Annotated in this window: 53 protein-coding genes (2 of these 53 running past the window's edge); 23 read left to right on the top strand and 30 right to left on the bottom strand. The window is 69.4% G+C overall.

Features of this window, described 5'->3' with window-relative positions:
• From htpG to ACEOAB_RS27725, 4 genes are all read left to right on the top strand, one after another.
• A protein-coding gene (htpG, locus tag ACEOAB_RS27740) for a molecular chaperone HtpG (RefSeq protein WP_413750179.1) crosses the window boundary here: on the top strand, window positions 1-1,936 show its 3' portion. 101 nt of this gene lie to the left of the window's left edge; only the last 1,936 of its 2,037 coding nucleotides appear in the window; the start codon falls outside the window, past its left edge; its stop codon occupies window positions 1,934-1,936.
• On the top strand, window positions 1,933-2,490 hold the full coding sequence (locus tag ACEOAB_RS27735; RefSeq protein WP_495653256.1) for a hypothetical protein: 558 nt from the start codon (window positions 1,933-1,935) through the stop codon (window positions 2,488-2,490). The genes htpG and ACEOAB_RS27735 overlap by 4 nt, the downstream gene beginning before the upstream one ends.
• A 77-nt stretch (window positions 2,491-2,567) precedes the next feature.
• Window positions 2,568-3,554 carry a Bug family tripartite tricarboxylate transporter substrate binding protein gene (locus tag ACEOAB_RS27730; protein ID WP_413750181.1) on the top strand — a complete coding sequence of 329 codons (987 nt, stop codon included), beginning with the start codon at window positions 2,568-2,570 and terminating at the stop codon, window positions 3,552-3,554.
• A 149-nt stretch (window positions 3,555-3,703) separates the two neighbouring features.
• The gene (locus ACEOAB_RS27725) at window positions 3,704-5,362 is read left to right on the top strand and encodes a hypothetical protein (RefSeq protein WP_495653255.1); all 1,659 of its coding nucleotides are present in this window, start codon (window positions 3,704-3,706) and stop codon (window positions 5,360-5,362) included.
• Here the strand turns inward: ACEOAB_RS27725 and ACEOAB_RS27720 are convergent.
• Genes ACEOAB_RS27720 through ACEOAB_RS27705 form a run of 4 tightly spaced genes read right to left on the bottom strand, consistent with a single transcriptional unit; the run spans window position 5,352 to window position 9,301 of the window.
• Window positions 5,352-6,473 carry a glycosyltransferase family protein gene (locus ACEOAB_RS27720; RefSeq protein WP_495653254.1) on the bottom strand — a complete coding sequence of 374 codons (1,122 nt, stop codon included), beginning with the start codon at window positions 6,471-6,473 and terminating at the stop codon, window positions 5,352-5,354. The genes ACEOAB_RS27725 and ACEOAB_RS27720 overlap by 11 nt on opposite strands.
• A gap of 3 nt (window positions 6,474-6,476) precedes the next feature.
• Window positions 6,477-7,244 (bottom strand): hypothetical protein, encoded by a 768-nt coding sequence (locus tag ACEOAB_RS27715; RefSeq protein ID WP_495653253.1) that lies wholly within the window; start codon window positions 7,242-7,244, stop codon window positions 6,477-6,479.
• Window positions 7,234-8,241 (bottom strand): hypothetical protein, encoded by a 1,008-nt coding sequence (locus ACEOAB_RS27710; RefSeq protein WP_413749691.1) that lies wholly within the window; start codon window positions 8,239-8,241, stop codon window positions 7,234-7,236. Before ACEOAB_RS27710 ends, ACEOAB_RS27715 begins: the two co-directional genes overlap by 11 nt.
• Window positions 8,242-8,275: 34 nt before the next feature.
• On the bottom strand, window positions 8,276-9,301 hold the full coding sequence (locus ACEOAB_RS27705; RefSeq protein ID WP_413749690.1) for a glycosyltransferase family 2 protein: 1,026 nt from the start codon (window positions 9,299-9,301) through the stop codon (window positions 8,276-8,278).
• A 97-nt stretch (window positions 9,302-9,398) separates the two neighbouring features.
• Between ACEOAB_RS27705 and ACEOAB_RS27700 the strand changes: the two genes are divergently transcribed.
• A complete protein-coding gene (locus ACEOAB_RS27700) occupies window positions 9,399-10,739 on the top strand; it encodes a UDP-glucose dehydrogenase family protein (protein WP_413749689.1) in 1,341 nt (446 codons plus the stop codon).
• Here the strand turns inward: ACEOAB_RS27700 and ACEOAB_RS27695 are convergent.
• The 3 genes from ACEOAB_RS27695 to ACEOAB_RS27685 all read right to left on the bottom strand — a co-directional run bounded on the left by ACEOAB_RS27695 (window position 10,725) and on the right by ACEOAB_RS27685 (window position 14,863).
• Window positions 10,725-11,864: a CaiB/BaiF CoA transferase family protein gene (locus ACEOAB_RS27695; RefSeq protein ID WP_495653252.1), complete on the bottom strand. Its 1,140-nt coding sequence runs from the start codon at window positions 11,862-11,864 to the stop codon at window positions 10,725-10,727. The genes ACEOAB_RS27700 and ACEOAB_RS27695 overlap by 15 nt on opposite strands.
• A gap of 290 nt (window positions 11,865-12,154) precedes the next feature.
• A complete protein-coding gene (locus ACEOAB_RS27690) occupies window positions 12,155-13,132 on the bottom strand; it encodes a Bug family tripartite tricarboxylate transporter substrate binding protein (protein WP_413749687.1) in 978 nt (325 codons plus the stop codon).
• A 36-nt stretch (window positions 13,133-13,168) separates the two neighbouring features.
• Window positions 13,169-14,863 carry an acyl-CoA dehydrogenase family protein gene (locus ACEOAB_RS27685; RefSeq protein WP_413749686.1) on the bottom strand — a complete coding sequence of 565 codons (1,695 nt, stop codon included), beginning with the start codon at window positions 14,861-14,863 and terminating at the stop codon, window positions 13,169-13,171.
• Between the two features lie 92 nt (window positions 14,864-14,955).
• Between ACEOAB_RS27685 and ACEOAB_RS27680 the strand changes: the two genes are divergently transcribed.
• Window positions 14,956-15,855, top strand: coding sequence for a LysR family transcriptional regulator (locus ACEOAB_RS27680; RefSeq protein ID WP_413749685.1), 900 nt, complete (start codon window positions 14,956-14,958; stop codon window positions 15,853-15,855).
• Here the strand turns inward: ACEOAB_RS27680 and ACEOAB_RS27675 are convergent.
• The 6 genes from ACEOAB_RS27675 to ACEOAB_RS27650 all read right to left on the bottom strand — a co-directional run bounded on the left by ACEOAB_RS27675 (window position 15,846) and on the right by ACEOAB_RS27650 (window position 21,140).
• Window positions 15,846-16,880 carry a serine/threonine protein kinase gene (locus ACEOAB_RS27675; RefSeq protein WP_413749684.1) on the bottom strand — a complete coding sequence of 345 codons (1,035 nt, stop codon included), beginning with the start codon at window positions 16,878-16,880 and terminating at the stop codon, window positions 15,846-15,848. The genes ACEOAB_RS27680 and ACEOAB_RS27675 overlap by 10 nt on opposite strands.
• Before the next feature lie 34 nt (window positions 16,881-16,914).
• Window positions 16,915-18,030, bottom strand: coding sequence for a DUF2855 family protein (locus ACEOAB_RS27670; RefSeq protein WP_413749683.1), 1,116 nt, complete (start codon window positions 18,028-18,030; stop codon window positions 16,915-16,917).
• A 160-nt stretch (window positions 18,031-18,190) separates the two neighbouring features.
• A complete protein-coding gene (locus ACEOAB_RS27665; protein WP_413749682.1) occupies window positions 18,191-18,616 on the bottom strand; it encodes an organic hydroperoxide resistance protein in 426 nt (141 codons plus the stop codon).
• A gap of 92 nt (window positions 18,617-18,708) precedes the next feature.
• Window positions 18,709-19,164 carry a MarR family winged helix-turn-helix transcriptional regulator gene (locus ACEOAB_RS27660; protein ID WP_413749681.1) on the bottom strand — a complete coding sequence of 152 codons (456 nt, stop codon included), beginning with the start codon at window positions 19,162-19,164 and terminating at the stop codon, window positions 18,709-18,711.
• A gap of 82 nt (window positions 19,165-19,246) precedes the next feature.
• Window positions 19,247-20,074, bottom strand: a complete 828-nt coding sequence (locus ACEOAB_RS27655) for an ABC transporter permease (RefSeq protein WP_056597824.1) — start codon at window positions 20,072-20,074, stop codon at window positions 19,247-19,249.
• Window positions 20,075-20,192: 118 nt separating this feature from the next.
• Window positions 20,193-21,140, bottom strand: coding sequence for an ATP-binding cassette domain-containing protein (locus ACEOAB_RS27650; protein WP_413749680.1), 948 nt, complete (start codon window positions 21,138-21,140; stop codon window positions 20,193-20,195).
• 185 nt (window positions 21,141-21,325) lie between these two features.
• Here ACEOAB_RS27650 and ACEOAB_RS27645 point away from each other — a divergent pair, with 185 nt between their 5' ends.
• Genes ACEOAB_RS27645 through ACEOAB_RS27635 form a run of 3 tightly spaced genes read left to right on the top strand, consistent with a single transcriptional unit; the run spans window position 21,326 to window position 23,447 of the window.
• Complete coding sequence (locus tag ACEOAB_RS27645; RefSeq protein WP_413749679.1) at window positions 21,326-22,168, top strand: hypothetical protein; 843 nt, start codon at window positions 21,326-21,328, stop codon at window positions 22,166-22,168.
• Window positions 22,165-22,848, top strand: coding sequence for a hypothetical protein (locus ACEOAB_RS27640; protein ID WP_495653251.1), 684 nt, complete (start codon window positions 22,165-22,167; stop codon window positions 22,846-22,848). The genes ACEOAB_RS27645 and ACEOAB_RS27640 overlap by 4 nt, the downstream gene beginning before the upstream one ends.
• Window positions 22,845-23,447, top strand: coding sequence for a hypothetical protein (locus ACEOAB_RS27635; RefSeq protein ID WP_413751399.1), 603 nt, complete (start codon window positions 22,845-22,847; stop codon window positions 23,445-23,447). The genes ACEOAB_RS27640 and ACEOAB_RS27635 overlap by 4 nt, the downstream gene beginning before the upstream one ends.
• On the opposite strand, the gene ACEOAB_RS27630 is transcribed toward ACEOAB_RS27635, so the two are convergent.
• Window positions 23,437-24,327, bottom strand: a complete 891-nt coding sequence (locus ACEOAB_RS27630) for a LysR family transcriptional regulator (protein ID WP_495653250.1) — start codon at window positions 24,325-24,327, stop codon at window positions 23,437-23,439. The two genes, ACEOAB_RS27635 and ACEOAB_RS27630, sit on opposite strands and share 11 nt — an antisense overlap.
• A gap of 116 nt (window positions 24,328-24,443) precedes the next feature.
• Here ACEOAB_RS27630 and ACEOAB_RS27625 point away from each other — a divergent pair, with 116 nt between their 5' ends.
• Entirely contained in the window at window positions 24,444-25,094 is a 651-nt protein-coding gene (locus tag ACEOAB_RS27625) for a glutathione S-transferase family protein (RefSeq protein WP_495653249.1), read from the top strand.
• Entirely contained in the window at window positions 25,091-26,092 is a 1,002-nt protein-coding gene (locus ACEOAB_RS27620) for a flavin-nucleotide-binding protein (RefSeq protein ID WP_495653248.1), read from the top strand. The genes ACEOAB_RS27625 and ACEOAB_RS27620 overlap by 4 nt, the downstream gene beginning before the upstream one ends.
• On the opposite strand, the gene ACEOAB_RS27615 is transcribed toward ACEOAB_RS27620, so the two are convergent.
• Complete coding sequence (locus ACEOAB_RS27615) at window positions 26,050-27,234, bottom strand: cytochrome P450 (protein ID WP_495653247.1); 1,185 nt, start codon at window positions 27,232-27,234, stop codon at window positions 26,050-26,052. The two genes, ACEOAB_RS27620 and ACEOAB_RS27615, sit on opposite strands and share 43 nt — an antisense overlap.
• Window positions 27,235-27,316: 82 nt before the next feature.
• Here ACEOAB_RS27615 and ACEOAB_RS27610 point away from each other — a divergent pair, with 82 nt between their 5' ends.
• Entirely contained in the window at window positions 27,317-28,009 is a 693-nt protein-coding gene (locus tag ACEOAB_RS27610; RefSeq protein WP_495653246.1) for an ArsR/SmtB family transcription factor, read from the top strand.
• Between the two features lie 12 nt (window positions 28,010-28,021).
• On the opposite strand, the gene ACEOAB_RS27605 is transcribed toward ACEOAB_RS27610, so the two are convergent.
• The 8 genes from ACEOAB_RS27605 to ACEOAB_RS27570 all read right to left on the bottom strand — a co-directional run bounded on the left by ACEOAB_RS27605 (window position 28,022) and on the right by ACEOAB_RS27570 (window position 36,357).
• Entirely contained in the window at window positions 28,022-29,029 is a 1,008-nt protein-coding gene (locus ACEOAB_RS27605; protein WP_056597809.1) for a Bug family tripartite tricarboxylate transporter substrate binding protein, read from the bottom strand.
• Between the two features lie 110 nt (window positions 29,030-29,139).
• Window positions 29,140-30,150, bottom strand: a complete 1,011-nt coding sequence (locus ACEOAB_RS27600) for a Bug family tripartite tricarboxylate transporter substrate binding protein (protein ID WP_413750586.1) — start codon at window positions 30,148-30,150, stop codon at window positions 29,140-29,142.
• Between the two features lie 125 nt (window positions 30,151-30,275).
• Window positions 30,276-31,793 carry an AMP nucleosidase gene (locus tag ACEOAB_RS27595; RefSeq protein ID WP_042672838.1) on the bottom strand — a complete coding sequence of 506 codons (1,518 nt, stop codon included), beginning with the start codon at window positions 31,791-31,793 and terminating at the stop codon, window positions 30,276-30,278.
• 315 nt (window positions 31,794-32,108) lie between these two features.
• A complete protein-coding gene (locus ACEOAB_RS27590; RefSeq protein WP_056597806.1) occupies window positions 32,109-32,657 on the bottom strand; it encodes a TIGR00725 family protein in 549 nt (182 codons plus the stop codon).
• The gene (locus tag ACEOAB_RS27585) at window positions 32,608-33,429 is read right to left on the bottom strand and encodes an ABC transporter permease (RefSeq protein WP_413750579.1); all 822 of its coding nucleotides are present in this window, start codon (window positions 33,427-33,429) and stop codon (window positions 32,608-32,610) included. Before ACEOAB_RS27585 ends, ACEOAB_RS27590 begins: the two co-directional genes overlap by 50 nt.
• Before the next feature lie 5 nt (window positions 33,430-33,434).
• A complete protein-coding gene (locus ACEOAB_RS27580) occupies window positions 33,435-34,514 on the bottom strand; it encodes an extracellular solute-binding protein (protein WP_413750578.1) in 1,080 nt (359 codons plus the stop codon).
• A 22-nt stretch (window positions 34,515-34,536) separates the two neighbouring features.
• Window positions 34,537-35,565, bottom strand: coding sequence for an ABC transporter ATP-binding protein (locus ACEOAB_RS27575; protein ID WP_056597799.1), 1,029 nt, complete (start codon window positions 35,563-35,565; stop codon window positions 34,537-34,539).
• Between the two features lie 6 nt (window positions 35,566-35,571).
• The gene (locus tag ACEOAB_RS27570; RefSeq protein WP_056597797.1) at window positions 35,572-36,357 is read right to left on the bottom strand and encodes an ABC transporter permease; all 786 of its coding nucleotides are present in this window, start codon (window positions 36,355-36,357) and stop codon (window positions 35,572-35,574) included.
• 166 nt (window positions 36,358-36,523) lie between these two features.
• Here ACEOAB_RS27570 and ACEOAB_RS27565 point away from each other — a divergent pair, with 166 nt between their 5' ends.
• On the top strand, window positions 36,524-37,438 hold the full coding sequence (locus ACEOAB_RS27565) for a LysR substrate-binding domain-containing protein (RefSeq protein ID WP_413750576.1): 915 nt from the start codon (window positions 36,524-36,526) through the stop codon (window positions 37,436-37,438).
• 54 nt (window positions 37,439-37,492) lie between these two features.
• Window positions 37,493-38,389 (top strand): ketopantoate reductase family protein, encoded by an 897-nt coding sequence (locus ACEOAB_RS27560; RefSeq protein ID WP_413750575.1) that lies wholly within the window; start codon window positions 37,493-37,495, stop codon window positions 38,387-38,389.
• Here ACEOAB_RS27560 and gorA read toward each other — a convergent pair.
• A complete protein-coding gene (gene gorA / locus ACEOAB_RS27555; RefSeq protein ID WP_495653245.1) occupies window positions 38,386-39,744 on the bottom strand; it encodes a glutathione-disulfide reductase in 1,359 nt (452 codons plus the stop codon). The two genes, ACEOAB_RS27560 and gorA, sit on opposite strands and share 4 nt — an antisense overlap.
• Before the next feature lie 77 nt (window positions 39,745-39,821).
• The gene (locus ACEOAB_RS27550; protein WP_495653244.1) at window positions 39,822-41,768 is read right to left on the bottom strand and encodes a DUF6600 domain-containing protein; all 1,947 of its coding nucleotides are present in this window, start codon (window positions 41,766-41,768) and stop codon (window positions 39,822-39,824) included.
• Between the two features lie 141 nt (window positions 41,769-41,909).
• Between ACEOAB_RS27550 and ACEOAB_RS27545 the strand changes: the two genes are divergently transcribed.
• A complete protein-coding gene (locus tag ACEOAB_RS27545) occupies window positions 41,910-43,955 on the top strand; it encodes a PEP/pyruvate-binding domain-containing protein (protein WP_495653243.1) in 2,046 nt (681 codons plus the stop codon).
• 4 nt (window positions 43,956-43,959) lie between these two features.
• Here the strand turns inward: ACEOAB_RS27545 and ACEOAB_RS27540 are convergent, their stop codons facing one another.
• Window positions 43,960-44,871, bottom strand: coding sequence for an MBL fold metallo-hydrolase (locus ACEOAB_RS27540; RefSeq protein WP_413751282.1), 912 nt, complete (start codon window positions 44,869-44,871; stop codon window positions 43,960-43,962).
• Window positions 44,872-44,946: 75 nt separating this feature from the next.
• Here ACEOAB_RS27540 and ACEOAB_RS27535 point away from each other — a divergent pair, with 75 nt between their 5' ends.
• Genes ACEOAB_RS27535 through ACEOAB_RS27520 form a run of 4 tightly spaced genes read left to right on the top strand, consistent with a single transcriptional unit; the run spans window position 44,947 to window position 46,599 of the window.
• Window positions 44,947-45,270 (top strand): ArsR/SmtB family transcription factor, encoded by a 324-nt coding sequence (locus ACEOAB_RS27535; RefSeq protein WP_056597785.1) that lies wholly within the window; start codon window positions 44,947-44,949, stop codon window positions 45,268-45,270.
• A 2-nt stretch (window positions 45,271-45,272) separates the two neighbouring features.
• Entirely contained in the window at window positions 45,273-45,710 is a 438-nt protein-coding gene (locus ACEOAB_RS27530; RefSeq protein ID WP_495653242.1) for a YeeE/YedE family protein, read from the top strand.
• A gap of 20 nt (window positions 45,711-45,730) precedes the next feature.
• Window positions 45,731-46,192: a DUF6691 family protein gene (locus tag ACEOAB_RS27525; RefSeq protein WP_413750504.1), complete on the top strand. Its 462-nt coding sequence runs from the start codon at window positions 45,731-45,733 to the stop codon at window positions 46,190-46,192.
• A complete protein-coding gene (locus ACEOAB_RS27520) occupies window positions 46,189-46,599 on the top strand; it encodes a rhodanese-like domain-containing protein (RefSeq protein WP_413750505.1) in 411 nt (136 codons plus the stop codon). The genes ACEOAB_RS27525 and ACEOAB_RS27520 overlap by 4 nt, the downstream gene beginning before the upstream one ends.
• A 320-nt stretch (window positions 46,600-46,919) precedes the next feature.
• On the opposite strand, the gene lysM is transcribed toward ACEOAB_RS27520, so the two are convergent.
• A complete protein-coding gene (lysM, locus tag ACEOAB_RS27515; RefSeq protein WP_056597770.1) occupies window positions 46,920-47,381 on the bottom strand; it encodes a peptidoglycan-binding protein LysM in 462 nt (153 codons plus the stop codon).
• A 135-nt stretch (window positions 47,382-47,516) separates the two neighbouring features.
• Between lysM and ACEOAB_RS27510 the strand changes: the two genes are divergently transcribed.
• Complete coding sequence (locus ACEOAB_RS27510) at window positions 47,517-48,302, top strand: type III pantothenate kinase (RefSeq protein ID WP_056516467.1); 786 nt, start codon at window positions 47,517-47,519, stop codon at window positions 48,300-48,302.
• A 17-nt stretch (window positions 48,303-48,319) separates the two neighbouring features.
• Here ACEOAB_RS27510 and ACEOAB_RS27505 read toward each other — a convergent pair whose 3' ends face one another.
• The 3 genes from ACEOAB_RS27505 to ACEOAB_RS27495 are packed head-to-tail and all read right to left on the bottom strand — an operon-like array spanning window position 48,320 to window position 51,379.
• A complete protein-coding gene (locus ACEOAB_RS27505; RefSeq protein ID WP_413750506.1) occupies window positions 48,320-49,657 on the bottom strand; it encodes a serine hydrolase domain-containing protein in 1,338 nt (445 codons plus the stop codon).
• A gap of 20 nt (window positions 49,658-49,677) precedes the next feature.
• Complete coding sequence (locus ACEOAB_RS27500) at window positions 49,678-50,493, bottom strand: crotonase/enoyl-CoA hydratase family protein (RefSeq protein WP_413331673.1); 816 nt, start codon at window positions 50,491-50,493, stop codon at window positions 49,678-49,680.
• 37 nt (window positions 50,494-50,530) lie between these two features.
• Window positions 50,531-51,379, bottom strand: a complete 849-nt coding sequence (locus ACEOAB_RS27495) for a 3-hydroxybutyryl-CoA dehydrogenase (protein ID WP_056516461.1) — start codon at window positions 51,377-51,379, stop codon at window positions 50,531-50,533.
• 183 nt (window positions 51,380-51,562) lie between these two features.
• Between ACEOAB_RS27495 and purT the strand changes: the two genes are divergently transcribed.
• The 3 genes from purT to ACEOAB_RS27480 form a co-directional block, all read left to right on the top strand.
• Window positions 51,563-52,765 (top strand): formate-dependent phosphoribosylglycinamide formyltransferase, encoded by a 1,203-nt coding sequence (gene purT, locus ACEOAB_RS27490; RefSeq protein WP_413750507.1) that lies wholly within the window; start codon window positions 51,563-51,565, stop codon window positions 52,763-52,765.
• 141 nt (window positions 52,766-52,906) lie between these two features.
• Window positions 52,907-53,848, top strand: coding sequence for a LipP1 family hormone-sensitive lipase (lipP1, locus tag ACEOAB_RS27485; protein WP_495653241.1), 942 nt, complete (start codon window positions 52,907-52,909; stop codon window positions 53,846-53,848).
• 110 nt (window positions 53,849-53,958) lie between these two features.
• A protein-coding gene (locus ACEOAB_RS27480) for a helix-turn-helix domain-containing protein (RefSeq protein WP_056597984.1) crosses the window boundary here: on the top strand, window positions 53,959-54,502 show its 5' portion. Its footprint extends 287 nt past the window's final position; the window shows 544 of its 831 coding nt (coding positions 1-544); the start codon lies at window positions 53,959-53,961; its stop codon lies beyond the right edge, outside the window.

Genomic DNA, 54,502 nt, shown 5'->3' with positions numbered 1-54,502 from the left:
GCGCGAGCTGATCTCGAACGCGTCGGACGCATGCGACAAGCTGCGCTTCGAGGCGCTCGACCATCCCGAGCTGTACGAAGACCAGCCCGAGCTCGACGTGCGCCTGTCGTTCGACAAGGCCGCGCGCACGCTCACCATCACCGACAAGGGCATCGGCCTGTCGCGCCAGGAGGCCATCGACAACCTCGGCACCATCGCCAAGAGCGGCACCAAGGACTTCATGAGCCGCCTGAGCGGCGACCAGAAGGCCGACGCGCAGTTGATCGGCCAGTTCGGCGTGGGCTTCTACTCGGGCTTCATCGTGGCCGACAAGATCACGGTCGAATCGCGCCGCGCGGGCCTGCCGGCCGACCAGGGCGTGCGCTGGGCCAGCGGCGGCGCCGGCGACTTCGAGGTGGCCGACATCACGCGCGCCGCGCGCGGCACCAGCATCACGCTGCATCTGCGCGACGACGCCGACGAATACCTCAACGCCTGGAAGATCAAGCAGATCGTCGGCAAGTACTCCGACCACATCTCCCTGCCCATCCTGATGGAAAAGGAAGAGTGGAAAGAGGGCGAGAACGACCAGCCCGGCGACATGGTGAAGACCGGCGAGTGGGAAACCGTCAACAAGGCCAACGCCCTGTGGAGCCGCCCCAAGAAGGACATCACCACCGAGCAGTACGAGGAGTTCTACAAGAGCATCAGCCACGACTACGAGGCGCCGCTCGCCTGGAGCCACAACCGCGTGGAAGGCAGCACCGAGTACACGCAGCTGCTCTACATCCCGGCCAAGGCCCCGTTCGACCTCTGGAACCGCGAGAAGAGCGCGGGCGTGAAGCTCTACGTGAAGCGCGTCTTCATCATGGACGACGCCGAGGCGCTGATGCCCAGCTACCTGCGCTTCGTGAAGGGCGTGATCGACTCGGCCGACCTGCCGCTCAACGTGAGCCGCGAACTGCTGCAGGAAAGCCGCGACGTGAAGGCGATCCGCGAAGGCAGCACCAAGCGCGTGCTCGGCATGCTGGAAGACCTGGCGAAGAAGCAGAAGACCGCGCCGGAGAGCGGCGAGGGCAAGATCGACGTGGGCTCGGGCGAATCGGTGCCCGCGCCCGAGCCGACCGAGGCCGTGACCGACGTGGTCGACAAGAACGCGCCGACCGCCGCCGAAGCCGCCGTTGCGGCCGCCGACGAATCGGGCAAGTACGCCAGGTTCTACGCCGAGTTCGGCGCCGTGCTCAAGGAAGGCCTGGGCGAAGACTTCGGCAACCGCGACCGCATCGCCAAGCTGCTGCGCTACGCCTCCACCACCACCGATGCGGTGAGCGTGAGCTTCGCCGACTACAAGGCGCGCATGAAGGAGGGCCAGGACGCGATCTACTACATCACGGCCGACACGCTCGCCGCCGCGAAGAACAGCCCGCAGCTCGAGGTCTTCAAGAAGAAGGGCATCGAGGTGCTGCTCATGACCGACCGCGTCGACGAGTGGGCGCTGAACTACCTCAACGAATTCGACGGCACGCCGCTGCAGAGCGTGGCCAAGGGCGCGGTCGACCTCGGCAAGCTGCAGGACGAGTCCGAGAAGAAAGCCGCCGAGGAAGCAGCCGAGTCGTTCAAGCCCATGCTCGAGAAGCTCAAGGAAGCCCTCAAGGACAAGGCCGAGGACGTTCGCGTGACCACGCGCCTCGTCGACTCGCCCGCCTGCTTGGTGGTGCAGGACGGCGGCATGAGCACGCAGCTCGCGCGCATGCTCAAGCAGGCCGGCCAGCCCGCGCCCGAGCTCAAGCCGGTGCTCGAGGTGAACGCCGAGCATCCGCTGGTGAAGAAGCTCGAAGGCTCCTCGCACTTCGACGACCTCGCGAACATCCTGTTCGACCAGGCGCTGCTCGCCGAAGGCGGGCTGCCGGCCGATCCTGCCGCGTACGTGAGGCGCGTCAACGCGCTGCTGGTGTGAACACCCGGCCGCGCGTCCTTCGCGCAGCGGCGGTCGTTCCGGCCGCGCTGCTGTTGCTTCTGACGGGCGGCTGTTCGCACTATCACATCGGCATTCCGCTGGTGCCCGGGCTCTCGCTCGGGCTGGGCGCCACCAAGGACGGCAATTTCTCGGTGGGGCTCAATACCGGCTTCGGTCCGCTCGGCGCCGGCGTGGCCGTCAACAACGGCGGGCAGGTGTCGGGCTCGGCCGGCGTGGGCGTCGGGGTGGGGCCGGTGGGCGCGGGGGTCAGCAAGGGCACGGTGCTCTACGACCCCAAGGTGGCGCCGGCGGGCACCGTGGCGCCGGGCGCGGTGGCCGCCGCACCGGTTCCTGCAACCGCCCAGCCCGTCCAGCCCGTGCCGCCGATCGCGTCCGCAACGCCCGCCACGGCGGCCAGGGCGCCTCTCGTCAAAATCGCACGGCCGCCGCCGGAGCCCCAGGCGCCGGCCGTGAACGTCACCTACCGCACGCCGGTCGCTGCGCCTGCCTCGCTGCGCGAAGCTGGCACGCCCGGCAATCCCGTCGCCCCCTGAGGCGCGGCGCGGCAAGGCCTCGAGACCAGCAGGGCCGCCCGAACCCGGCCTAACATCGAGCCGGAGACGCCCCGCCCATGACTCGCCGCCCGCTGCTGCTGCATTTCCTGGCCGTGGCCGCCCTTGCGGCGGCAGCGCTGCCCCGCGCGGCGAAGGCGCAGTCGGCCTATCCCGCCAAGCCCATCCGCTGGATCGTTCCGTACCCCGCCGGGGCCGGCGCCGACATCGTCGCGCGCACCATCGGCACCCAACTCGCCATCGACGCGGGCCAGCCGGTGACCATCGAGAACCGCGCGGGCGGCAACACCGCGCTCGGCGCTGTCGAGGCCGCGCGCGCGCCGGCCGACGGCTACACGCTGCTGTCGGCCGACAACGGCACGCTGGTGTTCAACCCGGCCCTGTACCGCAACCTCAGCTACAACCCCTCGCGCGACTTCGCGCCCGTCACCCTGCTGGGGCGGCTGCCGATGGTGCTGCTGGTCGGCCCGTCCAGCGGCGTGAAGGACGCGCGAGCCTTCATCGACGATGCGCGGGCCTTTCCCGGCAAGGTCAGCTTCGCCTCGGCCGGCACCGGCAGCCCGCAGCACCTTGCGATGGAGCTGCTCGAGCGGCAGGCCGGGCTGCAGATGGTGCACGTGCCCTACCGCGGCGCGGCGCCTGCACTGGCCGACGTGGCCGGCGGCCAGCTGCCGGTGATGATGTGCGACCTGGCCGCATCACGCCGCTTCATCCAGAGCGGCAAGCTGCGCGCGCTCGCGGTGGCGCATCCCACGCGCCTCGCGCAACTGCCCGGCGTGCCGACCTTTGCCGAGCTTGGCATGCCGCAGGTGGAGGCCGCCGCGCTCATGGGGCTGGTGGTGCCGGCCAATACGCCGGGCGAGATCGTGGCGCGGCTGCAGCGATCGGTCGCCAGCGCCATCCACAACCCCACCGTGCAGCGCAAGCTCGCCGAGTTCGGCGTCGAGCCCGTGGGCGACGCACCCGCGCAGTTCGCGGCGCTGCTGCAGGGAGAGTCGGCGCGCTGGCATCCGTTGATCCGCGACCTCAACCTGTCGCTGGACTGAAGCCTGCAAGGCTTGCCCTTTACGCCAGCTTTGCGCAGGCGCGGTGTCTTTCTCACGACGGGCTAAGAGTCGCTGCCTAGATTGGCGCATCGCACAGAAAAGGTCGGCGAGACGGCTTGCAAAAGGGCAGGCCGGTCCTCCCGAGGCCCATGACCACTCGCCGGTTCCATCAAGTCATTCTTGCGGACGACTTCTTCCGCTCTCCTGCCAACGGGCTTCAGCACCACCCAGCCAACCGACGTTTCCTGCGGGGCTTTTTCGACACCGCGCTGGGCCGGCTGGGCCTGCCGGTGCGCGAGATCGCGCCGCTGTCCGAGGGCGGCGACATCGATGTCGCGCGCCTCATGGAGGGGTTGGAGCTTCCCTGCACCCCGGCCGCCTGGGCGCGCGCCTGCATCGCCGACCTGCTGCCACTGGCCGGGCGCGAAGGCCTGCCGATGCTCGAACCCGGTTGCCTCGTGATCGGCTGGGGCCTCACGCCCGCGCTGCAGCACTTCATCGACCGCAGCGGTGCGAGCTACCTCGACATCGAGATCGATCCGCGCCGCTTCACCGAGCACCTGCACTTCTGCGCGCGCACCAACGACCCCGCCATCAGGGCCGCGTTGCTGGCGCGCCGCGTGGACGAAGAGCTGTTCTGGAACCACGCGAGCGCGCTCAAGGGCCGCTTCGCGCGCCACGGCGCGGCGTCGCTGTTCGATGCGCGCCTGCGCGTGGGGCTGTTCTTCGGCCAGAGCCTGGTCGACCTGTCGCTGGTCAGCGGCGGGCGCACCATGCACCCGGCCGGCGTGATCGCGCCGCTGCGCGAACTGGCGAACGGCGTGGACCTGCTGGTCATCAAGCCGCACCCTTACGAACCTGCACTGCACGACCTGGCGCCCATCGCGCGCGCCATTCCCAACGTGGCGTGGACGCAGGGGAACACCTACGCGCTGCTGTCGGCGGCCAACGTGCACTTCGCCGCCAGCCTGTCGTCGAGCGTGCTGACCGAGGCGCGCTACTTCCGCAAGCCCGCCCACGAGCTGATCCGCGCCGACCGCAACGCGGCGGCATTGCTGCCCGCAGCCTGCTCGGACTGGATGCCGGTGGGCGCCGCGCTGGGGTCGATGGACTTCATGGCGGCGGCCTGCGGAATTAGCGGCGCCAACGGCGATGCCGCGCCGAAGCTCTTCCCGGCCTGGCCGGCGGCGGCGATCGATCGCGCCTTCCTGCTGCGCTGGGGTCTCGACGACCAGGCCCACGGCCTGCCGGAAGTGGCCGAGCTGCAGCCGGGCCGCTCCTACCTGTTCCACCCCGGCAGCCCCGCGATGAGCTGGCTGAGCCACGGCTGGTCGGGCTTCGATGGCGAGGGCGCGCGCAGCGAGGGCGAACTGGCCTGCCTGGTCGTGCCGCTGCCCGCGCTGCCGCAGCCGCGGCCGCACCGCGTCGAGGTGCGCATCGACTACCGCAGCAACGCCAAGGCCACCGGCGTTCACGCCATGTTCGACGGCGTGGTGCTGCCCGGCCAGCGCGTCACGGGCGCGCGGCGGCGCAGCCTGGTGTTCGAGATCCACCCGGCAGCGGGGCGCAAGTGCCTGGTGCTGCAATTCGTCGTCGCCGGCACCGGGCCCGGCGGCAGCGCGCGCCGGGGCGCGGTGCGGCCGGCCTTCACGCTCAGGAAGCTGCAGGTGTCGCTGCGCATGGGCCGGGGCGTGATCTCGGCACCGCCGCAGGCCAGGCCCGCACGTTGGTCCGAGATGTCCCCGGTGCGCGCGATGACGCGTGCATTCCGCGCGCTGGTCGACTCGGCGCGCGGGGTCACCGGGTAGCCGGCGCGCCCGCCAGGCGCAACAGCAGCGCGACCCAATGCTGCAGCCGGTCGATGGCGGCCTGGCGACCCTCGGCGGCATCCGATGCATCCGCCGCAGTGGCGCGCAGCTCGCCGGCCGCAGCAGCCACGGCCCGTGCGAACTTCGATGCATCGCCGCGCCACACCACCACGCGGTGCGTCAGGCCGAGTTGCGCCGCGCGGCCCGCGTTTATCGCCTGCTCGGGCTGGTCGGTCAGCAGCAGCAGGATCGGCTTGCGGTAGACCGCCGCGATGGACAGCGCCGCCATGCCCGGCGCGGAGACGATGAAGGCGCTGTGCGCGGCCGCCTCGATCCAGCGCTCGTCGCGCGCATGCCAGTGCGGCCGGTGGGCATAGCCTTCGCCGACGAAGTGCGCGGGCAGGCCCGCGTCGGCGAGGCCCTGTTCGAGGCCGTCGGCCAATGCCGGCTCCCTGAAATGCGGGTTGAGGTACACGGCGGCGGCATGCTCCGTGGCATCGCTGCGGTCCACCGCGTCCACCACCGCGACGGGCGTGGCCAGCAGGTGGCGGCCATGCCCGTCGTGCTGCGGCTCGCCGTATGCGAAGTCGTGCTCGATGCGCGCGAGGCTGCGGTCGATCTGCCACGCCACGATGCCGCCGAACAGCTTCGCGACGGCGCCCGGCATGCGGCCCTTGAAGTTGGTTTCGAGCGCGCGCCGTAGGCTGGCGCCGTACACGTGCACCACCTTGCGCCGCCAGAACGGCAGCCAGCCCATCAGCAGCAGCGCGGGGTGGAACGAGTCGTTCACCACCAGGTCGGCGTCGCGGACGTGCGCACGCAGCCGCCACACGTCGCGCAGCATGCGTTCGGGCCGGAACATGTAGTGCGCCACGTTGCGATCGGTCTCGCGGCGCAGCATGTTCTGCTGCGCGTCGAACTGCACCGCGTAGTGGTGCGAGAGCACCGGCGCATCGATGCCGAAGCCGGCGAGGAAGCGCGCGCCTTCGTCGGACGTGGTGAGCACCTGCACCTGCGCGCCGGCCGCGCGCAGCGCATGCGTGAGCAGCTGCGCGCGCATCAGGTGGCCGCGCGCGTCCGCGGTCGCGAGGTAGAGGATGCGCGGTGGCATCGCTCAGGCGTGGTGCCGGACGGGCCGCGCCGCGCCGGGGCGCAGCCGCAGCGCCACGCCGGCGAGCCACATGCCGGCCGCGCCGGTGATGCCGAAGCCGCGCTCGGTGTCGCGCACCTCGCGCATCAGCTGCACGAGCCGCGCCTGCTCATGCGGCGCCACGCAGCGCTGCAGCGTGTGGCCGCACAGGCGGATGTGGCGATCCTCGTCGGCCAGCACGCGCGACAGCAGCGGATGCAGCGCATGCCGCGAGCCGATCAGCGCGCAATGGCGCTGCAGGATGCGCGATGCCATCTGCTCGGCCGCGAGGCCGATGGCATAGGCCGGCACCAGCCCGCCGTGCGCGAAGTGCGGTGCATGGCGGTGAATGAGCGCCTGCCAGCGCGCGAGCTTGCGGCGGCTGAACCAGTCGGGCTGCGGCGCCTCTTCGGGCGATGCGGCGGCCTGCGCACTGCCGCCGCGCTCGACGATGGCTTCGGCGAACAGGCGCGCATGCAGCTGCTCGTCGGCCAGGTGCTGGTCGAGCTGGCGCACCAGCCACTCGGGCGGGGCGATGCGCAGCTCGCGCTGCAGCGCCTGCTCGGACGATTCCTCGCCCACGAGGTAGAAGCGCAGCAGCAGCATCTCGCCCGCGTTGCTCGCGTGCAGCTGGCGCAGCGCGGCGCGCTTGACGTGGTGCACAAGGCGCGCCTGCAGGGCGGGCCAGCCGCGCAACGAAGGCGGGGCGAGGCAATCGAAGCCGGGCGCGGCGCCGACCGGGTCAGCGGCCATTGGCCCTGGCCTTCGCGGGCTGCTGCTGTTGCTGCCAGCCCAGCACCAGCCCGATGAAGCTGTCCTGCAGGAAGGCGCGCGCGGCGGCGTCGGCACCCGCGAACTCGCGCTGCTGGCCGTCGTAGCGCACGTAGCCCTTGCCGTTGATGGCGCCGAGCACGAGCTTCTCGTTCTTGTGGAAGCCGCGCTGCAGCAGCGGCTGAAGCAGCGACTGCGATTCGAGCCCGTACAGGAACAGGTCGCGCTGTACCACCTGGCGCGGAATCTGGCCGCTCAGGGCCTGCAGCTCCAGTGTCCAGTTGCCCTGCTGCATGGCTTCGGCCAGCTCGCGCCCCTTGGCGCCCGGCGCGCGAAAGCGTGCGCGCGCCACCGACTTCGAGGCCTTGCTCAGGCCGAGGCCGATGGTGATGTCGGCATCCTTTGCGCCATCGGCGCGGTTGTCGTCGACCTGCACCAGCACGTTGGCCAGGCGCGCGGTCAGCGAGGGCTTGGCGAGCGCCCCGACGATCTGCTCGGCGGTGAGCATCACGCGCTCGGTGCCGGGCTCGTTCACCGTCACCTTGTACGGGTCGATGCGGATGTCGTCGAACTCGCCGCTCACCGGCGAGTGGGCATGGCTGCTCACCGACCATTCGCTGCCCGATCGGCTCAGCAGCGCGTGGAAGGTCAGCGGCACGCGCTGGCCGTCGCGCGCGCGGCCCGAGCCCTGCAGCAGCACGTCGCCCACGATGGTCTTCTCGGGGTAGCTGCGGGTGCTGGCGAAGCGGATGGTGTGCGCCGCGAGGTCGAGCGCGGCGTGGGTGTCGGCGTCGTCGAGGGCGAGGCGGTTGCAGTCGTTGCCGGCGCCCGCGAGCGCGGCGAAGGGGCAGCCGGCTTCGGACCTGAAGTTGAAGACGCCGCGGCCAGTGAAGTCGGCAGCGCTGGCGAGGGTGAAGGCGCCCGCGAGCGCGAGGCCCAGCGTCGCGCGGCGAACGGAAAGCGAAGAGAGGATGTGCATGGTCTTTGGTTGTTGTTCTTCTGGGCAGCGGCGATCAGGGCCGGTGATACGAAAGCGCCTGCGCGTCGGCGTTGGTGCGGCCCGTGGTGTGCCAGCCGATGCCGCGCGCGAACGCGCCCAGCATGTCGACGGCCGAGAAGCCCAGGATGAGTGCCACGCCCGCCAGCCAGCGCAGTCCGCGCAGCGGCGGCAGGTCCTGGTGGTTCAGCGCCTTCATGCTGAAGCCCAGCCGCGTGAACAGCACGCACAGGGGCCCGATCGGCCCGCTCTTCGCGAGCCACTGCCAGCGCGGCGACACATAGCTGCGCAGCAGGTGCGGCGTGAGCGAGTACGTGTCCTGCCCGCGCATCCAGCGCAGCTTGAGCGCTTCGGCACGCGTGTCGGGCAGGCGATGTTCGGTGTGGGCCGCCGCGGCGTAGTGGATGGGCACGCCGGCCGCCTTCAGCCGCATGCCCAGCACCTGGCAGTGCGCGCGGTACACGCCGTCGAGCGCCTGGTAGCTGTGCTCTTCGAACACGTCGCGGCGGAAGGCCACGTTGTTCGCGTAGAAGTTGCTCGTGGCGCCGGCGTGGCCGGCGTTGGGAAAGTACATGAAGTCGATGGTCGTGAGCGCCGTGCCCACCACGTTCGCGGCGTAGCTGGTGCGGCCGGCCACCACGGCGGGCGCATCGGCCCGGGTGAAGGGCAGCAGCATCTGCAGCAGCCAGTCGTCGTCGGGCAGGCAGTCGGCGTCGGCGAACACCACGTGCGTGCAGCGCTGCGCATCGGTGGCCGCGAAGCCGACGTTCTTGGCGTCGTAGTAGCCGGTGCTCGCGTCGATGCGCACGAAGTCGACCGGGCGGCCCGCGAGCGCGCTCACGGCCTCGCAGGTGGCGGGGCTCAGCCCGTCGTGCGTGATGACCACCTGAGCGAGCGCGCCGAGCGGCAGCTTCTGCTTCGCCAGCAGGGCGACCAGGCGCTGCAGGCTGCTGCCTGCCCTGGCTTCGGCATCGGCTCCGCCGCGCAGGTTGTTGGTCTCCAGGACCAGCGCGCATCGCGCGGCAACTTCATCGGGCATCATCGAATTTTCCTGTCCGGACATTTGTTTTGAAGGCTTGCATCCTGCTTTTATCTCACAACCGCGCCCTCCACCAGCGTCGGGCGCCATGGGCCCGCCCATGAAGGTCAGCATCTTCGGCGCCGGCTACGTGGGCCTGGGCTTCGCCGCCTGCCTGGCCGAGGCGGGCCACGAGGTGCTCTGCGCGGACACCGACCCGGCGCGCATCGAGGGCCTGCAGCGCGGCCTGATGCCGCTGCACGAGCCCGGTCTGGAGGCGCTGGTCGTCGCCGGCCTGGCTGCCGGAACACTGCGGTTCACTGTCGACGAGCGCGACGCCTGCCTGCACGGCGACGTGCTTTTCATCGTGGTGAACACGCCGGCCGATGCCGATGGGCGGGTCGACCTGCGGCACGTGATCGCGGTGGCGGCCGGCATCGGGCGGCACCGCGACCGAGAGGCGGTGGTCGTGTGCAAGTCGACCGCGCCCGTGGGCACGGCGGCGCAGGTCGAGGCCGTGCTGAACGGCGAGCTTTCGCGGCGCGGTGTTGCGCATCGCATCGCGGTGGCCGTGAACCCGGAGTTCCTGCGCGAAGGTTCGGCCGTGCGCGACTGCCGGCGGCCCGACCGCGTGGTGATCGGCAGCGAAGACCCCTGGGCCGTCGACCTGCTGACCCGGCTCTACGCACCGTTCGTGCACGACCCCAGGCAGGTGCTCGTGATGGACCGCCGCTCGGCCGAACTGACCAAGTACGCGGCCAACGCCATGCTCGCCACCCGCATCAGCTTCATGAACGAGATGGCACGCGTGGCCGAGCATGCGGGTGCCGACATCGAGGCGGTGCGGCGCGGCATCGGCGCTGACCGCCGCATCGGGCCCGACTTCCTGCAGGCCGGCGCGGGCTATGGCGGCTCGTGCCTCGCAAAGGACGTGCGGGCGCTGACGCATGCGGCCGAACGCGAGGGCCACGTGCTGCGCATCCTCTCGGCGGTCGAGGCGACGAACCACGCGCAGAAGGGCCGGTTGTTCGATCTGATGGTGCACCACTTCGAAGGCCGCATCGCCGGCAAGACCATCGCCGTGTGGGGCCTGGCCTTCAAGCCCGACACCGACGACATGCGCGACGCGCCCAGCCTCGTGCTGCTGGAGCGCCTGCGGGCGGCCGGCGCGCGTGTGCAGGCCTACGACCCGGCGGCGATGCCGAATGCGCGCAGCATCGTCGGCGAGCGCGACGATGTGCGCTGGTGCGCTACGGCGCAGGACGCGCTGAGCGGCGCCGACGTGCTGGCGCTCGTCACCGAGTGGCCGGAGTTCCGCCGGCCCGACTTCGCGCGCATTGCGAAGGAGCTGCGCACGCCGGCCATCTTCGACGGCCGGAATCTCTACGACGCGGCCGAGGCCGAAGCCGCGGGCATCGCGTACTACGGCATCGGCCGCGGGCGATCTTCACTGTTGCGTTGAATCGTCCAGTGGAAGGAACGCCTCGCCCGGCGTGAGCGGCGCATGCCGGTAGCTCGCCGGCGTGCGGCTCAGCTTGACCGGCGCGCCGATGCCGCGGTAGCCGCCGGGCATCTCGACCACCATCTCGCGGTGCAGCGTGTGCGGGTGCTGGAGCGCGGCATCGACCGGCAGCACCGGCGCGGCGGGCACGCCGGCGGCCATCAGCTGCTCGACGAGCGCGCGGCCGTCGAACGCGGCCATTGCCGCCTCGAGCTGTTGCTTCAGTCCGTCGCGATGCACCGAGCGCGCGCCGGCCGTGCGGTAGAGCGGATCGTCCGCCAGGTCGGGCAGGCCGATGCAGCGGCACAGGCTTGCGAACTGCCGGTCGTTGCCGACCGCGACGAACACAGGGTCGGTGCCGGTGGCCAGCGCGTCGTACGGATAGATGTTGGGATGCGCGTTGCCGGTGCGGCGCGGCGCGGTGCCGTCCATGAACCAGTTGGCGGCGTGCGGATGCAGCAGCGAGAGGCCGCTGTCGTACAGCGCGGCTTCCACGAACTGTCCGCGTCCGCTGCGATTGCGCTCCTGCAGCGCGAGCAGCACGCCAATCACGGCGTTGAGCCCGGTCACCATGTCGACCACCGGCAGGCCCACGCGCAGCGGACCGCCGTCGGCCTCGCCGTTGATGCTCATGATGCCGGTCATGGCCTGCACGGCGGCGTCGTAGCCCGGCAGCGCGCCGAGCGGGCCGTCGGCGCCGAAGCCGGACACGCGGCACCATACGAGGCGCGGGAAGCGTTTCGACAGTTCTTCGTAGCCGATGCCCCAGCGCTCCATGGTGCCGGTCTTGAAGTTCTCGATCAGCACGTCGGCCTCGGCCACCAAAGCGAGCAGTGCGTCGCGGCCTTCTTCGGTCGAGAAGTCGAGGTGCTGCACGCGCTTGTTGCGGTTCAGGCCGTGGTAGTAGGAAGCCACGCCGTCCTTGAACGGCGGGCCCCAGGTGCGCGTGTCGTCGCCCTGCGGCGGTTCGACCTTGAGCACATCGGCGCCGTGGTCGCCGAGGATCTGGCCGCAGTAGGGGCCGCCGAGGATGCGGGAGATGTCGAGGACTCGGATGCCTGAGAGGGCGCCTTGGGCTTGTGTCATTTCTTGATCCATTTGTCTTGTCTTTCGGGGCGCGTGCACAGGCCGCCGGGTACTCCCCTCCGCGAATGTCCCCCGGCCTTCGGCCTCCTCCTTTATTTCGCTGCGGGGAGCACCCGACGCCCTGTGCACAGGGCACGCTGCCGGTGTGCGGCCGATCAACAGGTGCTCTGGACGATCACGTCGATGCGGGGGCCTTTTTCGCGAAATAAAGGAGGAGGCCGAAGGCCGGGGGACATTCGCGAAAAAGGTCACCGCGTCGGCGTGATCACGCCCCGAACGAGGCCATGAACTCAGTCCAGCTGCGCCCCAGACTTCTTCACCACGTCCTTCCACTTGGCCGACTCGGCGCCAATGAACTGCCCGAGCTTCTGCGGCGACGTATCGGCAGGCACCTCGAGGCCCTGGGACGCGAACATCTGCTTTACCTTGGGCGAGTTGAGCACCTCGGCGAAGGCCTGATTGAGCTTGGTCACGCGGTCGGCGGGCGTGCCGGCCGGCGCGACGATGCCGAAGAACACGCTCACGTCGTAGCCCTTATAGCCCTGCTCCGAAATCGTCGGCACGTCGGGCAGCACCTGCGAACGCGCGACGGTGGCCACGCCCAGCGCGCGCAGCTTGCCGGCCTTGACGTAGGGCAGCGCGGTGAGGATGTCGGTGAAGGTCATGCTCACCTGGTTGCCCAGCAGATCGTTGAGCGCGGGGCCCGTGCCCTTGTACGGAATGTGCTGCAGGTCGGTGCCGGCCACCGAGTTGAACAGCACGCCCGCGAGATGCGACGACGCGCCGTTGCCCGAAGAGGCATAGCTCAGCTTGCCGGGGTTGGCCTTGGCGTAGGCCACGAGCTCGGGCACGTTCTTCACCGGCAGCGCGGGGTTCACCACCAGGATGTTGGGCAGGTAGCCGACCTGGATCACCGGCGCGAAGCTCTTCACCGGGTCATAGTTGATCTTGCGGTACAGGCTCGCGTTGATGGCCAGCGGGCCCGAGGTGCCGAACATCAGCGTGTGGCCGTCGGCCTCGGCGCGCGCCACGTACTCGGCGCCGATGTTGCCGCCCGCGCCCGCACGGTTCTCCACGATCATGGGCTGGCCGAGACGGTCCTTCATTCCGGCGGCGAGCGTGCGCGCCATGGCGTCGGTGGGGCCGCCCGGCGGGAAGGGGACGACCAGCATCAGCGGCTTGGTTGGGAAGGCATCGGCCGCGTGGACGACCGGCATTGCCGTCATGAACGTGGCGCAGGCGGCCAGCAGGAAGGTGAGGCGTTTCAAGGGATGTCTCCGATTCTTGTGAATTGACAAAGAGGCTCAGGCGAGCGCTTTCGCAGGGCGCACCGCGGCGGCGTTCCAGTCCGCGGGCATGGCGTCGGGCGAGAGCGGATCGCGCGGCAGCACGCGATGCAGCAGCACCAGCTGGGCCCAGCGCAGGCGCGCAGCGGAGCCGCTGTGCGAGGCCTCCCAGGCCATCGCGATGGCGCTGGTGCAGTGGTAGAGCGCCGAGGCGGCCTGGCGCGCGAGCACGTCGCCGCCTTCGCGCGCGGCGGTTTCGGCCAGCGCGGCGGCGCGCTCCAGCGCATCGCGCAGCGCCTTGGCGAAGCCGGGGGCGAGTGCCGCGTCGTCGAGCAGTTTTTCGCAGTGCGCGCGCAGCACCGGCAGCGAGCCTTCGCGCTTTACTGCGCGGATCACGTCGAGCGCCACGATGTTGCTCGTGCCTTCCCAGATCGAGCCCAGGTGGGCGTCGCGCACGAGGCGCGCGTCGCTCCACTCCTCGATGTAGCCGCAGCCGCCGCGCACTTCCATCGCGTCGCCCGTGACTTTGCGTGCATCGCGGCAGGCGCGGAACTTGATGAGCGGCGTGAGGATGCGCAGCAGCGCATAGGCGTCGGGCTCGCCGGCATCGGAGCGGGCCAGCGCCAGCGCTGTCTGGCACACCATCGTGCGTGCCTGCTCGGCGGGCAGGCGCAGCTTGTCGAGCTGGCGCTGCATCAGCGGCATCTGCTCGAGCGTGCGGCCGAAGGCGCGGCGCTCCGAGGCGATGAACTCGGCCTCGGCCACCGCGCGGCGCATCAGGCCGGCGGCCCGCACGCCGTTCGACAGGCGCGAGTTGTTGACCATGTCGGCCATCTGCACGAAGCCGCGGCCCGCTTCGCCCACGAGGTACGCGACCGCGCCTTCGAGGCGGATCTCGCCGCTGGCCATCGAGCGCGTGCCGAGCTTGTCTTTCAAGCGAATGATGCGGTAGTGGTTGAGGCTGCCGTCGTCCAGCCGGCGCGGCAGCAGGAACAGCGACACGCCCTTCATCCCCGCCGCGCCATCGTCGGCGCGTGCGAGCACCATCGCGAAGTCGGCGTCGGGGTTGGAGCAGAACCACTTGTCGCCGGTAAGGCGCCAGCTGCCATCGGCTTCGGCATGCGCCATGGTGGCGGTGGCGGCGATGTCGGAGCCGGCCGCCTGCTCGGTCATGAACATCGCGCCCTGCGCGAGTTCGTCGAAATCGAGCGAGGTCAGGCGCGGCAGGTACCGGGCGACCAGATCAGGCTTGCCGAACTTCTTCAGCGTGCGCGTGAGCGAGTCGGTCATCGACACCGGGCAGCACAGGCCGAACTCGGCCTGCACGAACAGGTAGGTCAGCACGTATTTGACGAGCGGCGGCATCTTGCCCTTCCAACCCAGCGTGTCGTCGCGGTGCGAGATGGCGGCCAGGCCGAACTCGGCGAGCGCGAGGCGTTCCATCTCGACGTAGGCAGGATGCTTGACGACCTTCTGCTCGTCGAGACCGGTGCGCGTGCGCTGCTTCAGCGTGGGCGGGTTGCGGTCGGCGGTGCCGGCCAGCTCGTCGAGCAGGCCGCCCGCGAGGCCGCCCAGGCGCTCGAAGTGCGGCTGCATGTGTTGCCGCAGGTCGTCGGGCAGGTAGAGCGCGAGCAGGGCGTGCAGCTCGGCGTCGGTGGTGAACAGGTTCTGGCCGTGGCGATCGGGAATCGGATGGGCGTGCTCTGCGGACATGCGCTTTGTCTCCTTGGTTTGCCGCATTGTTGAAGCCGCGACGATCCGTGTCTAATATCGATTTGGTCTTGTTCTATTCGATCTGACTATCCATGGAACTGCGGCACCTGCGCTACTTCTCCGTGCTCGCCGAAGAGCTGCACTTCGGGCGCGCGGCGCGGCGCCTGTCGATCTCGCAGCCGCCGCTGTCGGTGGCGATCCGGCAGCTGGAGGACAACGTGGGCGCGCGGCTGTTCGAGCGCAACAGCAAGGAAGTGCGGCTCACGCCTGCGGGGGAAGCGCTGCGCATCTCGGCGCGGCGTGTGCTGCTGCAGGCGGAAGAGGCCGCCATCGAGGCGCGCGATGTGGCGCTGGGTTCGGCGGGTCGGCTGCGCATCGGCTTTGTGGGCGCGATGCTGTACCGGGGCTTGCCGCAGGTGCTGCGTGCCTTTCAGGCGAAGCACCCGGCGGTGCGCATCACGCTGAGCGAACTCAACTCGGGCGTGCAGATCGCCGAGCTGCTGAACGACCGGCTCGACCTCGGCTTTGCCCACACGCGCCGCGTGCCCCTCGAACTGCAGCACCGGCTGCTGCTGTCCGAGCCCTTCGTGGCCTGCCTGCCGGCCGGGCATGCGCTGGCCCGCAAGCGCGTGCTGGCGCCGGCCGACCTGCGCGAGCAGCCCTTCGTGCTGTTCTCGCGCGAGGCCTCGCCCGACTACCACGAGCGCATCCTGTCGATCTGCGCCGACGCGGGCTTCCTGCCCGAGGTGCGGCACGAGGTGCGCCACTGGCTGGCCGTGGTCTCGCTGGTGTCGCAGGGCATGGGCGTGGCGCTGGTGCCGCAGGCGATGCGGCATTCGGCCTTGCGCGGCGCGGTGTTCAGGCCGCTCGACCGGGTGGTGGCGCAGTCGGAGGCCTATGGCATCTGGCGCAACGGACCGGCCAACGTGCTGGTCGAGCGTCTGCTGCAGGGCGTGGCGGACAGCATTGCCGCCGAGCAGGCTCAGGCGTAGAGCGGCTCTTCGGCCATCTGCTCGCATTGGTCTTCGAGCACCAGGATCTGCCCCTTCCAGTAGTCGCTGGAGCCGAACCACGGAAAGTTGATCGGAAAGATCGGGTCTTCCCAGCGCCGTGCCAGCCACGCGCTGTAGTGGATGAGCCGCAGCGTGCGCAGCGGCTCGATCAGCGCCAGCTCGCGGCGGTCGAATTCGCGGAACTGCTCGTAGCCGTCGAGCAGGCCCGACAGCTGCGAGGTGCGCTGTGCGCGGTCGCCCGACAGCAGCATCCACAGGTCCTGCACCGCGAAGCCCGTGCGCGCGTCGTCGAGGTCGACGAAGTGCGGGCCGCCGCCGGGGCGGTCGGTGGGCGTCCACAGGATGTTGCCGGGATGCACGTCGCCGTGCAGGCGCAGCTTGCGGGGCGTGAAATCGGAGGCCGGCAGCTGCAGCGCGAGGGCGGTTGCGCGGACCATGTCCAGCGCCGCGTTGCAGGCCGTTTCCCAGTCGCGCTGCACGTCGAGCGGGATCTTGTCGTTCTCGAGCAGCCAGTCGCGCGAATCGAGGCCGAAGGTCTGCAGGTCCAGCGCGGGGCGGGCCTCGAAAGGCTTGGCGCTGCCCACGGTGTGGATGCGCGCGAGGAAGCGGCCCACCCATTCGAGTACCTCGAAGTCGTCGAGCTCGGGCGCGCGGCCGCCGCGGTAGGGGCTCACGCTGAACGCGAAGCCGGCGTGGTGGTGCAGGGTGCGGCCGTCGAATTCCAGTGGCGCCACAGCGGGCACTTCCGCCGCGGCCAGTTCGAGCGAGAAGCCGTGCTCCTCGAGGATCTCGGCCTCGCTCCAGCGGCCGGGGCGGTAGAACTTGACCACCACCGCCGAGCGATCTTCCAGGTGGACCTGGTAGACCCGGTTTTCGTAGGAGTTCAGGCCGGTGAGCCGGCCGTCGCCGTGCAGGCCGAGCGTCGCGAGCGCGTCGAGCACCACGTCGGGCGTGAGGCTCTCGTAGGGATGGGTGTTGGCAGGCGCCGCGGGGGAAGGGGTCATGCAGCGATTGTCGCCACACGGACCCCCGAGGCTGTTACAGCCCGCCCGGTTGCTTGTAAAGCGAAAGGATATGCCCGGTGCGCGGGTCGCCCTTGCCGGCCAGCACCTGCGCGTAGGCGGCCTGCACGGCCTCGCCGCCGTGGTGGTGCTCGGCGTGCAGCCAGGGGTTGTTGACGTCGGTCACCGTGGCGAGGAAGTTGCGCCAGGCTGCCACCATGCGCCGGCCGAATTCGTCCGCGCCCCATTCGGCGGTGCGCTTCTTGATCTGCGCCGGTGCAAAGAACAGCGTGGCGCGCGGGCCCGACAGGTCCTTGCCCGAGCCCTTGGAGGCGAGTTGCTCCACGTGCGTGCCGCCGATCGAGCAGCTGTACTTCAGATTCGTGAAGCGCTCGTGGATGGCGTTGCGCAGCCCGCCGTTGCCGGCGAAGTCGACGTACACGCAAGGCGTGCCTGCCGCGATGCCGTCGAGCGCGTCGTAGGTCACCACGCGGTGGTAGCAGCCCAGGCTTTCGCAGAAAGCGACGTTGGCTGGCGAGGTCAGGCCGATCACTTCGATGCCTTTGCGCTGGTGCAGCTGAAAGGCCGTGCCGTAGGCTGTCTTGCTCGATGCGCTCGACAGCAGCATGGTGCTGGCGCCGAAGAAGTCGTTGTCGGCCATGAAGTCGTCGATCAGCCACGAGGTGATGAACAGCGGGCGCAGCAGTGCCTGCAGGTCTTCGGTGTCGGTGGTGTAGAGCGGGTCGGCGTTGCAGCGGAAGTACTGGTTGTAGACCGCGGGCAGCTCGGCGCGGTGCGGGGCGGCGTCGGTGAAGCGCGCGACCGACAGCCGGTCGGGGCTCAGCACCGCGCTCGAGGCCATCGGCCAGTAGCCGTAGAGCCGCTCGCCCACCGCCACGCCGGGGTGCTGCGACTGCACCACGCTCGCAAAGCCCCACACCGGAATGCTGCCCCAGCCTTCTTCCTCGGACGGAAAGAACTGCCAGTAGCTCATCGCCTCGCCGAAGGCGGCGTAGGTGATGTTGTTGGAAGTGAGCGCAAAGCTGTCGATGCGCACGCGCACCTGGCCGTCGGCGAGCGGCTCGTCGCTGGCGGTGTGCAGGCGGGTGGTGGCGAGCTGGTCTTTGCGGATGAGAAGGCTGGTGGTGCTCATGAGCGAGGCTCCGGGCGGTTGGTATGCGGCTACGTTAGCCAGCCTCGATGAAAGGCGCCACCGCGCGGCGCGTTTCGGCGTCACCCGTGAGACATCGGCGGGCATGAAAAAAGCGACCCGGCTTGTGGCCGGGTCGCTTCTTCGCGTGTGCAACAAGCGGTCAGGCGATCGTCAAATCGACGTCGATGTTGCCGCGCGTAGCGTTCGAATACGGGCACACCTGGTGAGCGGCGTCGACCAGCTTCTGCTTGGCGTCGATGTCCAGGCCGGGCAGCGTGATCGCCAGCTTCACGGCGATGCCGTAGGCGGCGCCGCCGTTCGTCGGGCCAAGCGAAACGCTGGAGTCGATGGCGACGTCCTCGGGCACCTTCACGCCGATCTTCGGGCCCACGGCCTTCATCGCGCCGATGAAGCAGGCGGCGTAGCCGACAGCGAACAGCTGCTCGGGGTTGGTGCCGGGCTTGCCGGAACCGGGCGAGCTCAGCTTGACGTCGATGGCGCCGTCGCTGGACTTGCCTGCGCCGTCACGGCCGCCGACCGTGTGGGCTTCTGCGGTGTAGAGCACTTTGTCGAGCTTGGTGGTCATGGTGATTCCTTTGGTGATGATGGAGGAGGGTGGTGAAAAGCTTCGTTCTCTCTTGAGGATGCGATCGAAGCGGGAGAAAAAGTTGCGCTGCGTCAGGCCGCTTTCCTGATGCGGTCGCGCAGGGCCTGGATCTGCTGGGTGAGCGAAATCAGCTCGGGCACCGAGCACTGGGCCGCCGCCATCAGGCACTCGGGCACGTCGGCCGCGCGGCCCTTGAGCTTGCGGCCGGCGGATGTCAGCGTGATGTGCACGCGGCGCTCGTCGGCCACGTCGCGCACGCGGGCCACGTAGCCGTTGGCCTCGAGGCGCTTGAGCAGCGGCGTGAGCGTGCCGGAGTCCAGAGACAGGCGATCCCCGAGCGCGGAGACCGTGGGGCCGTCCTGTTCCCACAGGGCGAGCATCACGAGGTACTGGGGGTAGGTGAGTTGCAGCTTTTCCAGCACCGGCTTGTAGAGCCGCGTCATGGCCAGCGAAGCGGAATACACGGCGAAACACAGCTGGTTGTCCAGCTTGAGCATTTCGTCGGCGGGGGCTGTGGTGGAGCGCATGGGTCGAATTGTAGCGAGCAATTGAATTGTGTGAAATGTAATTCGGAAGTTTCGGTGCTGTTCCTGGCTGCAACAGGGCCGCTCAGCCCCTGAACCGCTTGCGCGTCAACGCCAGCGCGATCCAGAAGGCGACGACCGCATAGACGGCCAGCACCGCCGCGTGCACCCACCAGCCGGTCGGCCATTGGTCCATGAACAGCGGCCGCACCAGCGCCACCGCGTTGGTCAGCGGCAGCCACGCCGCCACGGCCCTCACCGCCGAGGGCAATTGCTCCAGCGGAAAGAACACGCCGCTCAGGAACATCATCGGCGTCATGAACAGCGTGAAGTAGTACGTGAAGAAGTCGTAGCCCTTGGCCAGCGCATTGAAGATCAGAGCGATCGACGAGAAGGTGATGCCGGCGCCGACCAGCACCATCCACGCGACGACGAGCTTCGGGCTGTGGCTGATGCCCAGCCCGAGCATCACGAACAGGATCGCCGTGACCGTGAAGATCGACTTGAACGCGGCCCACAGCATCTCGGCCAGCACGATGTCGTCGAGACCGACCGGCGCGTTCATGATGCCGTCCCAGGTCTTCTGCACATGCATGCGCGAGAACGCCGAGTACAGGGCCTCGAAGCTCGCCGCGTTCATCGCGCTCATGCAGATCGAGCCGCTCGCCAGGAACAGGATGTACGGCACCTTCACGCCGTCGACCGACACCTGCCCCACCAGCGCGCCCATGCCGTAGCCGAAAGCCACGAGCCAGATCAGCGGCTCGGCGATGTTGCCGATCAGGCTCGGAATGGCCAGCTTGCGCCACACCAGCAGGTTGCGCAGGAACACGGGCCACCAGCGCAGCGAGAGTTCGGGCGCGCGCCACACGGAAGGCGCAGGCGGCGACGCAGCGGTCGCAATGTTGTTCATGATTTCCTCTCCATTTCAGGAATACCGCGGAACCGGCTTTGCCGGGCCGCTGGTATTGCCCCCGGCGAGGGGGTAGGAGGCCACACGAAGTGGGCAAGCCTGGGGGTGTGCCGCATTCTTAGCCGTCCTCTCGAATCTGCCTGCCGGTGAGCTTGAGGAACAGGTCCTCCAGGTTCGCGGGCCGATGAAAAGTGCGCAGGCCGCTGTGTCGCGTCAGCGCATCGAGCAGCCGCCGCGCGTCCTGCGTGTAGAAGAAAACAGTCTCCCCGCTGACCTCCACGCGCGCAGCCATCGCCTTCAGTTCGGGTGAGTCGGCCAGCGTCAGCGCGCCGTTGCCGTACACCTCGACCACGTCGGGTTCCAGGTGCTCGGCGATCAGGTCGCGCGGCCGGCCTTCGGCGATCTTGCGGCCGTGGTCGAGCACCAGCAGGCGCGAGCACAGGCGCTCGGCCTCGTCCATGAAATGCGTGGTCAGCAAGATCGACTTGCCCTGCTGCAGCAAGACCTGCAGCCGCTCCCACATGAGGTGCCGCGCCTGCGGATCGAGTCCGGTGGTCGGCTCGTCGAGCAGCAGCAGCCTGGGATCGTTGACCAGCGCGCGCGCCAGCGACAGCCGCCGCCGCATGCCGCCCGACAGTTCGCCCGGCCTCGCGTCGGCCTTGTGCGACAGCGCCGCGAACTCCAGCAGTTGCGGCACGCGTGCGCGCACCTGCGCCTTGCCGAAGCCGAAGTAGCGGCCGTACACCACGAGGTTCTCGGCGCAGCTGAAATCGGGGTCGAGCGTGTCGAACTGCGTCACCACGCCGAGCTGGGCCTTGATGGCCAGCGCGTCGCGCGGCATCTGCAGCCCCAGCGCGGAGATGTCGCCGCCATCGGGCGTGGTGAGGCCCAGGCACATGCGGATGGTGGTGGTCTTGCCGGCGCCGTTCGGGCCGATCACGCCGAGGCACTCGCCGGGCGCGATCTCGAACGAGAGGTCGTCGACGACGGTGGTGTCGCCGTAGCGCTTGTGCAGGTGGCTGGCGTGGAAGAGCGGAGACTGAATGGAGGATTGTGTGGGTGGCACGCGGCCATTCTGACGCAGCCGTGCCGCGGGCGCCCCATCGCTTCAATCGATGGACAACCGCGTGTGTTCGGGGCCACTACATGGCGGGCGCGTCCGGCGAACCCTCGATAACCCGGGTCGAACCGCACGCCGGCGGCGGCACAATCGATGCCAAGAATGGCGTTTGTGCGGTGGGAGGCCCAAAGATGCTGCGTTTCTGGCTGGCGCTGCCGGTGCTGATGCTGTTCGGTGCCTGCGCGCCTTTTCATCGGCCGCTGGCGGCTGTGGACCGCCACAAGGTTCAGGAAGTCGACGTGCGCGTCGTCGTTGCGCAGGAGAGCTTCATGTTCTCCGCGCAGCCCCCCGGCGTGAGCGCGGCCACGGGCGGCGGGCTGATCGGCGCACTGATCGATTCGTCGGTGCAGCAATCGCGCCAGAAGGACATGAGCGCCGAGGTGCAGGCCATCGTCGGCCCGCTGCTCGACTACGACTACCGCGTGGAGGCGGGCAAGGCGCTCGACGCCCTGCTGGCCGAGCCGAGCTCGTTCCCGCTGAAGATCCGTTCGTCGCAGGTGCTCGCGGCCATGCCGGCGAAGGCCGAGCATGAGGCCCGCATCGCCGCCACGAAGGCGGGGCCCGCCTACATGGTGCTGCTGCTGCAGTACGCGCTGGAGCCCGGCCTGGGCGCCTTCACCACGCGAACCTCGGCCCTGCTGTGGCAGGACGGCCGCAGCGAGCCCAGCTACCGCGCCGCGGCCATCTTCCAGACGCCCATCGGCGGCACGGCGCGCGCCGCCGTGCTGCGGCGGCTCACGGCGAACGACGGGCAGGTGCTGCGCGGCGTGATGCGCGAGTCGATGGCGCAGACCCTGCATGCGGTGGCGCTGGACATTGCCGGCGCCCGCTCCGGCGGCGTGAAGACCGCGCGCTTCAACGTCAACGGCTCGTGGGTGACGCTGGCCGGCCAGGGCTTCGACGAGCAGCCGGGCCGCGTGCTGTTCCGCGACCAGGACGGCGCCATGTATTCGGTGAGGAGCGCCGCGCCATGAGGCCGTGCCCCGAACAACTCGCCGCTGCTGCAGTCGCCGCGCTCTGCGCCCTGCCCACCCTCTCGCACGCCCTCACCGAGAGCGAGCCGCTCTCCATGGTCTTCGAGCCGGCGCCCGAACCGGCCGAGCGGCCCAACGGCGTGCCGGCCGCACCGCTGCGGCTCGCGCGCGGCTGCACGCTGTACCTGCCCGCAATCGAGGACGCGCGCAGCAACAAGGCCTACGCCGGCAACCTCACGGTGATGCTGCCGACGGTGCGCGCCACGCCGCGGTCCGTGCAGTCGCTGCGCAGCGGCGACGCGACGGCGTGGACGCGCGGGGCGCTGCAGTCGCTGGGCCGCTACGGACTCCAGGCGGTGCCGGGTGCGCCGCCCGCAAGCGACGGTGGTGGCGCCAGGCAGGCTGTGGCCGACGTCGCGCTGCGCCTCGCCCATGCGTGGTCGGTGAACCTGAACCTGGTTTCGCACGTCGTGCTGAAGGTGAGCTACCGCCTGCCCGGCGGCGGGACCGTCGCGCGCCAGTACCACGGCATGGGCACGCGCACCAACTGGACCAGCGCCAACGGCGAGTTCATGTCGGTGCTGAACCTCGGCCTCGAAGAGGCGGTGCGCGGCATGGCGATCGACGCCGCCGCGCTTTGCGACGGCAGGCCGCTGCCCGAGCCGGCGGGCGCACCATGAAGCGCGCGCTGAAGCTGCACCTGACGTGCTGCGCTTTGCAGGAATCGCAAATAGCGGCCTTCGTCGTGGTGTGCGAGCAAGTCGGGCTCAAGCCGATGCTGATCGACCTCGCCCATGGCGAGCAGAAGCAGCAGCCCATCGCCACCGGCTGGCTTCGCGGCACGCTCGAAGAAGCGAAGGCCGAGGCCATGGCCTTGGGGCAATGGCTGGCGCGCGCGGGCATGGCGGTGCGGCGCGTGAAGATCGAGGCGCCGGTCCAGGGCTGGGAGCGGCTCAGCCAGCCCGACCAGTATTTCGAGTGGCGCGGCAAGCTGCAGCTGCACGACGCGTCCGCGCTGCAGCACTTGTGCGAGACGCACGGCGCGCGGCTGTCGCGCAACAGCCTCATGGGCGAGACCGGCATGCGCTTCGTGACGCTGCGCAGCCGTGAGCCGCTGGCCGGGTTCAAGACGCGGATGGCAGCGCTGGCGGGCCAGCTGGAACGCGAAGGCTGGCCGCTGCTGAAGCAGGACAGCGAGCTCTGCCTGCACGACAGCCGCGAATCGCTCGACGACGGCTGGCCGGGGCGCCGCTTGACGACGCCCGGGCTCAGAGCCTGAGGCCGCTGAACTCCATCTTCATCCACTCGATGAACGCCCGCGTGCGCGCGGGCAGCAGCCGCGCGTTGGGATAGATCACGCTCACCGGCCGCGGCGGCGGCTCGAAGTCTTCGAGCACCAGCTTCAGCCGCCCCTGCGCCACGTGCGGCATCACCTGGTACGAGAAGAAGGTGCCGAAGCCCATGCCCGCCGCGCACGACTCGATGGCCGGGGCCAGGTGGTTGAATTCCAGGCGGTTGTTCGGCGTCACGCTGATCGTCTTGCCGCCGTCGCGAAACAGCCACTGCGCCGGCGCGTCGATGCGGCCGCGCACGCAGGGCGCGCCGGCCAGGTCGCGCGGATGCCGTGGCGTGCCGTGCTGCGCGAGGTATGCGGGGCTCGCGGCCACCACGCGGCGGATGGTGCCGAGGGTCTGCGCCACCAGCGACGAGTCTTCCAGCGGGCTGATGCGGATGCCCACGTCGATGCCCTCCTCGAGCAGGTTCACCGTGCGGTCGTACAGGCGCACGCTGCAGCGCACCTTTTCGTGGCGCTGCATGAAGCGCACGATGGCGGGCGCCACGTACATGTGGCCGAAGAGCACCGGCGCGGTGATGGTCAGCTGGCCCGCCGGCTCGCGCGCCTCGGCCTTCAGCGCGAGGTCGGCGGCGTCGGCCGCGAGCAGCACCTCGCGCGCGCTCGGCAGGTAGTGGCGGCCTTCCTCGGTGAGCGACAGCCGGCGCGTGGTGCGGTGGAACAGGCGCACGCCCAGGTGCGCCTCCAGCGCGGCGAGCGAGCGCACCACCGCCGGCAGCGAGCTGCCGAGCGCCTCGGCGGCGCGGGTCAGGCTGCCCTGTTCGGCAATCTGAACGAAGGTCTGCATGGCTTTGAAACGATCCATGGTGCGATTAAACCGGAAAACGCAGCAGTCAAATACCGAATTGACTATTCATTCATCTGGTGCAAGAGAGAACAATCCAGGCAACGCCCCGCAATCCTCAAACAAGGAGTTCCCCCATGACCGCCGCCCGCCCCGCCCAGCCCATCAAGCTCTACGGTTCCGCCATCTCGGGCCACGTGCATCGTGTGCGCCTGTTCCTCGCGATGCTCGGCCTGCCATTCGAGAACATCGAGATCGACATGCGCAAGCGCGAGAACCGCACGCCCGAATTCCTGGCGCGCAACCCCTTCGGCCAGGTGCCGGTGATCGAGGACGGCGAGCTCGCGCTGGCCGATTCCAACGCCATCCTCGTCTACCTCAACGAACGCTACGCGCCGGACCCCGCGCGCTGGATGCCGCGCGACCCCGTCGGTGCGGCGCGCGTGCAGCGCTGGTTCTCGGTGGCGGCCGGCCCGCTCGCCTACGGCCCGGCGGCGGCGCGGGTCATTGCACTGTTCGGCCGCGACATCGACCCGGCGGAGACCGTCGCGCGTTCGCATGCGCTGCTCTCGGTGATGGAAATGCATCTGCAGCAGCAGCCCTTCCTCGCCGGCCCCGACGCAACGCTCGCCGATATCGCGAACTACGCCTACGTGGCGCATGCACCCGAAGGCAGCGTGTCGATCGACGCTTATCCGAACGTGCGCGGCTGGCTCGAACGCGTGGAAGCCCTGCCGGGGTTCGTGCCGATGGTGCGCACGCCCGTCGGACTCGGAGCGGTCGCATGATCGCCGCGCCGTTCCATGCGGGCGAGCGCGCGATGCAGGCCCTGGCAGGCTCGCGCGAGCAGATGGAGGTGGCGGGCCCGCGCGTCATTCGCGACTACATGCCCGACCAGCATCGCGAATTCTTCGGGCTGCTGCCGTTCCTCGTGGTCGGCAGTCTCGATGCGGAACTGCAGCCGTGGGCCAGCGTGCTGGCGGCGCCCGCCGGCTTCGTGCATTCACCCGATGCCACGCACCTGCGCGTCGATGCGCTGCCGGCGGCGGGCGATCCGCTCGCCGGGCAACTGAAGCAGGGCGCCACGCTGGGCCTGCTCGGCATACAGCCGCACACGCGGCGGCGCAACCGCATGAACGGCACGGTCGAGGCGCTCGATGGGTCGGGCTTCATGCTCGCGGTGCAGCAGAGCTTCGGCAACTGCCCGCGCTACATCCAGGCGCGCGAGCCGGTGTTCGCATCGCCGCGCGGCGATGCGGCGCCGCAGGTGCAGTGGGTCGACGAGCTCGACCTGGCGGCGCATCGCCTGATTGGCAGCGCCGACACGCTGTTCATCGCCACCGCCTATCCGAACGAAGCGGCGGCGGGCGATGAGGCCGATGCAAGTTCGCACGGCGTCGACGTGTCGCACCGCGGCGGCCGCCCGGGCTTCGTGCGCATCGACAACGACCACGAAGGCGACGTGCTCACCGTGCCGGATTTCAACGGCAACCGCTTCTTCAACACGCTCGGCAACCTGGCGGCGCATCCGCGCGCGGGGCTGCTGTTCGTCGACTTCGACAGCGGCGACCTGCTGCACGTGGCGGTCACGGCAGAGATCGTGTGGGACGGTCCCGAAGTGGCCGCGTTCGAAGGGGCGGAGCGGCTGATGCGCTTTCGGGTCGCGCACGCCCTGCGTCGTCCGGCGGCGTTGCCGCTGCGCTGGGGCGATGCGCAACTGTCGCCCCACCTGGCGGGCACGGGTCAGTGGAATACGGGGATGCGCCCGTTGACCGACGGCCGATAGCTCCAGCCGCGCAGGCGCTGCGCGTCGAGGTCGGCTGCATGGCGCGGCAGCAGGGCTTCGAGGCTGGCCGCCGCCAGCGTGCAGGCCAGCGCCTGCCCCGGACACGCGTGCATGCCGTGGCCGAAGCCGAGCATGCGGCGGCGGGCGCGCACGGGCATGAAGCGATCGGGGTCGGGGTTGAGTGCCGGGTCGCGGTTGGCCGAGGCCAGCAGCACCAGCACCGCATCGCCTGCCGCCAGCGGGGTGCCGGCGATGGTGACGGCCTCGGCGGCAAAGCGCCGCGTGTTGTGCACCGACGGGTCGTAGCGCGCGGTCTCCTCGACGATGGCTTGCAGGCCGTCGCGCGTGCGGGTCGACGCACTCAGCAGCGAAGGCTCGCGCATCACCGCGATCAGGCTGTTGCCGACCAGGCCCGCCGTGGCATCGCAGGTCTGCGACAGCAGGCCTGCGAGGTTCGCGAGCAGCGAGCGCGAAACGCGCGCATCGCCCGCGCTCTCGGCGAGCACAGCCGCGAGCAGCGTGCCGTGCCGCGGCGGCGCGCTCGCTGCCAGCATTTCAAAGCGCGCCATCAGTTCGCCCGCTGCGGCGCTCGCACGCTCCAGCTGCGCGGGCGTGGACAGCGGCGACAGGCAGGCCACGAAGTCGCGCATCCACCGGTCCACCTGCGCCAGTGCATCGTCGGCAAAACCCAGCAGGTGCGCGACGGCCTGCACGGGCATCGAGAACAGCGTGTCGGACAGCGGCTGCTGCCTGGGCACGCGCTGCGCCACCCGCAAGGCGGCTGCATGCACGGCGTTGAGGTCGAGGCCGGTCAGCGCTCGTTGCAGCGCAGGCCGATGCGCCTGGTGCGCCACGCCGTCGTTCATGCGCACCAGATGTCCGAACACTTCGCCGGCCGCGCTGCCCACGATCGCGCGCGGCACCGGCTCGGCGGCCGGCCGCACGCGCAACGCGCCATGCGCGAGCAGCACCTGCTCGACGACATCCGCCCGGCTTGCGACCCAGAGGCGCAGCTTCTCGTTCCACGCGAGCGGCGGGCCGTCGCGCAGGGCTGCGTAGCAGGGATAGGGATCGGCATGCGTGGCGGCCGCGACCGGATCGGCGGGCATGTCGATATCGACGGGGCGGTTGCTTTCGTTCATGGCCGCAGTGTGCGATCGAAGCCGCCATCACACTTCGCCCACGAACGAAGTGTCGGATGCAGCGTCGTTCTACGATGCGCGCATGGACACCCTTTCCTCCTCCGCCGATTTGCAGCTGGCCCGCCTGGCCGGCGCCATCGCCGAACCGGCGCGCGCCCGCATGCTGAGCTGCCTGATGGACGGCCACGCGCGCACCGCCACCGAGCTCGCCACCGTCGCCGAGGTGGCCGCGTCGACCGCCAGCGCGCACCTCGCGCGCCTGAAGGACGAGCGGCTGGTCGAGCTGCTGGTGCAGGGCAAGCACCGCTACTTCCGCCTCGCCAGCGACGACGTCGCCGCCGCGCTCGAAAGCCTGATGGTGGTGGCGGGCACGCCGCGCACACCCGGGTTCGAGCCGAGCACGCCGAGCCGCCTGCGCAGCGCGCGCACCTGCTACGACCACATGGCGGGCACGGCGGGCGTCGCGCTGCACGACCGGCTGCACGCCCAGGGCTGGCTCAGCAGCCTGCAGAGCGGCTCGTACGAGCTCACGCCCGAAGGCGCGATCGCGCTGGAGAGCCTGGGCGTCGAGGTCGATGCGGTGCGCCGCTCGCGCCGGCGCTTTGCCTGCGCCTGCCTGGACTGGAGTGAACGCCGGCCGCACCTGGGCGGCGCATTGGGTGCCGCATGGCTGCAGCTGTCGCTGCGCCGGGGATGGGTACGGCAGGAGCTGGACGGGCGGGCGCTCACCCTCACGCCGAAGGCGCAGCGCGAGATGCCGGAGCTTTTTTCTTGAAGCGCCGGGCGATCAGGCTTTGAGCTTGAGCAGGTAGATCAGCGGGCCGGCCATTGCCGTGTCGAGTTCGAGGAAGCTCTCGAAGTCCTTGCCCGCCATCCAGTACGCGTCCCAGTTGTTGCGCTTGATGGTCTTCTGCCAGAGTTCGGCCATGGTGGCGCGGCGCACGGCTTCGAGCAGCACGGCCTTGCGCTCGGCCGTGACCTTCTTGCCGGTGAGCACGCCGCGCCAGTTGGCGAGGTCGGCGTCCACGCCCTGTTCGCGCACCGCCGGAATGCCCATGAACGAGCGCTTGGCCGATACGCCGATGGCGCGCAGCTTGCCGCTGGCCAGGCCTTCGCTGAATTCGCTGAAGCCCGAGATGCCGGCGGCCGCCTTGCCGCTTTCCAGCGCCTCGACCACTTGTGCCCCGCCGGGGTACGGCTGGTAGACCAGCGCGGCCGCGTTGCCGGCCACGCGCGCCAGCATGCCGGCGTACATGTGGTCCACGCCGCCGGCCGAGCCGCCGGCGATGACCGTCTTGGCGGCATCGGCGCGCAGCTGCGCGATCAGGTCCTTCGGCGTCTTGATGGGCGAGTCGGCCTTCACCGCCACCACCTCGTAGTCGCTGGTGAGCCGCGCCACCGGCGCGAGCTGCGCCATGGTGACGGCGGGCTTCTGCAGCGCGACCGCGCCGACCATGACCATGCCGCTCATCAGCAGGGTGTCGGGGTCGGCATCGTATTTCTCTACGTACTTCGCCAGGCCGATGGTGCCGCCCTTGCCGCCGATGTTCTCGTAGGCGATATCGCCCACCGCGCCCGACGCCACCATGGCGGCACCGAGTGCGCGGCCGGTCTGGTCCCAGCCGCCGCCTTCGTTGGCGGGAATGACGATGCGCAGCTTGGGGATCAGCTGCGGTTCGGCCGCGCCAGCCAACCGGGGCCAGAACGCTTCTGGCACCACGCCCGCGACGACGGCCGATGCCAACCATGCAGCGAGGCTGCGGCGAGAAAGGCCTGCTGGCACGGGATGCGGCATTTTGTTTCCAGTTGTCTACAAAGGTAACTGGATGATGTCCGAAAAACGAGCAACCTCCTCAAGTTTTACATCTAGGGAAAACCCTTGGAATTGAGCAGCGCCGTTGCCCCTCAGGCTTTCAGCTTGAGCAGATAGATCAGCGGACCGGCCATCGCCGTGTCGAGTTCGAGGAAGTTCTCGAAGTCCTTGCCCTCCATCCAGAAGGGGTCCCAGTTGTTCTGCTTGATGGTTTTCTGCCACAGATCGGTGGCGGTGGCGCGCCGCACCACCGTCAGCAGCGCTGCCTTGCGGTAAGGCGGTACCTTGCGGCCGGTGAGCACGCCGCGCCAGTTGGCGAGGTCGGCATCGACGCCCTGTTCGCGCACCGACGCAATGCCCTGGAACGGCCGCTTCGACGACACGCCGATGGCGCGCAGCTTGCCGCTGGCCAGGCCTTCGCTGAACTCGCTGTAGCCCGAGATGCCCGCCGCGGCCTTGCCGCTTTCCAGCGCCTCGACCACTTCGGCGCCGCCGGGGTGCGCCTGATAGACCAGCGTCTGCGAGGCGTCGGCCACGCGCGCCAGCATGCCGGCATACATGTGGTCCACGCCGCCGGCCGAGCCGCCCGCGATGACGGTGTTGGCCGCATCGGCGCGCAGCTGCGCGATCAGGTCCTTGGGTGTCTTGATGGGTGAATCGGCCTTCACCGCCACCACCTCGTAGTCGCTGGTAAGGCGGGCGATGGGCGCCACGTGGGCCATGGTGACGGCGGGCTTCTGCAGCGCCACCGCGCCGACCATGACCATGCCGCTCATCAGGATCGTGTCGGGGTCCGCATCGTATTTCTCGGCGTACTTCGCCAGGCCGATCGTGCCGCCCTTGCCGCCGACGTTCTCGTACACCACGCTGCCGACCGCGCCGGAGGCCAGCATCGCAGCGCCGAGCGCGCGGCCGGTCTGGTCCCAGCCACCGCCTTCGTTGGCGGGAATCACGATGCGCAGCTTGCTGCTCACGGGCGCGTCGGCGGCGTGCGCGGCGCGCGGCCAGAGGGCAGCATGCCCTCCGCCGACTGCTGCGGCCGAGGCCGCGATCCATGCCGAGAAGCTGCGGCGGGAGAGGGGAACGGAAGGCGACTGGGGCATCTTTTTTCCGGTTGTCTGTAGGGCCAACCAGATGATGTCCGCGAAACGCGGCGATCCCGCGCCGCGGCGGGCAGGACAAACCCTGAGGCCCGCGCTCTTCCAGGGCCCTGCTGGAGCCCTTCTTCTTACTGAAACGCCACCTCGTCGAAGCTGCGCAGCTTGCGGCTGTGCAGCCGTGTCGAGCCTTCCGCGCGCAGGATGTCGATGGCCCGCATGCCGATGCGCAGGTGCTGCTCCACGCGTTCGCGGTAGAAGTGGTTGGCCATGCCGGGCAGCTTGATCTCGCCGTGCAGCGGCTTGTCGCTCACGCACAGCAGGGTGCCGTAGGGCACGCGGAAGCGGAAGCCGTTGGCCGCGATGGTCGCGCTTTCCATGTCGAGCGCCACCGCCCGGCTCTGGCTGAAGCGGCGCTGCGGCTGGTTGCCCGGCAGCAGCTCCCAGTTGCGGTTGTCGGTGCTGGCCACGGTGCCGGTGCGCATGATCTTCTTGAGGTCGGGGCCTTCGTAGCGCGTGATGTCGGCCACGGCTTTTTCCAGCGCGAGCTGGATTTCCGACAGCGCCGGAATTGGCACCCACAGCGGCAGCTCCTCGTCGAGCACGTGGTCTTCGCGCACGTAGGCGTGCGCCAGCACGTAGTCGCCGAGCTGCTGCGTGTTGCGCAGGCCGGCGCAGTGGCCCAGCATCATCCAGGCATGCGGGCGCAGCACCGCGATGTGGTCGGTGATGGTCTTGGCATTGGCCGGGCCGACGCCGATGTTGACCATCGTGGTGCCGCTGCAGTCCTCGCGCACCAGGTGGTAGGCCGGCATCTGCGGCAGCCGCGGCGGCGCGGTGCCCTGGCTGCCGTCGAGCAGGTGGCCGTAGGTGCTGCTCGAACCGGCCGGCAGCCCGCGCCGGCGCGTGACCACGTTGCCGGGCTCGATGAAGGCGACGTACTCGCTGTTCTCGTCGGCCATTGCCTCGTGGCCCAGGCGCACGAACTCGTCGATGTAGAACTGGTAGTTGGTGAACAAGACGAAGTTCTGGAACCACTCGGGCGCGGTGCCCGTGTAGTGGCGCAGGCGGTGCAGCGAGTAGTCCACCCGCGCGGCCGTGAACAGCGACAGGGGCTGCGCCTCGCCATCGCGCGCCTCGTAGGTGCCGTTGGCGATGCCGTCGTCCATCACGCCCAGGTCGGGCAGGTCGAACACGTCGCGCATCAGGGCGCGGCGCTCGGCGCTCATGGTGCCTTCGATGTGGTCGTTCTCGGCAAAGGAGAAGTGGATCGGAATGGGCTGCGTGCTGGTGCCCACCTCGAGCTCGACCTGGTGGTTCTCCAGCAGCAGGCGGAACTGGTCGAGGTAGTAGCGCGAGAACAGGTCGGGCCGCGTCAGCGTGGTCTCGTAGCGGCCGGGGCCGGCCACGAAGCCGTAGCTCAGCCCGGCATTGGCAGGCGGCGTGTGGCGCGAGACGGTATGGGTGTGCACCCGCACGAAGGGGTAGCAGGCCCGCACCCGGCCCGGCAGCGCCTCGCCGGCAACGAAGCGCAGCATCGATTCGCGCAGGTGGGCCAGGCCGCCCTGGTAGATGGTCTTGACCTGTTCGAGTGCGGCGGCGGCGTCGGTGAAGCGGGCGGGGGCGACGAAGGTGGGCATGTAGGGCATGCCTGTCATTGTGCAATGGCTGCGGTGTTGGTCGCTGCGTTGTTCGGGGCGCGATCACGCCGACGGGGTGCCTTGCTCCGCGAATGTCCTCCGCCCTTCGGGCTCCCCCTTTATTTCGCTGCGCAAGGCACCCCGCCGTCGTGATCGTTCAGAGCACTGGTTGATCGGCCGCAAACCAGCAGCGTGCCCTCGTGCGCAGGGCATCGGGTGCTCCCCGCAGCGAAATAAAGGAGGAGGGCGAAGCCCGGGGGACATTCGCGGAGGGGAGTACCCGGTGTCCTGCGCACGTACCCCGAATGTCCCCCGCACGGCCTCTCAAGCCAACAGACAGCCCAGCACCTTGCCCAGCATGTCGTTCACATCCGCGGCCTGCACCGCGCCCGGCAGCTCGATATCGCCGTGCATCACGAACACCGGCTTGCCCCACTTGAGCCCCATCGCCATCTCGGACAGCGTGCCCATGTTGCCGCCGATGGCGACCAGGCACACGCCGCTGCGCGCGACGATGCCGTTGCGCATCTCGCCCATGCCTGTGGGAATGGCTACGCTGAGCCATTCGTTGGCGTTGCGGTCGTCGTCCTCAGGCAGGATGCCCACGGCGATGCCGCCGGCTTCCACCGCACCGCGCGAGGCTGCGGCCATCACGCCGCCGCGCCCGCCGCAGACCACCGCCATGCCCGCGCCGGCCAGCGCATGCGCCACGGCATAGGCCGCCTCGCACTCCGCCGGGCCGCCGTCGCCGGGACCGATGATGGCCACCGGCTGGCGGTGGCGCGCCGGCCCCCACTGCTTCTGCGCCAGGCGCGTCAGCGCCTCAGTGACCGGCGCCGACAGCACCGCGCTCGCGCCTTCGCGTAAAGACATCGCCCACTCCCATCACGATCACACACACCACCATCAGCACCAGCGACAAGGCCGCCGCCACCGCGAAATCGGACCCACCGTCGCCGACCTGCGCGAGCAGCATCAGCGGCAGGATGTTGAGCTGCGTGCCCACCAGCGCCAGCGCCGTGCCGTAGGTGCCCATCGCTATCGCGGCCACCATGCAGGCGTTCGACAACACCGAGGGCAGCACCTCGGGCACCAGCGTGTCCCGGAAGGCGCGCGAGCGCGAAGCACCCAGCGTGCGCGCCGCCTGCGCGGGGCGCAGGTCGAGGTTCGCGAACACCGGGTACAGCGACAGCGCCACGCGCGGAATCAGGTAGTAGGCATACGCGAAGCCCAGGCCCGACACGCTGTAGATCCAGCTGCCGATGGCCGCCGGGTCCGCGCCCAGGCCCGCGAGCAGCTGCGTCACGAAGCCCGCGCGCCCGAAGGCCAGGATGAAGCCGTAGGCAATCACCAGCCCCGAGAAGGCGAGCGGCAGCCCCAGCAAGGTCATCATCCATTGGCGCCGCGCCACAGGCTGGCGCGCCAGTTCGATCGCGATGCAGGTGCCCACCAGCGCAGAGATCGCGCCCGCCGCGAGGCCAAGGCCCAGCGTGTTGCGCAGCGCGCCGAGGAACAGCGGATTGCCGAACAGCCGCCCGAACGCGCTGCCGCCTTCGCCGAAGGCTTCGGGCAGCAGCGCCGCGAGCGGCACCGCGAAGAACAGCGCCATGAAGGCCCACGCGGGCCAGGCGCCAAAGCGTCGCATGCTGATTACTTCCCCAACGCAGCCTGGGCCCAGAGCTTGTCGACCTCGGCCTTGCGCTCCGAAGCCTTCACCACGTCGAGCGGGCGGATCTGCGGCGCGGCCGGCATCTTGGCCGCGACATCGGCCGACAGCGGCGTGCCAGGCACGGCGGGGCGCACGAAGCCCTGCGCGAACAACGACTGGCCGGCCTCGCTCATGATGAAGTTGAGCCACAGCTTGCCGGCGTTCGGGTTCGGACCGTTCTTCACGAGGCTGATGGCGTAGGGCGCGGCCACGCTGGCTTCCTTCGGGATCACGACTTCCACCGCGTCGCCCATGCCGTCGACATGCTTGGCCTTGAGGCCGTCGTTCTCGTAACTGATCCACACCGGGATCTCGCCCTTCAGGAACTTGGCATACGGCGTGGTGCCTTCCACGCGCAGCACGTTGCCGGCCGCATGCAGCTTGCCGAGGTAGTCGGTGCCGGGCTGCACGTTGTCGACGCTGCCGCCGTTGGCATATGCCGCTGCGAAGGTCAGAACCTGGCCGATGCCGGTGGAGCGCGGGTCGAGGTAGACCACCGTGCTCTTGAACTCGGGCTTGAGCAGGTCGGCCCAGCCGGTGGGCACGGTCTTCACCAGCTTCTTGTTGACCAGGAAGGCGATGTTGAGCGTGTGGATGGTGAACCAGCGGCCCTCGGCCTCGCGGAACACCGGCGGCAGCTTGTCGAAGTTGACGGGCTTGAAGGGCGCGACCACGTCCTTCTTCGCGGCCTCGACACCCGAGGCGGCGAAGTAGTAGGCAGTGTCGGCCTGCGGGCGGCGCTTGGTCTTCTCGAGCGCGACCACGGTGGCGGCCGAGCCGATGTCGTTGTAGGTCAGCTCGATCTCGGGGTAGCGCTTCTTGAAGGCGGCGAACAGCGACTTCCAGTTGGCCCACTCGGGGCCGGTGTCGAAGGAGACGCACAGGCCTTCCTTCTGCGCCTCGGCATACAGCGCCTTCTCGCCTGCATAGAGCTCGGGGCCGTCGAAGGCGAAGGCGGTGCGGGCCGCGAGCGTGGCCAGCGGCAGTGCGCCGGCGGCCTGGATCAGATGTCTGCGTTGCATGGTGGCTCCTTGGAGGAAAAGATCAGTGGTCGAGTAAACGGAGGTGTTCGGGCGCGATGGCAATGGCTTCGGCGGCCGGCGCGGGCGACTCGGCGAGGAAGGGCTTGGGCGCCCCCTGCACTTCGAAGTCGTAGCGCGTGAGCGCCCCCAGGTAGCGCTGTGCGCCGGTGCGGCCCGCGAGACGGTTCACCGCGTCGGGCGTCGGGTCGGCCCGGATGTGTTCGGGGCGCACCAGCACATGCACCGGGCAGCCGTTGGAGCGGCTGCCCGTCTCGGCGAAGAGCTCGGCAAAGCCCAGGTCCAGCCGGCCCGGCGAGGCCACCTTCGCGGGCAGGATCGTCGAGAGCCCGACGAACTCGGCCACCGCGCGGCTCGCGGGGTTCTCGTAGATGTCGCGTGGCGTGGCGATCTGCAGCAGCCGGCCGTCCTTGAGCATGGCCACGCGGTCGGCCATCACCAGCGCTTCTTCCTGGTCGTGTGTGACGAGCAGCGTGGTGGCGTTGAAGCGCTGCTGAAGGGATCGGATCTGGTCGCGCAGGTGGCCGCGCACGCTGGCGTCGAGCGCCGACAGCGGCTCGTCGAGCAGCAGTGCGCGCGGATCGATGGCCAGCGCGCGCGCCAATGCCACGCGCTGCTGCTGGCCGCCCGAGAGTCGAGCGACCGCGCGCTGCGCGTAGTCGCCGAGCCCCACGATGTCGAGCAGCTCCTGCGCACGCTTGCGGCGCTCGCCAGTACCTACCTTGCGCAGCTTGAGCCCGTAGGCCACGTTGTCGAGCACGCTCAGGTGTGGAAAGAGCGCATAGCTCTGGAACACCATGCCGATGTGGCGCTGGTGCACCGGCGTGCGCGACATGTCGTCGCCGCCGAGCGCAATGCGCCCGGTGTGGCCCGTTTCCAGGCCCGCCACGAGCTTCAGCAAGGTCGACTTGCCCGAGCCGCTCGGACCGATCACCGCGACCAGCTCGCCCGTGCGCACGTCGAGCGATACGTCGTGCAGGCCGTGCGTGCTGCCGGGGTAGTTGTAGCTGACGTTGTCGAGAAGGAGGCTCATGGTCGGTTACGCGCGTTGCTTCACCAGGGAGGAAGAAAGAAGCGCCGACGCGCTCGCCAGCACCAGAAGAATCACCGTGGCCGCGCACGCAAAGCCCGTCGCGCCGTAGAAGGCCTGCAGCAGCACGACCGGGTAGGTGCGGTTCTGGAAACTCGTGAGCAGGTTCGACACGCCGAACTCGCCCACCGATATCGCGGCCACCATCACCAGCCCGCTGATCAGGCTCTGGCGCAGGCTCGGCAGCACGATGCCGGTGAACTGCTGCCAGCCCGAGGCGCCGAGCGTGGCCGCGGCCTGCTCGAGCCGGCCCAGGTCGAGGTGCCGCAGGTCGGTCAGCAGCGTGTTGGTGAGATAGGGCAGCGTGAGGATCGCGTGCGCCGCGATCAGCAGCGGCATCGAGCCCAGCCAGGGCGCGAGGTCGGTGTTGAACACGATCATGTAGCCGAAGGCCAGCGTGATGGCCGGCACCGCCACCGGCGTGGCGCTCACGATCCGCGCTGCCAGGCTGCCGCCGCGCCGCGCGCCGTGGTACAGCGCATAGGCCAGCGGCAGCGCCAGCACGGTGTTGATGGCGCAGGCCGCCATGGCGACCACGAGGCTGCTCACGAAGGCCTTGCGGAACGAGGTGTCGAGCCAGAGGTCGAGATACCACTGCCCGGTGATGCCCGTGGGCAGCAGCGTGTTGGTCCAGTTGCCGCCCGCGCTGCCGACGAGCAGCAGGGCGATGGGCAGCAGCAGGTACAGGCCGTAGATGAGCGAGATGCCGCGAACCAAGGTTGTCTCCAGTGTCATTGGCACCCGGCATACTTTCCGGATGCGCTACTGTCTGCGCCGGCCATGCCGCCGCGATGCTACGAATTCTAGGAAGCACATACGAACTTATGGGTGAAAGTTGGATGACGATGCTTGAGCAATCGGAAAACGTTTTTCACGCAGCTTTCACACAGCGAGGCCATGCATGAAGCGCGACTGTCCCACCATCCAGGAGCTGCTGGCCTTCGACGCGGTGGCGCGCCACCAGAGCATCACGCTCGCGGCCGGCGCCCTGTGCATCACCGTGAGCGCGGTCAGCAAGCAGATCGCCGGGCTCGAAGCTTTCCTCGGCCGCGAACTGCTGCAGAAGAACGGACGCGGCGTGCAGCTGACCCCCCAGGGGCGCGTGTACTGGCAGAAGATTTCGGGTGGGCTGCGAGCGATTGAAACGGCGACCTTCGAGGCGCGCTCCGGCGATGCGGGCGCCGGGCTTCTCACGCTGGCGAGCGTGCCCACCTTCCTCACCAAGTGGCTGATTCCGCGGCTGCCCGCCTTCAGCCAGAAGAGCCGCCACGTGATGCTGAGCTTTAGCCGCCACCTGGAGCCGAGCGACGGCATTCCGGCGGGCGTGGATGCGGCCATCCGCTACGGCCCCGACGGCTGGCCCGGCGTGGTGTCCGAATACATCGCGGGGCGCGAGTTCGTGCTGATCGTGGCGCGCTCGCTGGTCGAAGGGCGGCACCGCATCGCGCAGCCCACCGACATCCTCGGCCACACGCTGCTGCATCACGAAGGCGCGCCGACTGCGTGGCGGCAATGGGCCGCGCAACATGGCGTGCCGGAGGTGCAGACCGTGGCCGGCCCGCGCTTCGCGCAGTACTCCGCGTTGATCCAGGCAGCGCTCAACGGACTGGGCATCGGCCTCGTGCCCAGGCTGCTGGTGCAGGAAGAACTCGCGGAAGGCTCGCTGCTGAGTCCTTGCGGCACGCCGGTGAGCGTGAACCAGGGGCACTATCTCTGCTATCGGCCGGACCGGCTCGACCTGCCGGCGTTCGCGGCTTTCCGCGAATGGCTGCTGCAAGAGGGCGCGGCCTCGCGCGGCGTGGAGGCCGAGGCGTGAAACGGCCATGTTGAGTAACCTCGTGGTCCGAACAGACAACGAAGGACACGATCGATGAAAGTCGCAGTCATGGGCGCCGGCGCAGTCGGCTGCTACTACGGGGCCATGCTGGCGCGCGCCGGACACGAGGTGGTGCTGATCGGACGGCCTTCGCATGTGGAGGCCGTCAACGCCATGGGGCTTCGGCTGGAGACCAAGGCCTTCGACGAATTCGTGAAGGTGGCAGCCAGCACCGAAGCCAGCGCAGTGCACGGCGCCGACCTCGTTCTGTTCTGCGTGAAGTCCACCGACAGCGAATCGGCCGCTGCGCAGATCGGGCCGCACCTGTCGCCTGGCGCGCTGGTGCTCACGCTGCAGAACGGCGTGGACAACGACACGCGCGTGCGCTCGGTGCTTTCGTCGAACGACGTGGCCGCGGCCGTCGTCTACGTGGCGACCGGCATGGCCGGGCCCGGCCACGTGAAGCACAACGGGCGCGGCGAACTGGTGATTGCGCCGTCGCGCCGCAGCGAAGAAGTGGCGCGGCATCTGGTGGCCGCTGGCGTGCCGACGCAGATCTCGGACAACGTGCGCGGCTCGCTGTGGGCCAAGCTGATCCTGAATTGCGCCTACAACGCGCTGTCGGCCATCACGCAGCTGCCGTATGGCGTGCTCGTGAAGGGCTCAGGCGTGACCGACGTGATCCGCGACGTGGTGGCCGAGTGCCTCGCCGTCGCAAAGGCCGAGGGCGTTGTGGTGCCCGGCGACACCGACGCCGCTGTGCGAGGCATCGCGCAGACCATGCCATCTCAGTACTCGTCCACCGCGCAGGACCTCGCGCGCGGCAAGCTCAGCGAGATCGACCACCTCAATGGCCTGGTCGTGCGCCGCGGCGAGGCGCGCGGCGTGCCCACGCCGGCGAACCGCGTGCTGTTCGTGATGGTGAAGCTGCTCGAAGGCAAGCAGCGCTAGCCTGGCATCGGCTCGCGCATCGTCACGAACTCTTCGGCGGCGGTCGGGTGGATGCCGATGGTGCTGTCGAACAGCGCCTTCGTCGCGCCGGCGCGCATCGCCACCGCAAAGCCCTGCACCACTTCGCCCGCGTCCGCGCCTACCATGTGCAGGCCCACCACGCGGTCGGTGGCCTTCTCGACCACCAGCTTCATGAATGTGCGCTCGCTGCGGCCCGACAGCGTGTGGCGCAGCGACTTGAATTCGCTCGAGAACACCGTGACCTCGCCGAACTTCGCGCGCGCTTCGAGTTCGGTGTAGCCGCAGGTGCCGATGTTCGGGTGCGTGAACACGGCCGTGGGAATGAACTCGTAGTCGAGCCGGCGCTTGCCCTTGCCGAAGAGTTCGTCGACCACCACCATCGCCTCGGCCAGCGCCACCGGTGTGAGTTGCACACGGGTGGAGACATCGCCCACCGCGTAGATCGACGGCACCGAGCTGCGGTAGCGGGCGTCGACCGCGATCGCGCCGTTCTCGTCGAGCTTCACGCCCGCCGCCTCGAGACCGAGCCCTTGCGTGTTGGGCACGCGGCCGGTGGCGAAGAGCACCGTGTCGGCCTCGATCTGCTGGCCGCGCGCCAGCGTGACGGCAAGCCCGTGCGGCCCGCGCGTGACCGAGGCGGCTTCGCAGTTCAGCCGCACGTCGACGCCGGCCTTGCCCATCTCGTTCGCAAGGAACTGCCGCACGTCGTCGTCGAAGCCGGTGAGCAGGTGCGCGCGGCGGTGCAGCTGCGTGACCTGGGCGCCGAGGCCGTTGAAGATCGATGCGAACTCGCAGGCGATGTAGCCGCCGCCCACCACCAGCAGGCGCTTGGGGAAGGGGTCGAGGTCGAACATCGCGTCGGAGCTCACGATGTGTTCGCGACCCGGAATGTCGGGCACGTAGGGCGTGCCGCCGGTGGCCACCAGCAGGTGGCGTGCGGTGTGGCGCTTGCCGTCGACTTCCACTGTGTGGGCGTCGGCCAGCTGCGCCCAGCCGGCGATGAGCGTGACGCCCGAGTTCTTCAGCAGCGAGGCATAGATGCCGTTGAGCCGCGTGATCTCCCTGGCACGCTGCGACTTCAGGTGCGCCCAGTCGAACTGCGGCGCGTGGGACAGCTTCCAGCCGTAGCCGGCGGCTTCCTCGAACGATTCAGCGTAGCCGGCCGCATAGCTGTAGAGCTTCTTCGGAATGCAGCCCACGTTGACGCAGGTGCCGCCGAGTTCGGCGGCCTCGGCCAGCCCGACGCGGGCGCCCGTCTGCGCCGCCATGCGCGCGGCGCGAACGCCGCCGCTGCCGCCGCCGATGACGAAGAAATCGAAGTCGAATGTGGGCATGAAAGGCTCCTTGGCCGCCGACTGTAGCGGCAGGCCGAAGGAAGCGCTTTCGGCGGGACTTGCGCGGCGGCTGGCGTTCAGCGCGAGTCCGGCGAGGTCCAGAGCCTGCGCGGATCGTCGCTGCGCTGGCCTTGCGGCTGCTGCTGCTGCGCTGGCGCGATGCCGCGCTGCTGCTGGATCGCGCGCAACTGAGCCTCCTGTGCCTGGCGCATCGCGTTCTGCTGGGCCTGAAGCTGGGCTTGCGCCTGCTGCTGCGCCTGTGCGGCGCGCAATTGCATTTCCTGTTGCTGGCGAAGCTGCTGTTGTTGTTGCTGGGCCTGCTGTTGGGCCGCGCGTTGCTGCTGCAGCTGCATCTGTTGCTGTTGTTGAAGCAGCTGTTGCTGCTGCTGGGCTTGCGCTTGCGCCGCGCGCTGCTGCATTTCCTGTTGCTGGCGCAGCGCTTGTTGCTGTTGTTGTTGTTGCTGTTGCTGTTGCTGTTGCTGTTGCTGTTGCTGTTGCCAGCGTTCCTGTTCGCCGCGCTGGCGCCCGTCCTGTTGGGCCCGCCAATCCTGCTGCTGGCGCCATTCCTGTTGCGGACGCCCGCCCTGCTGGCGCTGCCATTCCATCTGCTGTCGTTGCTGCAACTGTTGCTGCTGCTGCGCCTGCTGGAGCTGGATCTGCTGCTGCCGCGCCATCAGCGCCGCCGCCGGCGGGACCACTGCGGCGGGCCGGCCGAAGCCGCCGCCGAAGCCGTTGATCGAGACGCCCGGCGTGGGAGCCACCGGCACGCGCGCGAAGCGGTCGTCCGGCAGCCGCACGAGGTCACGACGGCCGAAGGGGCCGCGGCCGAAGCGGTCGGCGGGCAGCACGGTCACGGCGCCCGGCATCTGCTGGTTGGCATAGAAGTCGTTGCGCGGCCCGGCCTGACGGTTGTAGATGGCCATGCGGTTCACCTGGTCCACATAGCGCTGGCTCGCGTGGTAGCCGGGGCGCCATTGCTCGCCCGGGGCCAGCGGGAACCAGCCCACGCCGCTGCGGCCGTTGCCGATCTGGACGCCCGCGTTCGCACCGCCGCCCACGAAGCCGACCAGCGCCGGCGAATACACCGGCCGGCCGCTCGTCCGCCCCGGCACCCAGCCCCAGCGCGAACCCACGCGCGCCCAGCGGCCGTAATGGAAGGGCGCGAAACCCCAAGGCGCGGCATCGACCCAGGTCAGGCCCCACGGTGCGACGTTGACCCACTGGCCGTCGCGGTACGGCGCCCAGTCGGCATCGACGTTGCGCGGGAACCAGACGTCGCCGTACGTGGCGTCGTTCTGCCAGTCGCCGTAGTTGTCGAGCTGCAGGTAGCCGACCACCTCGCGCGACACGTAGCGCGCCGAGATCGACTGGTCCTCGATGCGGTTGCGCTCGGCCACCCAGGCGTCGAAGCCGCCAGCCTGCGACGGCGCACCGCCCACGACCGCGAGGTCGCGGCCCGACACGGTGAGCTGCTGGCGCGCGCCCAGCGACTGCGATTGGCCGTTCTCGCCGTAGAGCGTGGCGCGGCCCGAGGCCACGGCCACCCAGGTGGTGCCGGCAGCCGGATCGGAGGCGATGCGGTATTCACCCGGCGCGTCGATCACCACCGCGAGGTTGCCGGTGTGGACCTCGAAGCGCTGGCCTGCCAGTTCGTCGCGCACGCGCAGCTGCAGGTTGCCCTGGTTCGAGGTGATGCGTGCCGTGTCGTCGTCGAGCTCGGAGAACTCCACGTGCGTCTGCCCGTCGAGCCGCAGGGCTGCCGAGCCGATGTACACCTCGGCGCGGGCGTTGCGGTCGGTCCAGAGGCGGTCGCCGCTGGTAATGGGGCGGTTGGGCTGCGCGTCGTACCAGCTGTCGTCGCCGGCCGGCGCGAAGCTGATGGTGCCCTGGTGGAAGTTGAGACGGGCCACGCGGCCCGGCGGGTCCTCCTGGGCGCTGGCTGCGAGACCGACGCACAGCATGGCCAGGCCGAGCAGCCAGCGGCGCAGCGCGGCGGAATGCATGGAAATGGCGGATGGGTTCATGGCGTGTTCTCCCCAGTCGTTGGGACGATGCGAAAGCGCTGAATTTGTAACGCGCGAGAATCCGCTGCCGCTGTCATCGCCAACCCGCTGCTTGGTGAAGCGCGCGTGCATTCGGAAACCGGCTGTAAGGAAGAAATCTCCATGAAAAACCAGGATCGCGCACGCCCCACGGGCGCCATGCGCTCCGAAACTGATAGCTTGATCGCGCTGTGCGCAGCGCTCGCCATGGTTCTGGCGGCCGTGCCCGCCGCGGCCCAGCTGGCACGCAAGCCCTCGTACTACCAGCAGCAGAACCAGCCGCTGCCCGAAGGCCCGGCCGCGCAGCTCGCGCCACGCCCTGCGGTGCCGTCGTCATTGCCCGCGCTGCGCAGCCAGGGCGACTTCGACCAGCTGGCGCGCGTCTACGACGCCGGCACGCCGATGCAGCTTGCGCACGTGCTGTTCGCCGTCGATCGGCAGGCGAAGCCGGCGCGCATGTACTACATCGACACGCCTCGCTACCAGCTGCACGTGCGCTTCCTGCGCGACACCCGGCTCACGCCGAACACGATCAAGCGCGAGATCGACCGCAACTACCTCGTGCCCGACCGCCGCTTCCTGTTCGGCACGCTGAGCTGGCAACAGAACATCGGCACCTTCACCTACGAGTTCTGGGAGGGCGACCGGCTCACTGCGCCGCTGCTGCGGCAGGCCGACGCGCAGGTCAAGGCGAGCTTCTTCTCGCCCGTGAAGTTCAAGACCAACTCCACGCTGCACGAACGCGTGGCGAAGGAAGCCGGCATCGACTTCGTGAGCCAGGAGGCGCTGATCCGCGAGCAGCCTTTTCTGCCGATGAACCTCGGCACCGCCACCGGACGCGTGCGCATCGTGGAAGATGAATCCGGCATCAACGCACTTTTGCCCGACGACATCGCCGTGCTGCGGCAGGTGCCGATCAGCCTGCCGCCGGTGGCGGGCGTGCTGACCGAGCGGCCGTCGACCGCGCTGTCGCACGTCAACCTGCTGGCCAAGGGCTGGGGCATTCCAAACGCCTATGTGCGCGATGCCGCCACGGTGCTGAAGGCGCACGCGGGCCAGTGGGTGGCGCTGAAGGTGGCGGCCTCGGGCTACCAGGTGCGCCGCCTCGCGCCCGAAGAGATCGCCGCCCTGCCGCCGCGCGCCGTGCGCACCGCCGCCACCGGCGCGACGCCCGGCAGCGCGCGCGCCATCAGGCCCGACCTGCGCGAAACCCGTCTGCTGCCGCTGGCCTCGCTGCGCGCGCGCAACAACGCCCAGTGCGGCACCAAGGCCGCGAACCTCGGCGCCATGCTGGCCGCGCACATTCCGGGCACTTCGGTGCCCGACGGCTTCTGCATTCCGTTCGCGCACTACGACCGCTTCATGCGCGCCAACGGCCTGGCCGAACGCATCGCGCGCATGCAGCAGCAGCCGGGCTTCGCGAGCGATCCGAAGGCCCGGCAGAAGGCGCTGGCGCAGCTGCGCGACGAGATCGTGCAATGGCCCGTCGATGCCGCCACCGCCGCCGCATGGCGCGCCGCGTGGCAGTCGCAACTGGGCGGTGGCGGCGTGTTCGTGCGCAGCTCGTCCAACTCCGAAGACCTGCCCGGCTTCAGCGGCGCGGGGCTCTACACCACCGTGCCCAACGTGAAGACCGGCGACGCGCTCGAAGTGGCCGTGAAAAAGGTCTGGGCCTCGGTCTTCAACCCCGAGGCCTGGGAGGCTCGCAGCGCCGCGGGCTTCGGCGCCGAATCGGTGCTGATGGGGGTGTTCGTGCAGACCGCCATCGACTCGACCAACGCCGGCGTGATGATCACGCGCGACCCGTTCGACGCGGGGCATCCGCACGTCACCTACATCTCGGCCAAGCGCGGCATCGGCATCCGCGTGGTCGAGGGGCAGCGGGTGGCGGAGCAGGTGATGTATTCGAGCTGGTCGAAGGCGATCCAGGTGCTGAGCCGTTCGGCCGAAGAAACGTCGCTGCAGCTCGACAAGGAAGGCGGCGTGAAGGAAGTGCCGGTGGAGGTGGGCCGCAACGTGCTGACCGACGAGCTGGTGGTGCGCCTCGCCAACGTGGGCGCAGCGGTGAAGCGCACCTTCAATGCGGTGGACCAGGACATCGAGTGGGCGACGGTGGGCGACCGCATCGTGCTGCTGCAGGCGCGGCCGTACGTGGAGCGGCGGCGCTGAGCCTTCACTCCGGGGCGGCCGCGCTTCGATGGACCGGAAGGGTGTTCAGCGGAATGCGCAGGTAGGCCACCCCGTTGTCGTCGGGCGGCGGAAATCGCCCGGCGCGCACGTTGACCTGTATCGACGGCAGGATCAGCGTCGGCACGTCGAGCGTGGCGTCGCGCGCGGTGCGCATGCGCACGAATTCTTCTTCGCCGATGCCGTCGCGCACGTGGATGTTGTGGGCGCGCTGTTCCGCGACGCTGCTCTGCCAGCGGGGCTCGCGCGTGGCGGGCGGATAGTCGTGGCAGACGTACACGGTCGTCTCGGGCGGCAGGGCGAGCAGCCGGTGCATCGAGCGGTAGAGCTGGCGCGCATCGCCGCCTGGAAAATCGGCGCGCGCGCTGCCCAGGTCGGGCATGAAAAGCGTGTCGCCGACGAAGACCGCGCCGTCCACGAGGTATGCCATGTCGGCCGGCGTGTGGCCGGGCACCAGGAGCGCGACCGCCTCGGCGTCGCCGATGCGGAAGGACTCGCCGTCCTTGAAGAGATGGTCGAACTGGCTGCCGTCGGGCAGGAAGTCGCGCTCCAGGTTGTAGAGCGTGCGGAAGGTGGCCTGCACCGTGCGGATGTGTTCGCCGATGGCGATGCGGCCGCCGGCCTGCGACTGCACATGGCGCGCGCCCGAGAGGTGGTCGGCATGCGCGTGGGTCTCCAGGATCCAGTCGACCTGTAGCGCCTGCGCGCGCACATAGGCCAGCAGGCGATCGGCGGAGGCGGTGCTGGTGTGGCCGGACTTGAAGTCGTACTCCAGCACCGGATCGATGATCGCGGCGCGCTTCGTGGCGTGATCCCAGATCACGTAGGACACCGTGCCCGTCACGGGATCGAAGAATGCCTGGGTGGTGGTGTGGCGGGGCGCGGCGGTCGTCGTCATGGGCACTCCTTCAGTCAAGCTGTTGATATTATATGAATTGATATAATATTGGTGAACTAACCGACATTGCCCTCCATGAAGGCTTCCACCCTCGTCATCGATCCCGAAGTGCTGCGCGGCGGTGCCCGCCAGGCGGTCGCGGTGCTCAAGCTGCTGGCCAACGAAGACCGGCTGCTGCTGCTGTGCCAGCTCTCGCAGGGCGAGATGTGCGTGAGCGACCTCGAAAGCGCGCTGGGCATCCGCCAGCCCACCTTGTCGCAGCAACTCTCGGTGCTGCGCGCGGAAGGCGTGGTCAGCACCCGCCGCGAGGGAAAGAACATCTACTACAGCGTCGCCGATGCCGCGCTGCTCGACATTCTCGCGGTGCTCTACCGTCTCTACTGCCCGAAGGAAGATTGAAGATGCCCGCCATCGACTGGCCCCATTTCACGCCATGGACCGCGTTGGCCGGCGGCGTTCTCATCGGCATCGCCGCGGCGATGTTCGTGCTGCTCAACGGGCGCATCGCGGGCATCAGCGGCGTGCTGGGCGGCTTGCTGCGCCCCGCGAAGGGCGACGTGGCCTGGCGCGCGGCCTTCGTGCTCGGGCTGGTCGGTGCACCCGCCGCCTATGGGCTGTTCGCCGTGCTGCCCGCGGCACGGATCGACGCCGGCTACGGCGCGCTCGCACTGGCCGGCCTGCTGGTGGGCGTGGGCACGCGTTACGGTGCGGGTTGCACCAGCGGCCACGGCGTGTGCGGCGTGGCGCGGCTGTCGCCGCGCTCGCTGGCCGCCACCGGGGTTTTCATGGCAGCCGGATTCGCCACGGTGTTCGTGGCGCGCCATCTGTTCAACCTGTGATGAAGGAGCGATTCGCCCTCATGCCGACCGTCATCGCCTCCCTGCTCGCCGGCCTGGTCTTCGGGCTCGGCCTCATCGTCTCCGGCATGGCCAATCCGGCCAAGGTGCTCGGTTTTCTCGACCTTGCCGGCGCCTGGGACCCCTCGCTCGCATTCGTGATGGGCGGGGCGGTGGCCGTGAGCGCCGTCGCCTTCCTGTTCGCGCGCCGGCGCAAGCTGTCGCTGCTCGGCGCGCCGGTCATGCTGTCCACCGCGCGCCGGATCGACCGTCGCCTCGTCGGCGGCAGCCTGCTGTTCGGCGTCGGCTGGGGCATCGCGGGCTTCTGCCCGGGGCCTGCGCTGGTCTCGCTCGGCACGGGCGAGTTCAAGGCCGTGGTCTTCGTGGGCGCCATGCTGCTGGGCATGGGCCTGTTCGAGCTGATTGAACTGATGAGAATTCCAGTGATTGAAAACCGCGTCGCAGAAAAGGAAGCAAGGAAATGACCGAATCCGTGGAAAACAAGGGCTATGCCGGCGACGTGACGCCCGAGCAGGCGGCGCAGTGGATGGCCAGCGGCGAGGCCGTGCTGGTCGACGTGCGCACCGACGCCGAGCGCGAATGGGTCGGCTACGTACCCGGCGCCGTGCCGCTGGCCTGGAAGCAGTGGCCGGGCATGGCGATGAACCCCGCGTTCGACGACGGCATCCGTGCAGCCGCCGAAGGCAAGAAGAAGCTGGTGCTGCTGTGCCGCAGCGGCGTGCGCTCCATCGCGGCTGCCAAGCGCGCGACCGAACTGGGCGCGGAGGCTTACAACATCCTCGAAGGCTTCGAGGGGAATCCGAACGACCAGGGGCACCGTGGGCTCATCGGCGGCTGGCGCAAGCGCGGGTTGCCCTGGAAGCAGAACTGAGTCGTTCGGGGGGCGATCACGCCGACGGGGTACCTTGCTCCGCGAATGTCCTCCGGCCTTCGGCCTCCCCCTTTATTTCGCTGCGCAAGGCACCCCATCGGCGTGATCGATGGGCACAGCGGTCGAACCGCCGGCACAAGCAGAGCGTTCATGTGCGAATGGCACCGGGTGCTCCCCGCAGCGAAATAAAGGAGGAGGGCGAAGCCCGGGGGACATTCGCGGAGGGGAGTACCCGGTGTCATTCGCACGCCCCCCGAAAGAAGCAAAAAGGCCCGCCGATTCCTCGGCAGGCCTCGAGACTGCCCGCTTCGAGCGCCAGTTCAGAGCGGCGGAATGCGCAGCTTCTGCCCCGGATAGATCTTGTCCGGGCTGCTCAGCATCGGCTTGTTCGCCTCGAAGATCGCGTTGTACTTGTTCGCATCGCCGTAATACTTCTTCGAGATGGCCGAGAGCGTGTCGCCCTTCACCACGTCGTGGTACTGCGCGGGCGGCGCGGCCGGTGCGACGAGGTTGTTCTCGACGCTCGTCACGTTCGCCACGTTGCCTGCTGCCAGCGAGGCTTTTTCGCTGGCCTCCTGCGAGGGCGCCTGGCCCGCGAGGGTGACCACGCCGCTGCTCGCCGTATAGGTCACCTGGAGCCCGGTGAGGCCGAGGTTCTGTGTCTCGATGTAGGTCTTGATGGCCGCGGCGGCGGCCTGGTTGGCGTCCGGCGTGGCGGCCTGCGCCGACGAACCGCCGAACAGCTTTTCACCCGCCTCCTTGATGAAACTGAGCAAACCCATGGTGTTCTCCTTGTGCCGTGGTTGGTGGATGGGCCTGCCAATTTACCGGCGCGACGGGGCAGCGCCGCGTAGGCCCATGCCGCGTGTCGACGGGGTGCCAGCAGGAATAACGACAAAGTCGCAATAATCCCGCGCATGCCATCCCCCTTCCTCGCCATCGACATCGGCAACACCCGCCTCAAATGGGCGCTCTACGATTCGGCCCGCCCCGGTGCCGAGCTGCAGGCGCACGGCGCCGAATTCCTCGACCACATCGAACGGCTGGCCGACGGCCCCTGGGCCGACCTGCCGGCGCCCGGTTCCATGCTGGGCTGCGTGGTGGCCGGGGACGCGGTGCGCCGGCGCGCCGAGGAACAGATCGTCGAGCGTTTCGACTGCGCGCCGCGCTGGGTGATGTCCAGCGCGGGCGAGGCCGGCATCGTGAACGGCTACGACCATCCCACCCGCCTGGGCGCCGACCGCTTCGTGGCGATGATCGGTGCGCGCCACCGCATGCTGGCCGCAAGGCCGGGGCAGCCGCCGCGGCCCATGGTGGTGGTGATGATCGGCACCGCCGTGACCGTCGAGGCGATCGACGCGGACGGCAGGTTCCTCGGCGGCCTGATCCTGCCGGGCCACGGCATCATGCTGCGCGCGCTGGAGTCGGGCACGGCCGGGCTGCACGTGCCGACCGGCGAGGTGCGCGAATTCCCTACCAACACCAGCGATGCGCTGACCAGCGGCGGCACCTACGCCATCGCCGGCGCGGTCGAGCGCATGGTGCAGCACGTGCGCTCGCACTGCGGCGCCGATCCGGCCTGCTACATGACGGGCGGCGCAGGCTGGAAGATGGCGCCCGTCATGAACGGCCACTTCGAGCTGGTCGAGAGCCTGATCATGGACGGGCTGCTCGTGATTGCCCGGGAGCGGGCGGCGGCCTAGAAAAAAAGAGAAGCGGCTCAGGGGCGCATCAGCGCCTCGGCCACAGCATGGAACGCCGGCAGCGTGAGCGGGTCGTTGCCCGCATTGCCCGCCACCGGATGCGCCGCGTAGCGCACGATCACCACCTCGGCCTTCGGGTCCACGTAGATGCTCTGGCCGTGGATGCCGCGCGCCATGTAGGCACCGTGCGGGTTGTGCGACACCCACCACATGTCGCGGTACGACCAGCCCTTGAGCAGCGGATAGCCGGCCTTCACGAACTTCGCCGGGTCGCCGCCGCGCTGGATGTCTTCCACCACCGCCTTCGGAATGGCCTGCTGCCCGTTGGAGGCGCGCCCGCCGTTGCGCATGGTCTCGCCGAAGCGCGCGAGGTCGCGCAGCACGGTGTTGAGGCCGCCGCCGCCCGACTCGGTGCCGATGCGGTCGACCATGAAGTAGGCGTCCTGCTCGGCGCCGATGCGGCGCCAGATCTTCTCGCTCAGCAGGTCGGCCAGCGACTGGTTGCTGGCGCGGCGAAGAATCCAGGCCAGCACCTCGGCGTTGACGGTCTTGTAGGCGAAGGCGTCGCCATGCTCGCCTTCCTTCTTCAGCGTGACGAGGAATTCGTAGAACGACTTGGGTCCGGTGTAGTTCTGGCCCTGCGTGAGCATGCCGCCGGCACGGGCGTAGTCCCAGATCTCGGCCTTCGGGTCGGCGTAGTTCTCGGAGTAGTGCACGCCGACGGTCATGTCCATCACCTGGCGCACGGTGGCGTCGCTGTACGCCGTGTCCTTCAGTTCGGGGATGTACTTGGTGACGGGCGCGGCGGGGTCGAGCTTGCCTTCGTCCGCGAGGATGGCGGCCAGCGTGCCCACGAAGGACTTGGTGACCGACATCGCGATGTGCGGGCGCTCGGGCGTGAGCGCGCCGAAGTACTTCTCATAGACCACCTTGCCGCGGTGCATCACGAGGATGCCGTCGGTGTAGGTGCCGGAGATCATCTGCGCGAAGTTCAGCGTCTGGTCGCTGCCTGCACTTCCAAGAGGCTTGAACGTCACGGCTTCGATCTGGACGGGCGACGTGGCCGCCGGCAGCGGGCTCGCCGCGCCACTGCCGCGCCACACGTTGGCCGTGGGCACGGTCTCGCGCACGTGCGAGAAGCTCCAGCGCGTGCGCGGAAACGCGCCACCGGCCGGGTTGTCGAAGGTGATGAGCTTGTCGGGCGCGGGCGGGAAGCCCTTCATCCAGCCCAGCGCGTCGACCGAGGTGGCCGCGGGGTCGGGCAGCGCGGCGGGCGCGGGTGTCTGGGCGGAGGTGGTGTTCACTGCGAGCAGGGTGACGGCGGCGGCGAGCGCCGTGCGAATGAAAAGGGACATGGTGAGGTCGGTGAAGGTGATCAACGGCCGCTGAAGCGCGCCGGCCGGCGTTCGACGAAAGAGCGCACGCCCTCGGCGGCGTCCTCGCTGTTCGACAGGCGCTTCTGCGTCTCGATGAACTCCGACACCGCGGCCAGCGGCCCGTGCTCGATGGCCTTCAGCACGTTGAGCCGCGTGGCCACCACCGCCAGCGGCGCCTGGGCGGCGATGCGCTGCGCAATGGCCAGCGCCGCGTCGAGCTCCTGGCCGGCCGGCACCACCTTCTGCACGAAGTTGAGGCGATAGGCCTCGGCGCTGTCGAACTCGTCGGCCGTGAGCAGGTGCAGCATCGCGTTGCCCAGGCCGGCGCGTTCGGCCATGCGCAGCGTGGCGCCCCCCGTGGCCATGATGCCGCGCTGCACCTCCATCTGCGAAAAGCGGCAGTCGTCGGCCGCCACCACGATGTCGGCGCCCAGCATCAGCTCGATGCCGACGGTGAAGCAGATGCCCTTCACGGCAGCCACCATCGGCTTGGTGCGGCGGCGGTAGCCTTCGAGCCCGAAGTCGTGCGGCTCGACCAGGCCCTGCGGGACCGCCTTCTCGCCACGCTTCATGTACTCGGCCACCGCCGGCAGGTCGAGGCCCGCCGTGAAGTGGTCGCCGAAGGCATGCAGCACGCCCACGCGCAGGTTCGGGTCGTCGTCGAGCCGGGTGTAGGCCTCGGCCAGCTGCCTGAACATCGGCGGCGTCCAGCCGTTGCGCTTGGCGGGGCGGTTGATGCCGATCAGCAGCACGTGGCCGAGCACTTCGGTGTCGATGCAGCCTTCGGCTGGCGGGGTGGTGGGGGTCGCAGTCATCGGTCTTGTCTCCGTGTTGTTGTTATGGCTCTGCGGCTCAGTAGGTGTACACGCCGCGGCCCGTCTTGCGGCCCAGCTGGCCGGCCGCGACCATTTCCTTCAGCAGCGGGCAGGGGCGGTACTTGGAGTCGCCGAACTGCTCCAGGTACACCTCCATCACGGCCAGGCACACGTCCAGGCCGATCATGTCGGCCAGCGCCAGCGGCCCGATGGGCTGGTTGCAGCCCAGCTTCATGCCGGCGTCGATGTCTTCCGCCGTGGCGATGCCCTCGGCCAGCACGAAGAAGGCCTCGTTGATCATCGGCACCAGGATGCGGTTGACCACGAAGCCCGGCGCGTTCTTCACGGTGATGGGCGACTTGCCCAGGCGCTCGGCCAGCGCCTTCACCGCGTCGTGCGTGGCGTCGCTCGTGAGGTAACCGCGGATCAGCTCCACCAGCGCCATCATCGGCACCGGGTTGAAGAAGTGCATGCCGATGAAGCGGTCGGGGCGCGAGGTGGCGGCCGCGAGCTGGGTGATCGAGATCGACGAGGTATTCGACGCAATGATCACCTCGGGTGCCAGCATGTCGTCGACCTGCTTGAGGATCTTGAGCTTGAGCGCGTGGTTCTCGGTGGCCGCCTCGATGACCAGCTGGGCGCTCTTCAGGTCGTCGTAGTTGGTCGAGCCCTTGATGAGCGCCAGCGCGGCGGTCTTTTGCTCGGCGGTGAGCTTCTCTTTCTTGATCAGGCGGTCGAGGCTGCCCGACACCGTGGCCAGGCCCTTGTCGACGGCCGCCTGGGCGATGTCGACCATCACCACGTTCACTCCGGCCACCGCGCAGGCCTGCGCGATGCCGTTGCCCATCGTTCCGGCGCCGATGATGCCGACAGTCTGAATAGCCATGAGAAAACTCCTTGAGAGAAAACAAAAAGAAGGGTGCGCGAGGCTGGCGCCGCGGCGAAAACTTCGATTGTGAAGCAGCCCCAGGGCCGCGCCGTTGCCGCGTGCGACACGGGTGGCCCGCCGGTGGCTTACAGTGCGGCGGTTGCATTTTTCGCTCTTCCCCCGCTCTTTCGACCTCCGACCATGACCACCCTCGGCACCCCCCTTTCCCCCTCGGCAACCCGCGTGATGCTTCTCGGCTCCGGCGAACTCGGCAAGGAGGTGCTGATCGCCCTGCAGCGCCTCGGCGTCGAGACTATTGCGGTCGACCGCTACGAGAACGCGCCCGGCCAGCAGGTGGCGCACCACGCGCGCACCATCACCATGAGCGACCCCGAGCAACTCAAGGCGCTGATCGAGGCCGAGAAGCCCACGCTGGTGGTGCCCGAGATCGAGGCCATCGCCACGCCGATGCTCCAGCAGCTCGAAGATGCGGGTGTGGTGCGCGTGATTCCCACCGCGCGCGCCGCCCGCCTGACCATGGACCGCGAAGGCATCCGCCGCTTGGCCGCCGAGACGCTGGGTGTGCCCACCAGCCCCTACAAGTTCTGCGACTCGCTGGCCGAACTGCAGGCGGCCATCGACGGCGGCATCGGCTACCCCTGCATCGTCAAGCCCGTGATGAGCAGCTCCGGCAAGGGCCAGAGCAAGATCGACGGCCCGGCCGACGTGCAGAAGGCCTGGGACTACGCCATGGCCGGCGGCCGCGTGAGCCACGGCCGCGTGATCGTCGAGGGCTTCATCGACTTCGACTACGAGATCACACTGCTGACCGTGCGCGCCAAGGACGCGTCCGGCGCGGTGCAGACCCAGTTCTGCGACCCCATCGGCCATGTGCAGGTGAGCGGCGACTACGTCGAAAGCTGGCAGCCGCACCCCATGGCGCCCGCCGCGCTGCAGAAGGCGCAGCAGATCGCGCAGGCCGTCACGGCCGACCTCGGCGGCCAGGGCCTGTTCGGCGTCGAGCTGTTCGTGAAGGGCGACGAAGTCTGGTTCAGCGAAGTCAGCCCCCGCCCGCACGACACTGGCATGGTCACCATGGCCACGCAGTGGCAGAACGAGTTCGAGCTGCATGCGCGCGCCATCCTCGGCCTGCCGGTCGACACCTCGCTCAAGAGCCCGGGCGCAAGCGCCGTGATCTACGGCGGCGTCGACGCCACCGGCATCGCCTTCGACGGTGTGGCCGAGGCCTTGCAGGTGCCGGGCAGCGACATCCGCCTGTTCGGCAAGCCCGAGAGCTTCACCAAGCGCCGCATGGGCGTGGCGCTGGTGCACGCGGCCGACACCGACACGGCCCGCAAGCTGGCCAAGGAAGCCGCTTCCCGCGTAAAGCCGCGCAAGGCGTAGCCAGTTTCCGCAAGCCGCGCCGCAAGGGCGCGGGCATGGTGCGGGGGCTTGCCAGGCCGGTCGAGGGGCGGGTGCGTGCGGATACCGCGCGAGCCCGATGCCTTCCACACTGGACGCTCGCAACGATCCACCGGAGACACCATGCTGCATCCCCAGGCGCGCGCCCTGCTCGACTTCATCGAGGCGCGCGGCATTCCGCCGACGCACACCCTGTCGCCCGCCGACGCGCGGACCTTCTATCGCGAGCGCCGCACCACCACGCAGCCGCTGCCGCCCGAAGTGGCCGAGGTGCGCGACCTCGCCGCCGACGGCCCGCACGGCACCATCCCGGTGCGCCTCTACCGGCCGATGGGCTCTGGCGCGGGGCCGCTGCCGGTGCTGGTGTACTACCACGGCGGCGGTTGGGTCATCGGCGACCTCGACACGCACGACGTGCTGTGCCGCGAGCTGGCCAACGGCGCCGGCTGCGCCGTGGTCGCGGTCGACTACCGCATGGGCCCGGAGCACCGCTTTCCCGCGGCGGTGGACGACGTGCTCGCCGCCACCCGCTGGGTGCGCCGCGAGGCCGCCGCGCTGGGGCTCGATGCGAGCCGCCTCGCAGTGGGCGGCGACAGCGCTGGCGGCAACCTCGCGGCCGTGGTGTCGATCGCGGCGCGCAATGCGGGCGACCTGCCCATCGTCTACCAGCTGCTGATCTACCCGGCAACCGACATGCGGCGCAGCCACGCATCGCACCAGAGCAACGGGCAGGGCTACCTGCTGACGGCGGACACCATCCGCTACTTCCACGACCACTACATCACCGACCCGAAGCACGACCTCGACTGGCGCGCCTCGCCGCTGCTGCACCCCGAACTCTCGAAGCTGCCGCCCGCGCTGGTGCTCACCGCCGGCTACGACCCGCTGCGCGACGAGGGACTGGCCTATGCAGAGGCACTGACCGCCGCGGGCAACCGCGCGATGTACGTCTGCTTCGAGCGCCAGATCCACGGCTTCGTGCCAATGGGCAAGGTGCTCGACGAGGCCAACACGGCAGTCGCGCTGTGTGCCGCCGAACTGCGCCGCGCCTTCGCGCAGGCCTAGGGAAAGTCCCCGCGCAAATGGACATCGCGCAAACGGCTCGCGCCGCTACGATCCAGCGAACAAGACGCCATCCACCGGTTGGCAGTCCACCGATGCAGGAGACAAACACCATGCAGCGAACGAGGACGACGCCGTCCGCAAGCGGTGCCGCACGGCAGGGCGAACGCCTCATGTGGCTCACGCCGCAGCGCGTGTTCTACGCCGGGCTGCTCGGTGCGGCCGCCGAGCGCACGATGGGCGGGCACGGCGTGTACCTGTCGCCCGCGGGCGTGCCGCCGATCCGCATCCGCATCGGCGGCGGCGCCTGGCAGGCGGGCGAGCTGATCGTGGTGCCGCCGCAGGTGCCGCACCATGTCGAGAGCGAGCATCCGCTGATCTTCAACCTGTTGATCGAATCGGAATCGGTCGACCCCGCGCGCTTGCCGGCGTTCATGCAGCACTGCGGCCCGGTCGATGCGCCCGCCTTCGCGCAGCGTGTGCGCGAGGTCCACGCGCACCTGCTCGCGGCCTCGGGCCGCGGCTCGGAATTCGACGGCTTCGATTTCGATGCGCTGTTCTTCGGCGAGGCGCTTGCGCCGCGACCGATCGACGCGCGCATCCGCAAGGTCATCGACACCCTCGTCGCCGACCCCGCGGCGCCCGCCTCGGCCGAGG

This window comes from Variovorax sp. Varisp53, from assembly GCF_059491555.1.
This window is presented reverse-complemented; position numbering and strand designations above follow the sequence as displayed.

Coding starts and splice junctions, on each gene's coding strand:
- ACEOAB_RS27680 (WP_413749685.1), top strand. CDS start 14,956: ATGGAACTGCGGCACCTGCGCTACTTCTCCGTGCTCGCCGAAGAGCTG.
- ACEOAB_RS27570 (WP_056597797.1), bottom strand. CDS start 36,357: ATGACACTGGAGACAACCTTGGTTCGCGGCATCTCGCTCATCTACGGC.
- ACEOAB_RS27540 (WP_413751282.1), bottom strand. CDS start 44,871: ATGACGACGACCGCCGCGCCCCGCCACACCACCACCCAGGCATTCTTC.
- ACEOAB_RS27525 (WP_413750504.1), top strand. CDS start 45,731: ATGCCGACCGTCATCGCCTCCCTGCTCGCCGGCCTGGTCTTCGGGCTC.
- ACEOAB_RS27565 (WP_413750576.1), top strand. CDS start 36,524: ATGAAGCGCGACTGTCCCACCATCCAGGAGCTGCTGGCCTTCGACGCG.
- ACEOAB_RS27620 (WP_495653248.1), top strand. CDS start 25,091: ATGATCGCCGCGCCGTTCCATGCGGGCGAGCGCGCGATGCAGGCCCTG.
- ACEOAB_RS27730 (WP_413750181.1), top strand. CDS start 2,568: ATGACTCGCCGCCCGCTGCTGCTGCATTTCCTGGCCGTGGCCGCCCTT.
- ACEOAB_RS27725 (WP_495653255.1), top strand. CDS start 3,704: ATGACCACTCGCCGGTTCCATCAAGTCATTCTTGCGGACGACTTCTTC.
- ACEOAB_RS27530 (WP_495653242.1), top strand. CDS start 45,273: ATGCCCGCCATCGACTGGCCCCATTTCACGCCATGGACCGCGTTGGCC.
- ACEOAB_RS27545 (WP_495653243.1), top strand. CDS start 41,910: ATGAAAAACCAGGATCGCGCACGCCCCACGGGCGCCATGCGCTCCGAA.
- ACEOAB_RS27640 (WP_495653251.1), top strand. CDS start 22,165: ATGAGGCCGTGCCCCGAACAACTCGCCGCTGCTGCAGTCGCCGCGCTC.
- ACEOAB_RS27510 (WP_056516467.1), top strand. CDS start 47,517: ATGCCATCCCCCTTCCTCGCCATCGACATCGGCAACACCCGCCTCAAA.
- purT (WP_413750507.1), top strand. CDS start 51,563: ATGACCACCCTCGGCACCCCCCTTTCCCCCTCGGCAACCCGCGTGATG.
- ACEOAB_RS27585 (WP_413750579.1), bottom strand. CDS start 33,429: ATGCGACGCTTTGGCGCCTGGCCCGCGTGGGCCTTCATGGCGCTGTTC.
- ACEOAB_RS27630 (WP_495653250.1), bottom strand. CDS start 24,327: ATGGATCGTTTCAAAGCCATGCAGACCTTCGTTCAGATTGCCGAACAG.
- ACEOAB_RS27665 (WP_413749682.1), bottom strand. CDS start 18,616: ATGACCACCAAGCTCGACAAAGTGCTCTACACCGCAGAAGCCCACACG.
- ACEOAB_RS27590 (WP_056597806.1), bottom strand. CDS start 32,657: ATGTCTTTACGCGAAGGCGCGAGCGCGGTGCTGTCGGCGCCGGTCACT.
- ACEOAB_RS27655 (WP_056597824.1), bottom strand. CDS start 20,074: ATGAACAACATTGCGACCGCTGCGTCGCCGCCTGCGCCTTCCGTGTGG.
- ACEOAB_RS27600 (WP_413750586.1), bottom strand. CDS start 30,150: ATGCCCCAGTCGCCTTCCGTTCCCCTCTCCCGCCGCAGCTTCTCGGCA.
- ACEOAB_RS27595 (WP_042672838.1), bottom strand. CDS start 31,793: ATGCCCTACATGCCCACCTTCGTCGCCCCCGCCCGCTTCACCGACGCC.
- ACEOAB_RS27645 (WP_413749679.1), top strand. CDS start 21,326: ATGCTGCGTTTCTGGCTGGCGCTGCCGGTGCTGATGCTGTTCGGTGCC.
- ACEOAB_RS27550 (WP_495653244.1), bottom strand. CDS start 41,768: ATGAACCCATCCGCCATTTCCATGCATTCCGCCGCGCTGCGCCGCTGG.
- ACEOAB_RS27560 (WP_413750575.1), top strand. CDS start 37,493: ATGAAAGTCGCAGTCATGGGCGCCGGCGCAGTCGGCTGCTACTACGGG.
- ACEOAB_RS27715 (WP_495653253.1), bottom strand. CDS start 7,244: ATGGCCGCTGACCCGGTCGGCGCCGCGCCCGGCTTCGATTGCCTCGCC.
- ACEOAB_RS27660 (WP_413749681.1), bottom strand. CDS start 19,164: ATGCGCTCCACCACAGCCCCCGCCGACGAAATGCTCAAGCTGGACAAC.
- ACEOAB_RS27670 (WP_413749683.1), bottom strand. CDS start 18,030: ATGAGCACCACCAGCCTTCTCATCCGCAAAGACCAGCTCGCCACCACC.
- ACEOAB_RS27575 (WP_056597799.1), bottom strand. CDS start 35,565: ATGAGCCTCCTTCTCGACAACGTCAGCTACAACTACCCCGGCAGCACG.
- ACEOAB_RS27615 (WP_495653247.1), bottom strand. CDS start 27,234: ATGAACGAAAGCAACCGCCCCGTCGATATCGACATGCCCGCCGATCCG.
- lysM (WP_056597770.1), bottom strand. CDS start 47,381: ATGGGTTTGCTCAGTTTCATCAAGGAGGCGGGTGAAAAGCTGTTCGGC.
- ACEOAB_RS27675 (WP_413749684.1), bottom strand. CDS start 16,880: ATGACCCCTTCCCCCGCGGCGCCTGCCAACACCCATCCCTACGAGAGC.
- ACEOAB_RS27500 (WP_413331673.1), bottom strand. CDS start 50,493: ATGACTGCGACCCCCACCACCCCGCCAGCCGAAGGCTGCATCGACACC.
- ACEOAB_RS27635 (WP_413751399.1), top strand. CDS start 22,845: ATGAAGCGCGCGCTGAAGCTGCACCTGACGTGCTGCGCTTTGCAGGAA.
- ACEOAB_RS27695 (WP_495653252.1), bottom strand. CDS start 11,864: ATGACACAAGCCCAAGGCGCCCTCTCAGGCATCCGAGTCCTCGACATC.
- ACEOAB_RS27710 (WP_413749691.1), bottom strand. CDS start 8,241: ATGCACATCCTCTCTTCGCTTTCCGTTCGCCGCGCGACGCTGGGCCTC.
- ACEOAB_RS27535 (WP_056597785.1), top strand. CDS start 44,947: ATGAAGGCTTCCACCCTCGTCATCGATCCCGAAGTGCTGCGCGGCGGT.
- lipP1 (WP_495653241.1), top strand. CDS start 52,907: ATGCTGCATCCCCAGGCGCGCGCCCTGCTCGACTTCATCGAGGCGCGC.
- ACEOAB_RS27610 (WP_495653246.1), top strand. CDS start 27,317: ATGGACACCCTTTCCTCCTCCGCCGATTTGCAGCTGGCCCGCCTGGCC.
- ACEOAB_RS27705 (WP_413749690.1), bottom strand. CDS start 9,301: ATGATGCCCGATGAAGTTGCCGCGCGATGCGCGCTGGTCCTGGAGACC.
- ACEOAB_RS27495 (WP_056516461.1), bottom strand. CDS start 51,379: ATGGCTATTCAGACTGTCGGCATCATCGGCGCCGGAACGATGGGCAAC.
- ACEOAB_RS27700 (WP_413749689.1), top strand. CDS start 9,399: ATGAAGGTCAGCATCTTCGGCGCCGGCTACGTGGGCCTGGGCTTCGCC.
- ACEOAB_RS27720 (WP_495653254.1), bottom strand. CDS start 6,473: ATGCCACCGCGCATCCTCTACCTCGCGACCGCGGACGCGCGCGGCCAC.
- ACEOAB_RS27505 (WP_413750506.1), bottom strand. CDS start 49,657: ATGTCCCTTTTCATTCGCACGGCGCTCGCCGCCGCCGTCACCCTGCTC.
- ACEOAB_RS27520 (WP_413750505.1), top strand. CDS start 46,189: ATGACCGAATCCGTGGAAAACAAGGGCTATGCCGGCGACGTGACGCCC.
- ACEOAB_RS27580 (WP_413750578.1), bottom strand. CDS start 34,514: ATGCAACGCAGACATCTGATCCAGGCCGCCGGCGCACTGCCGCTGGCC.
- ACEOAB_RS27625 (WP_495653249.1), top strand. CDS start 24,444: ATGACCGCCGCCCGCCCCGCCCAGCCCATCAAGCTCTACGGTTCCGCC.
- ACEOAB_RS27685 (WP_413749686.1), bottom strand. CDS start 14,863: ATGTCCGCAGAGCACGCCCATCCGATTCCCGATCGCCACGGCCAGAAC.
- gorA (WP_495653245.1), bottom strand. CDS start 39,744: ATGCCCACATTCGACTTCGATTTCTTCGTCATCGGCGGCGGCAGCGGC.
- ACEOAB_RS27605 (WP_056597809.1), bottom strand. CDS start 29,029: ATGCCGCATCCCGTGCCAGCAGGCCTTTCTCGCCGCAGCCTCGCTGCA.